The sequence below is a fragment of the Methylomarinum sp. Ch1-1 genome, assembly GCF_030717995.2.
In the GTDB taxonomy this organism is placed as follows: Bacteria; Pseudomonadota; Gammaproteobacteria; order Methylococcales; family Methylomonadaceae; genus Methylomarinum; species Methylomarinum roseum.
The window spans coordinates 170,036-227,706 of record NZ_CP157744.1 but is presented as its reverse complement, the minus strand read 5'-3'; the positions used below and the strand labels follow the sequence as shown (position 1 = coordinate 227,706).

Sequence of the window (57,671 nt, the reverse complement as noted above, 5' to 3'; positions counted from 1 at the left end):
CGACGGCTGAAATGCCCGTTAGACGCGTGATAATTTCAGACAGCTTATAAATATTCATTTCATCGCCTGACGAAATTGATACTGTGTCACTGAATGCAGCACGCAAAGACAATTTTCTGTCACTTATTTTTATTGGGATGGTGTCGACATAGATCTCATCGACCACCTCTAGAAACGGTCTTTCTAATGGCACTTGACCCTGCGCGACCATCTCTTGGCTAAATTTAAAATGTTCATCGATGAGAGCGTTTGACTTCTCTCGATCCTCAATCATTGTGCATCCATAGGACACGATCGTTAAAAAGCTCGTTAAAAATGCCACTCTTTTCTTTAGCATTACAAATTTCCTATATTAATAAACTGGGTTGTTGCGATACATCATATACGGAACGATTTCGATCACCTTGTTTGATGGCTTGCTGTAGGCCTTGATGGATAAAGGTTTTGGAGCCTTCGCATAAGCCTTCATAATTTGTTTTAATGAATCGATGAAGTTGCCATGAAGCGTTACTTTGTGAGACACCATATAATCAACGCCTGGGGCGTTCCAGGCCATCGACCAACCAGCTTTTTTACACCATTCGGCTAAATTGTTCCGCAATGTTTTGTGAGGCTCTAATACCCATAAATTCATATTAAAAAGAGGATCCAACGGCCTTATAACTGCCTTGTCTAAAGTGGGGTCGGTCACAAAATGATCGTTTTTGCTGACTTCCGCCGCTTCTTTAGTGGGTTCTACAAAGTCAGCTGTTTTTACGTATGCAATTTTGTTTTGCCAATCTAAGGTGACACAAGCGCCAGCGCTTTGAGCAGCTTCTTGAACAACTTTATCCCATTGTTTGTTGCCGCTCCATGTCGATAAAGCATTTAGATCACCACCTTTAATCACCCAGTCTTTCGGAATGATTATTTTTAAAGATGTGCTAAATGGCATGTCACGGCCAAAACCAGCAACTTGCTTAACTGGATAGCCTTGTTTTTTTAAATGCTTGACAGAACCAAGACAGGTCGAATCGTTAACTTTCGCTTGAGGAGCTCTGTTGATAGCGAGATTTTCTTTAGCCTCATCAAAACTAAAGAATGCCTGCGCGGGCGTCCCCATAGCAATCCCAATTAATAAGCTAGCACCTAGCGATATTTTTAGCATAAATATATTACCTCATCTTTTATTTAATATTATATGTGCAAGATTGAAACTTGTTAAGGCAGTGAACCACACGCCCCTAAAGGAGCGAGATTCCATTGGAATAAACACTTAACGCCTGAGCAGATTGATCCATTCAACCCACTCAGGCTCTCACTAATGACTGGGTTAACTCCCCTCTAAAGAAAGGAGAAGGCACGAGGGGCTGGCTTGTTCAAATTTATTTACCAGATAGAAAGCCTTGAACGCCGTCTGTATAAAATGTTGTCCGAGCGATTTCTTATGCGTCCGGAAGTTATTCGAACAACTCTTCTTAGCAGATACTCCGGTGTCGCTCCCAATTTGTTCGCGATTAAAAAAATAGCGGTTCCAGCCAGAGAAATATAAAAAGTTTCCCAGCTCATGTGCAGAAGCCAGATAGAAATCGGGATCATACTTCGAGCGTCCATAATAAAAAAATAAGGGAAAACTGCTGCATAACACCACATCGTAAATACCTCTCATGCTGCTCTAGCTAATTTTTTTGACGAGAATTCTTCCTCGATTAAATGAAATGTTTCTTGATCAATAATGCCTTGGCGAAACTTTTTTTGTGCATCTGATAATAATGACTGGCCCTTGCGCTCTATTAACGCAGAAATCTCATGATACAAGTTTGCCTTGTTGTCAATTAAATGATTTTTATCTTCATCATCGAACGCATAAAATTCCCTTAAAGCCACTCGCTTGCCGTCAACGCTTTTTACTAGGCGCTGATAGATAATAAGCTTCAAGCTTGACAATAGGGTGACAGCAATCTGGTTTTGTACATCATCAGGAAATGAATTGATGATTCGGGATGGAGTTTCTGCAACGCTTCGCGTATGCACTGTGCCATATGCGGCCACGCCAACTTCAGACATAGTGATCATGCCTTTCATGGTTTCGAGATCTCTAAGCTCCCCGATTAAGCAAACATCTTGCGCTTTACGTGTTGTCGCGCGTATCGCATCCGAAAACGATTCTAGGTGAGACGGAACTTCCGCCTGGACGATAGGACCAGACTTTCTTGGGATCGACATCAGGTCAAATTCAATAGGGGCCTCATAGGTCGCGACATTTTTTTTATGCTTCTTAATGATCTCGCCAAGAATAGATGAAATTAAGGTAGACTTCCCTGAGCCCATCACGCCGGCCACCAAAACCAATCCATTGCTCGGGAAGCAGCTAGATAAAATGCCTGGCTCTAAGTTCAATTCTTCCAAGTCAGGCGGGGTATCCGGAATTGACCTCATGACCATGTTGATCCCAGAAGAAAATCCGTCACGACAGGAGGTTGCATTTACCCTGAAGCGAATTTTTCGACTGCGGTCTAATTTGATTTCATGACGAAAATCCAAAGCTTCAGCACCTGCTGTCCTTGCAGAGGATGAAGGGCTGCCCGTTATTGCGTCAAGTAGATCACGGATTTCGCCGGCGCCTACTGGTCGGCGCGTGACAGCATGCCAATCGCCATATACTTTTATCCATACCGGATCATTAGGGACAAGATTAATATCTGAGCAGTTTAATTCAGCAGCCCAAATCAAAAAATTATTGAAGTCGTCCAGCATCCAGTGTGTTAACGGCTCGGATTCATACATTGCGTGATTCATTATTACCGCTCCCCTTGAGCAATTGATCCAAAGGCTTTCCATCCTTTAGTTTGAAAGGATGAATGGTTGGTGATACGGAAAGTGTTTTGACCAATGTCCAACTTTCTGCCGTTAACCCGAATACCTAGGTCGCCTCGAGCCACCATGGGGATATCAACAATTCTCTGTTTGGCTAGTGATTTAAATCTTGCCATACCAAGATAATCTCGGGTAAGACGATTCAGATTAATGGAAAACATATAGTTGGCCTGATCAATCCCTTTATTCCAGGCTTCCTCGATACTTTTCTTCCATATCAGTTGCTCTTTATCTGTCTTAGGCAAGATCGCCTTATTGATCCGGTCGGTAACACCGTAATGATGAATGAGATGGCTGCGCCAGGAAGGAGGATCAATCGTTAGCTTTGCATCTTTACGAATAATATAGGTGCGCTCACTAGCATTAATAGATCCGTCCTCTTCAATTTTGAGAGAACCTTCCACTTCGTCAATAACAGGTGGAATCATAATCCCGTCATTTAAGAGGAGAGCTCGAAAATTATATATTCGGTTTAGCTCATCGGCGATTTCCGCTAATTCGTCATTTATTTGCTCTTGCCTGTGTTTGATGCCTTCTTGCAGTCCCAATACTTGAGCTGCTTCAATCATAGCCTTATAGCGAAGCTGATCAATTTCAGAGGATGGAATCCCGTCGACATAATGTGAATTTTCCGCGCTATTCTGACTAAGATTTGTTAGCTCATCTAGATTGCTTGGTGTCGCGGAGACACTGGATTGGCAATAAAGAGTTGCCCCAGCCAGCAAAAATAACACTATTTTTGATTTCATTAGGACCTCTTAATTACTTGCGACTACCGTAGACCACTTTAATCAGTTTAAGATCTTCGCTTAACAAAACCCCTATTTGATGTCCCGCTTGTATCCCGATATCTTCAAGAACATCAAATGCACTTTGATTTTTTGCGTCAATATCAATAATTGCTGGAACAACTGGCTTTTTGCCTTTTGCGTCGAATTCGTAACCGATAAGTTTTGCAACTGTTTCGACAGCTGGCACTGCATCGCCATGCCAGCGCAAATTTATCAATTTTGTCAGCGGACCTTTTTCTGGTCTTTTATATAGCTTGATGTCTGGAGAGTTGTGCTGCTCAACCTTTGCTATCACGTTGAGCTCCTCCTGAATTTTCTTGGCTGATTCAGAAATACTTATAAGGACTGTGTTGTCTGGCTCAACGGGAATAGGCGTTGGTTTGGAAGCGCACCCCATAAAGAGCAGTGATGGCGCCACAGCTAAAACAAGCCGTTTTTTCATCGATATATTTAACAGCATTATGATACACCACATTAAGATAGTTTAATTAAACTTTTGCTTTTTTCATTTTAAACTCGATTTGCCTTCTTGTTAATAGCGTCTCGGCCAAACAAAAAGGGTTGTCTCCTGATCAGCTTCAATAGTCCCTCTTTCTGACAATCATGCATCTACTGAGATTGGAGGGCTGCTTTGTCACATTTTAACCCGGTTACTAATAAAAGCGGATCCCAGGGATTGTTTTTTAAGCCAGCCCTCAATAATCCAAACGACGAAAGGCTATCAAACAGATAAAAAAGCCTGATTAACTCACTACCTATGTTAATCAAGCAAAATAAAATGCTTGGTTAACGCGCTGCGATGTCTTTATTCAGAGAGTAATAAACATCATGGAACTAAGGTTTTGCCTTGGGCTGGCGATTGATGAGCAACTTGTCGCTAATTTCTTGGTTGGCGCTGTTGAGTTAAGTGAATAAAGAAAGGTATTGGTTTAATCCTTATGCGTCACTTTGCTTAACGGCGTCATATTGTTTCAGTTTTTTAGCGATCATGAAGTTGACGGCATTCATCTGGCTTATTAGTGGGGAAGCTAAATGCTAGAGGCGCAATTTATTATAAGGTGTCACCAAGCGCCGTTAAAAAAGCCGCTAAAAGTGCGGCACTTTGTGTGCGCGCTGCCAAAAAAGCCGCTAAAAGTGCGGCACTTTATGTGCGCGCTGCCAAAAAAGCCGCTAAAAGTGCGGCATTTTATATGACTAATGAAGGGGAGGGGCTTAACTGAGTTAAAAAAGGTGTGGTAATATATATCTAATAAAATCAAAAATATCTTAAGGAGATATGGTTCATGACTGATTTAACAGAAGTAACAGAAGCAGGAACGCAAGCAATCATGAAGAACAACAAGCTTGAATTTACGGTTCCGATGGAGATTGCTATTGATGTTGGTAGTGGTTTTACAAAATATACAAATGGTGTGAGCGAGAACAACTTACCTTCATTGGTGTGTCCTTTTACTAGCGACGGTGATTTCGGAGTACTGTCTGATGAAGTGGTGACATTTGGAGGGCAGTCCTATTTAACGGGCATATCAGCTTTTAACTTTGGCGGCAAAGCTAATGAACGATTTTCAACTTTGACCGAAGACTGGGCCGGCTCTGAAGGTTGGATGGCGTTGATTTATCGAGTCATCGGTAACCTTGGTATTACGACCGGAAAAATTAAATTAGCCACCGGCATTCCGCAATCTTATTTTACTCGTGATAGAGATCGTGTCTTGAAGGTTTTAAATCGATCGCATGAGTTTGTATTTCAGGGAATAGAGCACAGTGTCGAGATCGAAGCGGTGCTCATTCCTCAGGCGGCTGCAACGTTGTTTTATGCTGCAGCCAATGATGAATCTGTATTGGATGATTATGTTGGGTGTATCGATGTTGGAACATACACCACTGGGTTCAGCGTGATTAATGGCATGCGGTTTGTGCCACGATTAGGTGGTGGCCTTTCTGTTGGCATGTCCGAGCTTCACGGGAAGTTAAGAGAGGAGTTAAAGCATAAAGGATTCGTTACCGATGATTCACGGTATGAGCAAATTTGTACGCAAAAACGATATCGCCATCAAGGTCAGGTTCATGACATAACTGGGATGGTGAATGATTTGGCTATGTCAGTTGCTGGCAAGGTAATTGACGAAATTAATCGGGAAGATGGTAACAAGGAATCTTGGAACGGCGCCGGTGAAATGCGTGTGTTTATAACCGGCGGAGGCGCCAATCATTTCGCGCCGGCTATCAAGAGCTCCATTCATCATTTAGAAGTTATGGATGATTCATTTTATGCTGTAGCAAAAGGAATGCTTATTTATTTAAAAAATAAAGAATAGTGTGCGAGAAAAACTGTAACAATGTTACTCCTCTTTTGAGAAGTGGAAGGATGGTTTAACCCTTGAGTCCTCGACTTATTCACCCCGGGTTAAATCCCTTTAAGCTATGCGTGAATAGGATTGATTGGCTTTGATCAATCGGCCCGGGCTCGTCAACTCCTGGATCGACGAAAGCGAGCCAAGATGTTTCGGCTGTATCCGTTCACGATTATTCTTGAGGGTTGCGCCGTCGGCGCCGTGCAGGCGGTCGAAATCAAAGTGGATTCAGGCGGCCGAACCACACCCGGATGGACGATATTACGTTTTTATCATGGCAAAATTATGAAAGATATTGATAAATTTATGGAAGATATAGGCGCATTGTCGCTTCTAAAGAGGGGAGGGATATGAAGCAGGCTCGCCGTCATATATCCTTGCGCCTCAAGGAAAGCGGCTCCATGGATCGCATAATTATGAATTGGCTGGAGCATCAACATGCTCAATCTGGCGCACCTAAGTCAAGTGCGGCAATAATAAAAAACGAGTTAATAGATAAAATTATTGCATCAACCCCTAAAGGGTTGCTTCAAGATTTTTTAAAGAAGCCGTCTTCAGGTCTGGAAACGAACTCGAGCATTAATCCTAGGCCCAAAGTTGTTGAGCCTATTTCAATAGCCAACGATGTTGATGTAGGTCCGGAACAAAGAGAAGCCGATGAGAGTGATTTTGAAGATTTTGACATGGAAAAGATTGAGCATCGTCATTTTGTGAATCAAGCTGATCAGGAACCGGTAAGAGTTGAACCGATTGTGCAAAAATCAACCGGCTCTGAATCCGCAAAATCATCGAGGCACCTTTCGGCATTGAAAAAGCTAGCAAAGAACGCCGAATTTTAATTAAATTAAGCTTCCACGGTTTAGTTTGGCATTGATAATACATGGGATCGATTCAGCAGGAGACCCGCTTTATTGCGGTTGATATTTTTCTTGGTCATAATCAAGGCAATCCTGGTTATGAGACAGCCGGCTATATTCTATTGAATAACCTTGTTTCAGGCTTTGTTTATTCTGCTCATTATGACGGCCCCAGCCTTGATCCCGTTCATTTGATTAAAGGAGTGCAAAAATCTTTTAAGCCTCCTCATCATCATACCTTGCACGGCGTATTTCGTGACACTTTGCCTGGTCATTGGGGATCTAAACAACTGGTTGAAGAGTATCCCGGCTATGCTCAGATGTCAGATATAGAACGAATGTTTTGGTTGGGATCACGGACATCTAAGGGTCTACGTTTTCGTTGTTATAAAAAGCCAGGGGTGGAGTCTCCGGTAAGAGGAATTGAAATTCTTAGGGAAATAGAACGAAAGTCAATTGATTTTCTCATGGGTCGTCATAATCGTGGGCAACCAATTTATGATGAGCAAACCAAGTGGGCGGTTATTGAAGGCGGTGGATCTCGACCAAAAGCACAGTTCCAATTGAAAGGCATAGATATGATGGCTAAATTTAATGCGCCTTTTGACCCATATAATATGGCTAAAATGGAACATGTTACCTTGGGAATATCAAGGTCTGCTGGAATAGAAACTCCTCGCTCTTGGGTGCTGCCGGCAAGTGAGAATGGTGAGGATATTTTTCTAATCGAGCGTTTCGACAGATCAAAGCAGCTCCGTCATCATACAATTTCGCTGGCTACGCTGGTGGGAGTAGATAACGCTAATAAAACCAATATGTCTTCGGTTGACTATTTGGATATTGCGGACGCAATTCGCCAGGCGTCCGATCACCCTGAAGAAGATGTCGAAGAGCTTTATGCAAGGATGATTTTGGTCGGAATCTGTAATATTACAGACAACCATTTGCGAAACCTGGAGATCATTCTCAATAAAGACGGCAAATATCGACTTTCACCAAACTTCGACCTAGTGCCAGATCCTTGGAATTCACCGTTTGATACTCATCTATGTAATTACACTCGTGCGGATCAACACAACTTTATGACCGGTGCGTTTGTGGTACAGACAGCGGAAAAGCTAGGCATATCATTCGATAGAGCAAAAACGATTGCAACGCGGGTTGCTCAAGCCGCGATCGATTCGGAGCCTCTTATGGATAAGGCTAATCTAAACGAAAAGGACAAAGCCCTGTTCAAAAAAATCATTGATCCAGATCGTTTAAAATCAATGGTTCATGAGCTAGAGGCAATGCAATCGATGAACGTATCAAACCAAGAAAATGATATTCGCCTAGGTTAGCTATTAGTTTAAAGCGGATTTCTTATTTCAAGTCCGGCAATATAATCGGCCATCTTGTCCAGTGCTTCGTCCTGTTTATCCATTAGACCAAGCAAATCATTAAGGCAGCCCATTTTATCGAGAAAATAAAGAAGATCTTGGGCTGACACACACTCAAGACGCCCTTCCTCTAGGTTCATAATTGTTTCGACTGCAAACCCTGTATTGCGCGAAAACTGTTCATGAGTTTGCTGCAAAACGGTCTCCCGATAAATTTTAATATGTAAAGACAGTTCGCACAGTGATTGATCAAAATTATAATTAGACATAGTGCAAAAAATTTGAAAATAATTTTTATTTTACCAGGGCGGCAAAAGCGCTTTAATCTCGCAATGCCGCCAAGTTTGATCGTTAATTCTGCTTAATCGTGGGCTTATCATAGCTGCTAAAAAAGCTGCTTAATGACTAAAGTATCACAATAACAGGATGACAGAAAAAATATGGTAAAAAATACCTATAGACAGATAGATCCCTATGCCATTGATATCAAGAACAAATGGATTTATCAAATAATAAGTCGGCATAGTGCTGTCGTTAATTCTGGATAACCGAATCCTTAAGCCTAATCTCATACTCAAATAATTAATGCAAAGGAAATTTTTCAAATTTAAAAAACTCGGGACAGGAGGGTTTTGATAATCTATGAAAATGTGGTAATATATATATTAAAATACATTTTTTTCTGCTTGAGCTTTCAACACCAAACATGACTAGGTCCAGAAAAAGAATCCTTATATTCCGTTCTATGTAGCGTATTTACTCTTTGAAAATTTTGTTATGCGAAACCACGAAGTAACTAAAGACGATTTTCTTATGTTTTTCCCGAAGGCACGGCTTTGTGGGCAGTACGGCGACGGGAAGAACAAAGCCATCGATGTTGTTACCGACCCCGTCGGAAAGCGCGTGTGGTACGAATTCATCAACAGCAATCAGGTCGTCTACACCGGGCCAGACTTGGCTGAAGCCATTGAGTATTACAACGCCGCATAATGGTCAGCATGAGCAGCGCGGCCGCGATACTTAACGAAAACCGCCTGACTTCCACGCGTCTACTCGACACTGTGGTTAGGCTTGGAGATTGCAATGACTGACATGATAGACAGCGTCTTTGAAGAGCAGCCTTTCGGCAAGATTGCGCTGCAAAAACTCAGCGAGGTGCCGGATAACTTCCGTCTGTATCACGCTGCTTGGCTAGGTGATGATCTCCGATACAGCGACACGATGCGCGTAACCGGAGCGGAGTTTCGTATGGCGAAGCGCGAACCAGAAAAAGGATTGTTGTCGAAGATGGTGCCGAACACGAAACGAACCGTGTACGTGTCTGCGGAGGAGATGCGACAGATCATGGAAGCCTAACGGCAGCCAGAGCGCGAAGCGCGGCGGCTGTCGCGTGACCGAAGGGAACAAATGTTAATGCGCCTTGTTAGGTGCTGAACCGACTACGGAGAAAGAAAATGAACCGCTACGAGAAGCAGAACGCAGCCTCCCGTATTGACGGGTACTACAACCCGCGCCCGCACGAAGCAGTGCTAGAAAAACACCGTGAAGCGTTTGACCGCGCAAAGGCCGAAACACTGAAGAACATTCGTAACGCGCTGGAGCAAACGGAGGCGCTGACATTCGAGGAGTTCTTTGCGGAGCGCAAGAAGGGGCTGTGTTCACGTTGATTGATCGCAGTTTTGACCAGAAAAATAAATAAGACATCTGAACTCGATGAAATTTTATAGGGGGTTTCAATATGGTTGTGCAGCAATCTAAACAAGCAGAGGAGGAGTGTGCTGACCAAATCAAATTGTTGCCAATCGACGGGATTGTTATGGAAGGTGGTGGCGAGTCATTTGCAATGCGAGGCGACATTATGCTTTCGGTCATGGCCGATGGGGAGCCTAGCTATTTTGTAGTTTCATCACGGAATCTATCCGAACTCAGAAAACAGTACCCGGCCGTTCATATTACGAACGAGTTGAAACAAATCAAAAAGTGGTTGATGTACCCAGAAACAAAATCTCGTGACAAATTCACAATGGGGCGAACAATACGAAGATGGCTTAACAAGGTAGAAGATCAAATATTGCACGAGAAGGTTATTGATTTTCCAGTGACAGGGGTTGGCAACCCAGTTTTTGTGGTTACGAGGACTCTCTGTAACAAATGGCAGGAATTATATCCCTCCATAGATATTGAAAATGAGTTAGAAAAACTGAAGGAGTGGTATCTTCGGGATGAAACGCAATACAAAACACGCGAAGCAATTCCAGCTTATCTAAAAGCAATGCTGGTAAAAAAACATAACAATAGTGACTTTAGTGGTTCCTCCAGCATCCCTCGACAATGTGATCGCGGATGGATGGACGAGTTGAGAAATGATGTGTTTTTAGGTTTAGTAGTCGAGCCAGATAACGACAATCTTAAGAAAGAATTAGGTTTGGTTCAGTCAGAAAACTAGCGCGCAGATCAAGAGAGCATAATTTATGAGTAATAAGGAATCTGGTATGAGTTCAGTTAATAAAATCGTTCAGGACGCGGCCAAACAACTTGTCAGGCATCAGCCTTCCCAGGCGATAGAATCGAATCACGAACAGCAAAAAAAACAAGATGCTAGCATCGAGGAATTTATGCTAAGAATTACCGACACTATGAAAGCTATTGTTCCAGCTTGGAAGCATGCTTGGCCAAACGCAAATATAGAAAAAGAATATCGCAAAAACTTATTTCTAGAATTGCGCAATGAGCAATTAATGGATTGGAACATTATTCAAAAGGCTTTTTTTCATTTGAGGAAGTCCCGAAATACTTTTGTCCCGACAATTGCTGAGTTTATCGATATTTGTCAAAAATGCGCCTTGCGCGAAAAAGGTATTCCGAGTGCTGAGGACGCATATCAAGAGGCATGTAAGAATGCTTATAGGGTAAAGGAACATCAATGGCAGCATCCGATCGTTCTAGCAGCAGCAAGATTAACTGGCTGGTTCGACATCAAGGGAGGGACTCAAAAAGAGGTGTTTCCAGTATTTAAAAAGCACTACGATGCTTTGTTGCTGGATATGCGAAATGGAAAAAATTTGCCGGCGTTCGAGGAAAGGCACTTGCCAGAATCAGAGGAAAGTGAATTGGCTACAAAAGAAGTTGGGGTTCAATATCTAAAGCGAGCCAGAAAGCTATTAAATTAGCTGTAATTAACAAAATAGCGTTTTGATAGTAAAATTCAATTATTGTGTAATATGTATAAATTAAACTGGATAATAAAGTGAAGCTTATTAAATCAATGTCGATAATTTTGCTTGTTTTGTTAGAGTGGCAAAGTGGTTCAGTGCATGCGGATGAGAATGCAGTCGAGGTTATCGCCAAGCAGGCGGCTGAACAAGCGAAAGCCGAAATTCAGCTTGAGAAAGACAGGCAAAAACTTTTGGCTGAAATGGCTTTTCAAAAGTCAAAGCAAAGTGTCTTGCTGTTGAATCCTGATCAGGTAAAAGATTTTAAGAAAGACTTTGACAAAACGCAGGAAGCAATTCGCTCCTATTCAAAGCCGAAATTAGTTTCAGAGTCTCGCAACATTACATTGCGGCCAGGTGAAAAAACAACATTACTTCGATTGATGCCCGGATATACTTCAACAGTAGTTTTTGTTGATTCTACCGGAGCGCCTTGGCCTATCAGTCATGTAACACCGGGCAATCCATCATGGTTTAATGTGGATAAGCCTAAAGACTTGATGCCAGGTAATTTAATCACAGTCAACCCATTGGCTAATCACGTCAATAGTAATATTGTGGTTACCTTAAAAGATAATGACGCACCAATTATTATTGAGTTGAGTGCGGATGTAGATTTATCAAAAAAGAAAACAATTGCGGATGCACTTACGACATATCGAATAAATGAGCGCGGTCCCAACGCTGAGATTCCGGTGTTTTCTGAGCCAACACAATCTCCTACCGATTCACTCATGTCAGGATTTTTGGATGGCGTGCCACCAGAGGGCGCTCTGCTTGCAAAATCGAGCGCAGGTCATTACGCGACAATTTGGAATTATCAACAAAAGCGTTATGTTCGTACACCAAATAAATTATTGTGGCCGGACCGAAGCAATATAGTAAGGGGGCACAATATTAATGTGTATGAAATTCCTGTTACACCTGCAGTCGTTTTATTGATTGATGGGGCTCAGAAAACCTTTGCTATTGGAGAATAAATATGGCCGACGCACAAAACAAAAAAAGAGTTAGAGCGAGTGGTAAGTGGACGATAATGATGTCTATAGCAGCATTTTTGGCATTAATTATCGGCGTAGTTGGTATATTCTCATTCAATAAAGAAGGGCAAGGCCAAGAGAAAAGCAGCGTAAAGATTGATGCGCCCGCACCTATTGAAAATGATGTGACTGTCGGTGGAGAAGGGTCTGAGGAATTCAATCAAAAATTATTGGAGGATGCTGAACAAAACGCCGAAGTAGCGAGAAAAAAAGGGGAGACCTTCATACCGGCTGTAATTGGAAAGACTGCTCAAAAGCAAGTCATCAGTATTGAAGAAGAAAATAAGCCAGCACCCCAAGATGAAGCAAAGGAAGAGAAAGGAGAGTACAAAACGGTTCAGACCGATCCCAATGAAAAACAGCCCGACCCAAAGCCAAATCTTGAGTTGATCAATTTAACTAATGCAATGACCGATCAATTGTCTGAATTATCGAGCTTTTGGCAATATGGGCCGCAAAAATCGATTGTCTATCTTGCAAATGATAATAAAGAAGGCAAAGTAACAGATAAAGACAAAGGTGCGAGTGATTTCAGTGATATTAAAAATCCATTGAAATCATCACCGTTCAAGCCTGGCGACATCCTGCTGTCAACACTTGATTTACATTTAAATTCAGATAAGCCGGGGCCAGTTTTGTCGACAGTTATTGCAGGCCCCTTTAAAGGATCCAAGGTTATTGGAGGGTTTGAGCGCAGAGGTGAATCGCTGGTTGTGGAGTACACATCCATAACTACACCTAATGGTGAAACTTATGCCATAAAAGCATACGCCATTAATCCAGCGGTTCCCGAGGCTTATATAGCTGATGCTGTTGATAATCATTATTTAGAGCGATGGGGCGGGTTAGTGGCCGCGAGTTTTTTAGAAGGGTTTGCTGATGCCACGCAAAACAGTGGCGTTTCAACGATTACCACAGCGGGGTCTTCTTTGACAAACGCCTCAGCAGTAACGACATTTCCGCAGTATTCATTAGCGGAGAAAAGCATTATTGCTGGCGGAAAGGTTGCTGAGCGATTGGGTGATATTATGGCCAAAAAGTTTGATCGGCCGCCAACTGTTGAAGCTTTTCCTACTCATAAAAAAGGTGAACCAGTAGGTATTCTTATTATTAAATAAATGTTGTAATATATATATTAAAGATATACCCAGTTAATAGAATGGATTTATGCAGAGATACAGACCGGATTAATAAAAATGAATCAACAATTTAACGCCGCTGTAGATGAGCCTATCTTTAGCGCTGATAACAAAAAAAAAGCTGTAGTTAGTGTAAATTTCCTGATCCGTCATGATACATCAGGTAAACCTAACGCCATACAGGGTTCTGATCGGGAATCGAAACAGCTATCATGCAAACGATGCAAGGTCATCAACGGTTTTTTGTTTGCGTTAATTATGGCTGTTGTGCTCTTGTTCACTTATTTTGGGTTTGCAAAGGCGCAATCCGCTCCTTCCGTGCAGGAGCAAGATCAATCATTAGCTCAGCCAGTTAATGCAAATGTTAACGAATATAGGGTTTTATCCGGTGATCAACTAGTGACAAAGTTGGTCGACGAAAAAAACGCTGCCTCGTCAGAAATGACTATTCAAAACGATGAACCAATCGAGCGTGTGAATTCAGTTGTTGAGCGGTCTCGCCAAGGCGACAAGATTGAAAGTGACGCTGAACAGCCGAGGCAACATGTAGAGAATGAAGCTTCGTCAAGGTCTTCTTTATTAACTGGCCAACAATTTCTTGATGTTCTGAATCAATACAACCTAACTATTAGCGCACAAACCCACAAAATTGAGGTCTTGCAGCAAGAATTAGGTCAGGCGCATCAATTATTAGTTCAACAGCAAGGACTTAGCAAGGCTGCAGCCTCTGCCGAAGCGACATTAAAAGAGAAAGATATTCAGTTAACAAAAGCTGGGGAGCAATTGGCTCAAATGGAAAAAGCGACTGAATCATTGCGTGACGAATTAAAAGGGGCGAAAGCCGCTCAAAAATTCGCGGAAAGCAAAGCTAGCGATTTGAAATCAGAAAACCAGGCTTTGTCAGATCGTTTGGCCAAGCTAAAAAGAAAGCTTAAAAGCCTAAAAAGAAAAAAGGTCGTCAATAGTAAGCAAGCTGCCGCGAAAGATAAGCAATTCAGGAATGTCTTTAAACAATGGAATACCGTTGGCATAACAGCCGACTCCATTGTTATATCGCACAATAGCACCAGCGAGGTCAAGGTTTTGAGTGTTGGTGATTCATTTGAAGGGGCGACAATTAATTCGATAGATATCCAAAAAAATCTTGTGTACACCTCGCAAGGTATTATCCGCTATCAATAGGAGGAGGGGAAAATGGGTGATAGCGCGAAGATATTAGAAAACCTAATTCCTCAGCTCCAGGCCTGGTGGGACCCAATAACTTATATTGGGTATTTTACAGGTCTTGTGATGGTTGTATCTGGGGTGATTTCGGCGATACCAAAAAACCAATCGATGCATCGTGGTGGGGAATATGGTAAGTCATTTGCTCTGGTGATAAGTGGGTCCTTATTGCTTAGCCTCATTCCATTCATGGATGTGTTAAGTCAGACGATCTTCTTAGAAGATTCTGTTCACGGTTTATCCTATACGCCTCCAAGTTCCGATACTCCTGAAGGGGTCTACATTACAGTTGGAATGCTCATAATTATGCTTACAGGGTTGGTGGGCGTAATCAGAGGATTGAATTTGCTTGGAAAATCAGGAGGGGACAGTCGTTTATTTGCGCCTGCAGTGACACATTTAATAGGTGGGATCGCTGCAGTAAACTTCACAAAATTACTTGGTGTTATAGGGGTGTCCTTAGGGGGCGATATAGAAAATATTTTATCAAAAATAGTAGGTTCTTGATGTTAACAAGATGCGGTAATGTATGTAAACTAAAAATTATTCATTGTGTTTTATTTTTTTAATTTGGAGCTAAAAAATGGCAAAAAAAGATAAGGTTGTAAAATTCTTGAGTTATACGCTGAGCATGTTAATTATGACGTTTTTTTTCGTTGAGCATGCCGAGGCTGCAGTCAAAATCGGTCAAATAGGAACTAATGCTGGAGAGGCAGCGAAAGGCCTGTCTGTCGGCGCGAAACAATTTGCCTTTTTTATTGGTCTTGTCGCGGTGATCGGGGGCGGGATTGGGTTAATGAATGCAAAAAAAACCCAGCAATCAATCGGCCCTTTTGTGGTGGCAATTTTGGTCGGTGTTGCATTGATGTCAATATTTGCGCTCATCGGGTCGGTTTCACTAACGGCATTCGGTACTGACGAGTCAACAAAAGCAGTAAGCGATTTAGGGCTGTAAATCATGTTTGAGTTAGTCCCCAGCGTCAACGTAGCTGATCGCTCAGGTCAGGGCTCAAGTGCTGAAACGGCGAAAATCGAATACGATCAAAAAAGATATTCGGTATTGGTCCGGGATAACTTTTCTTGCCAGGCTTGCGGATTTAAAAGCAAGCCTGAGCGAGATCCTAAAAAGGCATCTGATGATAGTGACAGGGCATCCGGTTATTTAAATGTATTCCATATAGATGATTGGGGCCCTCAGACAAAACAAGTCAATAAAGATCTTGTGACGTTATGTCCATTTTGTCACCAGGTTTTTTCAATTGGGCTGGCCGGACAAGAAAAAGGCGCGAAGGTGATATATTTCCCTCACCTGTCGCAGGGGAACATTAATTTACTTGCCAATCTGGCACTTGTGCAAGCCCATCAGTCGGATGACAATGCTTATTCTGATTACGCTGTCCGGCTATTGATGTGGTTGCAAGCCCGGGCAACTCAGGCAATCGAGAAATTCGGAGAAGAAGTCATTGATCCGAAAAATCTCGGCGCAGCTTTATTTCAGCTCTATAAAAAACATCCTGATCTCTATCAATCCCGCGGATTAATATTGCAAGGTTTACGTCTTTTGCCGACGGGAATTCCTCATCAAAAGGCTATTGATTGGTGGAGTAAAACTGGCGCCTGGACGCCGAATTCACAATGGGATGACTTAGTTGGCACATGGAAAAGCGAGGAATAGCGTCGCACATGAATGATGTGAAATTTGGCTGTGTAAGGTTTGAGGATCCTTATCAGCATAATTCAGGTTGGGCGTCCATTAATGGAGGGAAGGCGTTTCGCATTAGAGGAACTGAAAATCTTCCTTCTGATGTCGTTTTTATGCTAAATCTTGAAAGAGATTTAATGTTTCGTTGCGGCTTTAAATCACACAGTCGGTATCGGTCTTCAGAATATTTATCGTTGCGATATACCTCAAAGGAAATCTCGCCTCGGGCTATCGAGAATTCAAACGTTACTTGGATGCCGTATAGCATCATGAATGTATTAGGTGTTCGTGAAGATGATTGGCCAACTCAGGTTCAATCAATGTCAACGATTTTTGGCCGTGTTATGAAGATTGGCTGGGATAGACTGGGGCTAAAAACGCCACCTCCTTTTTCATTGGATTATGGTGTTCGACAAGAATTAGCTCCGCCAGATGATATAGTTCCTCGAAGGGTGGTAAACGCGCTATCCGAATCGACTGTTCATTATATTCAAAGCGAAGTAAATGCTGATATTTATTCCGGTGGTTATCGTAGATTTCAAGTTGCTATTCCTCGGGTGAAGCACGCCATTAATATCCTGAATTCATTTATGCCCAGTAGTGATTGGAAGTTGGTCGGCAAAAAATCACTGCCTGTATCTAGTGAGAGCATTGTCAATTGGTTGAGGGAACAAGAAGGATGCGTATTGGCACGAATAGTCGTTAATGAATTAAACCCAGCACTTGGTCGATTGATTAATTTTGGATCAGGACAGGATTCGCGGCGCTGGGTTACGATGGATGAACTAGTGTGGCTTTCAGAATTGGGTAACGTGCAAATTTTAGAAGCTTACGTATCAAAAGGATTTATTGAAAACCAGAAAATAAAAGATTTGATTGAACCCATTAAAGAGTTGGGAGATGTTGCTGATTTATCAGTTTCATTGGGGCTTTTTATGGAAAGTTTTTGGGTGGGGGCGGCAAAAACATTGGCCCCCAGGCCAGAAGTGCTTAAAGAAAAATTTAGTGCCAATTCATCCAGGCCTTTTTATAAGGCTCGAGATTTAATGAGCTGCTTAGATGCTGCGATTAGTTTGCAGGCTGCCGGAGTTCATGTTGTTGGTTATGGAAAAGGAAAAATTGGTTTTCTTACGGATCTCGACGATTACGAGGTTGGTAGAATTTGTGCAAAACTAGGTTTAATACCTCCGGCTTTAAACATACAAAACCCCGACTATCTGGATTATACAAAGCCAATTGATGTTCTTCTTGGGATGACGCTAAAAAGTGATACGGAATTATTGCTTGATACTGACAAAAACGTTTTGGAAACAATTTTATGAACAGCAATGAAGAAAATATAGATCAAAATATTGGTAACATTATCAATTCAGAATTTGATGGATTGACTACCGTCATGAATTCATTAAATTGGTATAAAAGACAGTATTTTAAAGTGTCGAAAATATTGATGATTATTATCATTTGCTTATTATTATCAATAACAGGTAACGCTATACAGTTTATGCACGAAGTAAAACCTGTTTACTTTGCTCAAAAGGAAGATATGACTATCACTCCTTTGATTCCTTTAAATCAACCTTATTTAAATAATGAGTCTGTAATCAATTGGTTTAGTCAAGTTGTTATTGAAACGCTTTCTTTAGATCATATTCATTATAAAAATGACTTAATGAAGGTTCGTAGGAGATATTCCGATAGCGCTTTTTATGATTTGGTTAAGTCTATGAAGGCTCAGGGAGTGATTGATATGATCGATAAACAAGGGCTCTCAACAAAAGTAAAGTTAACAAAATCTCCGACGATTTTAGCAAGTGGCGAAGATGACGACGGTGTTTTTACATGGAAATTAAGTCTCTCGCTTTCTATTAAGTACCATTCATCGAAAGCAATGACAAACAGTCAGGATCTAAACGCAACTGCATTGATTAAACGTGGAAATATTATTAATAATCCAGACGGTGTATTTGTTAATCAAATAGTTTTTTCATACGAATAATAATGGATGATAATAGCGTATCTCTTAACAAGGTCGTAAGCGATCTTGTAAAATATAAAGCAGGAATTGAAAAGAAGGAAAAACATATATATCTATTGTCTTATGTTTTTTCTTTTTCATTTTTAATAAATATTATTCAGTACGCTCTAACACCTGAAGCGGATTATTATGCGCAAAGAAAGAATCTTTTTACAGAAAAAATGGTTCCGTTTCATGAGCCATATGTAACAAATAATGGAATTGTTAAATTTGCCACTCGTGTTGTTACAGACACTTTGACAATGGATTTTTATAATATTGAAATGAATTTCGATGGCGTTTCTAAATATTACAATCAAGCAGCTCTGAAAGATCTGGTCGAATCGATGGACAATAAGGGAATTACCGGGATTATAAAGAATAAAAAACTTTCGGTTTCAGCAAGCTTGTCGGGATTGCCGCTCGTCGTGAATGAAGGGATCATTTCCGGGGTTTACTCATGGCTTGTCGAAATACCGATGATCATGAGTTATGAGTCATCTAAAGGCACGTTGCCGGGCAAAGAGATTTTGGCAAAAGTGTTGATGCAATCAACGGACACCCAAATAAACCCTTACGGGGTAATTGTTCGAAAAATCGATATTTCGAATTTCAAACTGTAGGCCTATAACATGTTTTCTACAAAATTTTTTACTTCTTTAGACAATTTATTGATTGGTTTAGATGATTTGTTTGGCAAACCAGTAGATTCATTTTGTCTTTTGGAAACCTTGCATAATAAAGATGATGCGCTTGTAGCAAGTGACGGATCGTTGGTGACCTTATTCGAGCTGCGCGGAAGTTTAACGAGAAAAGGTTCTGATGAGTTTGGGTTTATGGTTGAAACATTAAACAGTCAATTGTCACCGTACCTTAAAAAAGGTGGCCATGCCATGCAAGTGGTGTTTGATTATGATCGCAATGCTGTAAAGCCTGATGTCGTCAGTTGTTTAAATCCTAGTCGCGTTACAGCAAAAAATCTCGGCTTGGATATAAACGATGTCTTTGGTGATTGGGAGGATAAACTGGTTTCATGGTGTGGTCATGAAAAGGTATTTGTTGCAATCTGGACCCGTCCTTTTATTTTAACGCCTTACGTTGAAAAGGAAGGACGAAAAAAAATGGGGAAAAATATTATCAATTCCCCTCAAGGAGCAAATTGTCAGGTCATCGAGCGAAATATTGATGAAATAAGTGATGCTCATCATGCTTATTTAATGTCAATTATCGCTGCCTTTACCAGTGCTGGTTTATTAATCGATAAGCTTGATCCTCACCAATTTTTATGGGAGCAGCGCAATATTATTGATAAAGAGATGACCAGTAAAGATTGGCGGGCGGTTTTGCCAGGCGATAAAATTCCTGTCAGGATGCCGGATATTGATAATGCACAGGAAACACGTGATTTTGCTCACTTGCTGTATCCGTCAATAGGCGAGCAAATTTTTCCACGTCCAGCCGAAGATGTAGCTCAAAATGTGACTCGTATCGGTAATACATGGCATTCATCAATTTTAATGAGTTTGCCGCCCCAAGAACCAAAAGCATTTAATGCTTTGTTTACTAAAATGCTCGACTCACCTGATGTGCCATGGCGAATGTCCATGTTGATGGAAGGAGACGGGATGGACTCAGTTGTCTTTCGCTCAATTTTGGCCTCTATATTTCATTTTACTTCACTCCACAACAAACGCTTCAATGACGCCATGGTGGCATTAAGAGATTTTGAGCGAACTGGGAGTGCTTTGGTTAAGTTACGTTGTGTCTTTAATACATGCGTCAGAAATGAAGCAAATGAAGACAAGGCGCTCGAACTACTAGGTCGCCGATCATCTGAGTTGGTGGCTGGTATTCAATCCTGGGGGAATTGTGAGGCCACCACAATGGTAGGTGATCCCTTATTGGGTTTTTCTGCAACCATCCCGGGTTTATCATTAAAAAGCCCTGTTAATAGGGCGCCAGCTCCTTTGTCAGAGTTGGTTTCTATGTTGCCATTAACGCGTCCTGCATCCCCATGGCGTAGTGGGAGTGTTCCCCTGAGGACTCCTGATGGGAAGATAATGCCATACACGCATAATTCATCTATGCAAGCCTCTTGGATTGATTTAGGCGTTGCACCAATGGGTGGCGGTAAATCGGTTTTTCTTAATACCTATAACTTTGGTTTTGTATTTCAAGGCGGTCTTTCTCGCTTACCTTGGCTTTCTATTATTGATATCGGCCCTTCATCAAGTGGACTGATCAATTTGATTAAAAGCTCATTACCGCGGGACAAACAATATTTGGCGGCCTATCACCGGTTACGCATGACCAGTGAATTTTCGATCAATCCGTTTGATTTGCCAGTTGGTTGTGATAAGCCGTTGCCTTCACATATGTCTTTTTTGGTGAATTTATTGTCTTTATTGGCAACGCCATTGGATGCAAGCGCACCTCAAGAAGGTATCTCTTCGATTGCAAGGGCCTGTATAGAGGCTGCATATGACGAGCTATCCAGAGAAAAAAACCCAAGATTATATGTTTCTAATGTTGATCCAGTGGTTGACCGAGCGATTAGTGAGCTTGATATCGTGATCGATTCAAGCACAAGCTGGCGCGAAGTTGTGGATGCTTTTATTGAGTTGGATCAAATGCATTTGGCAACCAGGGCGCAACGGTATGCCGTTCCGCTGTTGGTAGATGTGTCAACAATGGCCAGAAAAGATATTGTAACTGGTGTTTATCAACATGATACGGATCACAATGAGAAAATCACTGATTATTTTTGGCGCTCATGTGTTGATGCAATTGCTGCCTATCCCATATTAAAAGAACCAACTCGATTTGATATTGGGGATGCCCAAATAATTTCGTTAGATCTGGATGAAGTTGCTCCGCGTGGAGGCCCTGAAGCAGATCGTCAAACCGGTGTTATGTACATGATAGCTCGCCATCTTGTGGCTAGCCGTTTTTTTATGATGCCTGCGGATATTCCATTGATACCGGAAAATGTTCGTCAGTATCATGCTGATAGAATTGATAACATTCGCCAAGATCCTAAACGTCTTTGTTATGACGAGGTACATCGAATTTCTAGAAGCAATGCTGTTTCTGCGCAAATTGTCGGGGATCTTGAAACATCTGCCAGGGAAAGTCGAAAATGGAATTTATCGATTGGGTTATACAGTCAATCAATCGATGATTATCCACCAATTATGGTGGAGTTAGCGACAAGCATTTTTATTTTGGGCGCGGGAACACCCAAAATGGCAGGCAAATTAGTTGATATGTTTGGGCTTCATGTATCGATGAAAAAGGCTATTATGAATCTCGGGCAGCCAGGCAGAGCCGGTGCAAACATGGTCGCGGTCTTCAAAACTTCACTCGGAACATCGTCGCATATTTTAACCAATACAATTGGTTCAAAGTTATTGTGGGCATTTAGTTCAACGACAGAAGACGTAACGGTGCGCAATCGACTCTATCAACGGCTTGGGGTTAGTGAAACATTGGCGCGTTTGTCCAAGCGCTATCCTGATGGCAGCCTTAAAAAAGATGTGGAAATGCGGAAAATCGCACTGTCTGATCGTGGGATCGATGAAGATAACGTGGATGTCTTAGCTGAGATTGGCGAAGAAATAATGCGTTACAAGCAAGAGGCATAGTCTGCGGGTCAAGATGACCCGCCTGCAAGCCATACTCAATAAGCTGGACTTTTACACATAGTGGTGTCCAGCTATCATGCCGGTTACTTCCTGAATGGCTCAATAAGCCGAAGCCGGCCTTAGTGAAAGCTCTTCGGCCCGCGGATATTTTCATGGTCCTGAGGCAATAAGGTCGTTTGTGCGGGCGACGTGTCGGCTAATTGATCCCGGTTGCTGAGTAGAATGGCTTTGATGTTTTTCAGTCGATACAGGCCTTTCCGATTAGCGATCGCACAAGCCCGGCTCAAGCGTTCCGCCGGGAAGCTTCGCTGTAGATTTAATAAGCCCAGACAGACCCGGTAGGCTTGTTCCGGATGTTGCTTGCGGCCCAGCTGGGTCTTCACCCACAACAGCACCTCGGGGCCCAATGACTGGGCCCAGTTCATCAAACGTCCCGGCGTCCAGCGCTGATGCTTGGCGTGTTTCTCCGGCATATGGGCCGGTTCCGTCGTGGTGCCGGGATGGTACTGACGGACATGGCTGGCGATACGTTGATTCTGGAAATAGACTTCAACGAGCCGTTCGCCGGCGTGGATTTCGACCTGTTCTCCCACGCAATGATGCGGCACCGAATACAGATGCTGATCGTATTGGACGTGGTAATCGATATTGGCTTTGGCCGTTTTGATGGCGACATACTGGTAGGTATGTTTCGGCAGCGCTGACAAGGCCGGCCGATCGAGCCGTTCGAACCATTCCCGGCGGTTGCCCGGCCACTGCTTGAACGGCTTCTCGTTCAATTCGGTCAAAAGGGCCCGAATACTGTGATTCAGTTCGGCCAGCGAAAAAAAACGTCTGATGACGCAGCTTGGCCAGAATCCAGCGTTCGACCAAGTTGCACGCCGACTTCGGCTTTGGCCTTGTCTTTGGGCTTGTAAGGCCGTGCCGGCAACACGGCAACATCGTAATGGGCGGCCAGTTGTTGGTAAGCCGGATTGAGTTCCGGTTCATAGCGGCAGGCCTTGTTGACACCGCTTTTCAGATTATCCGGCACCAGTAGCGCCGGACAGCCGCCGAAAAACTCGAAGGCGCGGACATGACTGCCCAACCAATCCGGCAGCCCCTGGCTCCAGGTCGCTTCGGCGAACGTGTAATTGGAAGCGCCCAGCACCGCGACGAAGATGCTGGCCTGGCGAATCTCGCCGCTGGACGCGCAGACGATCGGCACGGTCGGCCCGGCATAGTCGATGAACAGCTTCTCGCCGGCCCGATGACTTTAGTCCTGTATGTGGCCAGGACGACTCTAAAAAAGTCTGATGCTTTTTTGTAAAGGATGATGATTAATTGTAATTTTTTGCGATCGAGGCTTATGACATGGGAGAGAGCCGCGCTCTCGATCATCGGTTTCCTTCGAGAGCAATGGCCGGGAGCAAAAACGGCCGGATAGACCGGCCGAGAAAAGAAAATATCTTGTCGATATATTTTACAGGGTTGAACTAGCGATTTTTTTCAACCAATCGTTCTTCAAAGCTGAAGACATTTGGATTTTCCTTGTCGACAGTAACCTTGACCCAATGAGCATTTGGGTTGCCAAAAGTTTCGACCCGTGTAAAGTTTGAAAGACGCGGCTCGTCTGAGTCCCATGGCATATTGACATCCTCCCCTCCCTAAAGAGACGAGGATTCCCGTGTGTTCAGTGACACTCAGGAGCCTACTTGCGTCACCGCGTTCGGCAGGTTTCTGCTGCTGACGGCCTTGACTGCACCGTTCACTTCACAGACTAGCCCCCGACGGGTATGGCGGGCGCTAAGCCGGCTAACACCCTGTGTCCTCGGGTTAATACGTTTTTTGCGCCAACGACATCGGCGTTATTCCGGTAGCCGCATCTGGCGCATTGGAAATCAGCCTGGGTTCGACGGTTTTCCCGGGCGGCATGACCACAGCGCGGACATTGCTGGCTGGTGTGCCGCGGGTCGACCTTAATCACCTGACCGCGCTCGAGTATCGCTTTGTTTAGGCCTGATTTCGCTTTCACTTGGCGCCCGGGTTTCTCCCGCGTCCCTTTGGCAGATTTGGACATGAATTAACGCGAACGTAAATGATCGTGAATTTTCAGAGTCATTCGGCGCTAGTTCGTTTTGATCGACAGCTTGAGCGTTGGAACTAAAGAGGATCGGGAAGATGATGGATGCGACTATAGCCGCGAAGATGATGGATGCGACTATAGCCGCTCGGTTTTTTGATTTCATGAATACCTGTTGTTTTGATTGAGAAGAGTTGATGTTGGCCGGAATAATGGCTTCGATTTACTTTAGGTATGGACTGTCTCTAGCAATCATAAAAAAGGTGGTAACCTATATAAATTAAGAATATAAATAAAGTATAGCATGTGAGTTAACAAAAAGAGAAATGTTTAGAAAATGCATTTATAGATATGGTAGGATTCCTATAAAAAATACGGTGTTAACAATGAACAAAACAAAATTGCTTAATTTATCTGGGTATCACAGTCTTCATTATTTGGAGTTGAGAAACGATGGCAAATTACATCATGTGATTCGTTCCTTAAATAAAGACCTGGAATTGGTAGATCGCCTAACAAAGGAAACCGCCTTTAAAAAAGATGAATTCCTTCTTGAGAATCCATTTACCGCTTCATTGCCGATTGAACAATTTAGCCGAGAAGTTGGAATGCAATTAAAACAGGTCTTTCCAATCGCAAAGGTCATTGAAATTGAACGTTCACTGGCAACCTTTGATGCTCGATCAGTAAGAGCGATTGCGACAGGCAAATGGGACTTAATGGCAATGGACTCTCAAGAAAGAATTGAAAAGCTTTCTGAGGAACTTGAGTCGCCTATACAGGCAGTAAGAGAGGCCAATCTAATTTTTGAGCAGGGCATTGTTAATGATGATACTTTGCCAATCTGGGCTCATGAATTCGATATGAGCGCCTATCGCATGACGCGTGACGATCTTAGTTCAAGAGGCTGGGGGGTTGTTTTGTCAAAAGCATTTGATCGAGTTCAACTAAAGGCGCACCCCGGTCATCACTTCGCATTTCAATTAGCTCAACCGACGAACGAACTGCGCGATGATGCATTGTTTGCGTCAGATCGATCGCCAACCCCCGTTTTTCAAACAGATTTTCACAATCTGTTTATTACTGCGAAACATCGTTCGGAATGGGAAGAGCAATTTGGTGGCGGGGATTTTAAAGTTGTGTCAACGCGGAACATGCTGCCAATTACACGATCACTTACAACCAATATGTTGCAGGTCGTTGATATGATGTCGAACCCTGATGCGAAGGCAGATCCGGGGGTGATTAAATGGATTATGCGATTGGCGCATAAAGAATCTGTGCTCCCATCTTTTTATGATACGAAAAAACCAAAAGTGGTTTATCAGCAGCTAACTACTGTAAATACGACTTTATACAAGGTGTCTGACGACATTGATTTGCCTGAAAATAAAATTCATATTGAAACTGCGGCCAATCTTTTTAAACAGCTAAGCTTGGATTTGGTTAAAAGAGCGGATTCTCAAAGCAATATTTTCAGTCGAGCAATAGACCCTTGGCACCCGGTTGTCGCAATGGGTATGACTGATTTTTTTGAAAATACCAGCCGTGTTGCTAGGCTGTCGATACGCGCATTTGCTGAATCAGCAGTAAGATCACTAAAGGTTTTGCATCAGAAAGCGGTAGAAAACGGCGGTGTTGATGAAGCAATCCTGTCCGAATATGATGCTTTTAATGCCGAATTAAGAAAAACTGTTGCTGATTTTTATTTCAACGATTCGATTTTGGAAGATTCTGCGTCGCGATCAAAAAATCATCTTTTTCCCGGCGCTTTTTCGCATTTTAATCATGAAGTCGATAAATTCGAAGAGTTGGTAAAGAAGTACCGGGATAAAGTTAAAGATAACAAAGCAAAACAAAAACAATCACAAGTCAGACAGCGTTTGAGTAACATTGAGGTCAGTGAAGATGTTAATCGAGATAATGTGAAGCACAACGATGTCGGCGAACGAATTCCCGGTGCTCGGAAAGATTATTACAAGTATGTCACCTCAGGCAAACTCACAGATATGAGCCTTGATGAAAAAATTACTCATATCAATAAAGCATCGGTTTGGCCAAAACCAGATTATTTCAAAATGATTGAGCTCGGGGCAGAGCGATCAGTGGTCTACTTCATTAAGAAAATCCGAGATGCGATTGATTCAGAGCCTCGTCAGCTTGAAACTGGCGTTTTCCTCGGTCGACATGGCTCTAAGAGGCCGTTTGCCAGAACCGAGAATGAAATCGATTCATGGGTCCATGCGGTAGAGTTAATCAAGAACGGCCTGGAAAATGTCCGGACAACTGATGATCTTTATGCATCAATTGATGTTATCTATGAAAAACTCAGTCAGACAGCAATTGATGGTACTCGATTAGAATATCGTCATTCTCCAGGGAATCGTTTTAAGAAAACGTTTGCGGATGCTTGGCATGCCAGAAATCAGTTATACAGAATAGTCAATCGTTTTGGTAGCAAAGGTCCCCAAGATAGTTTTTTTGGCGCTCGAAAACCTAGTGGCGACAGCAAAAACGACACGGAGAGCCAAAAAACAAAGCTAAAAATGCCTTTTCCAGCTCATTTAAAAAACTTGAAAAGAGCAGGGGAAGATTACCGAAAAGAGGTAAACATAGTAGGGGATGACCTGATTAAGGTTTTTGGGTTTAAATGGGTCGAATATGGTGAATGGGTAAATCAAAAAGAGCGCCAACAAGTCTTAAACTTTGCCTATGACGCAATGATGGATCTCGCTTATGCTCTTGGTGTCGAACCTTCTTTCATTGGTTTAAATGGACGACTAAGTATTGGTTTTGGCTCACGCGGCCGAGGCGGCCGTGCATTGGCTCATTATGAGCCATTAAACAAAGTGATGAACCTAACCAAGATCCGCGGCGCCGGATCTCTGGCGCACGAATATTTTCACGCTTTCGATCATTATCTCGGTGATTTAACGGGCATTAAGGATATGAAAACAGGTATGTTTTCCAAGCAAATAATGGAAATGATTGATACTGAAAATACGCAGCTAAAGCATGCATTACACAATATTGAGCGGGCGGTAGAGTCCGGTTTAGCGGGTAAAGAAGTTGACATAACCGTTAAAAATATGGCGCATCAAATGGCGACAACTGTATTGCAAGCAATGTATAAGGAGGCGAATTCTAAATCAGTATTTAGCCGCGCCTACAAACATTACAAAAAAGCTGCTGAGCATATGCATAGCTGGTCGGTTTTTTGCGCAAATCGTTTTATTGAAGGAGAATTTGAGGACGACGTCTGGGCTGTAAAAAAACATATCCCGGATTCAAAAACTTTCGTTCCTCAGTTAATTACCCATATGGAGGATTATTTAGATCAATATAGTTATCTCGGCAAAGCGAAGCAGTTTATGTGTCAGCGTGCGGCTGAATTAGTTGCTGATGCGATTAAGAAATATGACAACAGGATTATTAGCGAAGAACAACTGAAAGAAATCGCCGATACCATTCAGCATCGCTATCAAACGCAAAAAGCGGCTGACCAAGCATTCCATGGATTTACTTGGCTTAACGATAGGGTAAAAGACATTTCTTGTCGAGAATTAATGGGGGAAACCGATTATTTGCAAGAAGCGAAAAAACTCGATGGTAAGTCACGGAGCTACTGGAGTGAGCCGCATGAAATTATGGCGAGGGCATTTGCGGTGGTGGTTTATGATCGACTAACCAATGAGAAACGGCGCAATGATTATCTGGTGAGAGGTTCTGAGCCAATGGAATTTTCTGATAAAAGCCTTTATAAGGGGAATCCAAATCCCGAAGGTGATGAGCGCGAACAAATAGGTGCTGGTTTTAATGCGCTATTTGCAGAAATGACAACTCACAGTATTGCGGTGACCGAAAATATAGAGCCTGAGGAAGGCATTAGAGTAACAGGGTAAAATCATGAAGTGGTCAAAAATTGATCGGTTCCATATTCAATCTGACAAAGGCTATTCTGTTTGTATGGCCTACCTTAATCGACCCAAGGATATTGATGATGTGCCTGAGGTGGTGTTCCTTGCTTTTCCACCTCATCAGAACAACACGGAGTATGCTGGTGACCCTGGGCAATCACATTTAAATGCGCGAGCAAATATAGGCAAGTCAAAAAATCTAAGTGGCGCCAAGAAGATTTGTGACGATCACTTTAAAGCGCGGAAAGGGGAGATGGAGGAAACTGAGTCGGAAGAGGCGATGAATCCATGATATAGGTATATTTAGAGTACTCACTGTATATTCATTATCTATAGACCGAATCGCGCGAAAATTCCTGTCGTTCAGGACGGGGATGAATAGCGTATCGCCAAGGGCGATCAATCGGGGCAGTGTTCGCCACAGGCGTTTGCATTCATCCACAATGACGCCGGGATCCCCATTGAGATTCTGGTCATTGCGGCTGAAGGTTTGCAGGGTTTCCTAGACACATTCGAACAGCATACTGTAAAGCAGCCGTTGATGTCGCCAGGCAAGTGTTCTCAACTGTACCGGCGGTGTTGAGCATGATTTAATTTCCGCCGTTAATATTCTCCGCCTGGGGGAATCAGGCGCTCGCAGGAGGAGCCCCCCGTTCTTTAGAGCGGGGGGGTCAAATGCTTTGTTTGCCTGCAGATTGATATTGCTCCTTAAGCTGTTTTGCCCGGCCTCCAAAACCTTTTCTAAGCGACTGATTGCTCGCTGGTTTAGGGCGGCCAAAACCAGTTTTTTTGACAGGTTCTTCATGCCAAATATGCTCCGGATTATCCGTTAATCCTGTCTCTGCAAAGAAGCGGGAGACTTGATAAATTTGTTCACCTTGGCCATTGTTAAGTTTTAAACGTTTCGGCGCATAGATAAAGCACTGGGTTTTTGCTCGGGTAATAGCTACGTAGGTTGCACAACGTTCTTCGTTAAGCTGTTCCGGTTTAATAGGAGGTGCGTCTGGCGCTGTTGGGCATAGAGGCACCAAACCGTCAACAAAGCCGGCAAAATGCACTCTATCCCATTCAAGGCCTTTTGCAGCATGAATGGTACATAAGGTAACACGATTGCGTTCATACTCTTCCTCTGGTGGCGCCAATATGACATCCAGGCTGTTTGCCCACAAGAGATCCACCGGCGTATTGCTTGGTTGATTTTTAAGGCGGTAATCGATCGTTTTTTGAATACTGGCAAGGTTTCGCTTGTACCCGGAAACGCGCGACTCAACAGTATCAGTTATGGAGTCTGATTTAGCGTTTTTGATCGCTTGCTCAGCTTTTTTCTCTAAAAACCGCTCAAAACCTTCTGATTCCGTCCATTCTAATAAACAGCGAGGTCCTTTTTGATAGAGTTCTTTTAATCCGGCCATGACTTCATCGGTCGCAGCCTTAGCCTTGCCCGTTAGTTCTTCTAATTTGTCAAAAATTGATTCACCTTCTTGGAGTGAGTCAAACATCTTATCGATGCGTTTTTTACCCAAACCGGGAATGATCTCTGCCAAGCGAACAAAGGCGCCTTGATCTCGAGGATTTAAAGATAGCCGGGCGGCTGCAATCATCAACTGTGATTCAGTAGCTTCGATTAACTCATTCCCTTTGCGGATGGTATAGGGAATTTGCGCTTCGAACATGTAGTTCTGAAGAAAATCAGCCATTTTATTAGTGCGGTATAGCACGGCAATTTCCCGCGGCGGAACGCCTTGATCAATGGCAGCTTTAACCTGACCCACAATTTCATTAGCCATGCCTTCACCGGTGTTGTGGATATACAATTTCATATGATCATTGCGGCCGGCCGGTGCAACCGCAATTGGATTTTTTTCCATGCGACCTTCATTGTTGCGAACAATGGCCGTCGCCGTTTCTACAATAACGGGGCGAGACCGGTAATTGTTCTCCAGGCGATAGGCTTCTGGATAATACTCATCATGAAAACGCTTTAATCCGTCAATATAGGCGCCTCGCCAGCCATAGAGGCGTTGATCATCATCTGCAATCATAACGACTGATTGCATTCCGTCAGGTGGCGCTATTAGTTTGAGCAGTTTGTATTGAGCAACATTATTGTCTTGGGCCTCGTCATAGGTTACATCCAGTAAAAAGTCATTTACCTTCATGCGTAATTCCGGATAGTTACGCATAGCATGAATAGGAAGATTTAGCATATCATCGAAATCAATAATGTTTTGCTGGCGTTTTGCATCTTCATAGTTTTGAAATGCTACCAATGCCTTTTCCGCTTCGTAAACGTTATTTCTACTGACAATATCGACTATAGCGTTGAAATCGTTTTCACGATGAGGATCAAGGCCTTCGTTACGGATACGATTATAGATATCAGGTATTAGGCGAATCGCCTCCTTATCAAGTAGTTCATGACACTGAGTATTGAGCAAAGACTTGGCATCTGCCTCAGTCATAATAGACGGGTTGATTTCACGCTGACAAAATCTGAAATTTTTTAAGATAAATCCTTTCCCCCATGTGTGGGAGGTCGTCACCGTTGGTAGCATAATATCGCGCTGGTTAGTTCCATCAAATTCAACCGGTAGACCGAGACGAGTATTAAGGCGCTCTTTCATTTCCATGGCCGCTTTGTTGGTAAAAGTGGTCATTAAGATTTGTCTTGCTGGAATTCCACTTTCAATTCGGCGCGCAACTCGCTCAACAACGCAGGTGGTCTTGCCGCTGCCGGCGCCGGCTAAAATGATAGCGTGACCATCTTCGTGATTCGCGACTTTTTCTTGATAAGGGTCGAGTTTCATTGGCTTTCAGCATGTAATAAATTAAATAGATATATGATACCATATATTTTTTAAGATTAAATTTACTTCCAATAAGGTGACTTAGTGAAAAAATATTGCAACATTGTATTGTTGGCCATATGTGCTGGCTTATCCCTAAATGTTCAGTCGGGCGAATTGAGTTTGGCTGAATCTCAGGTCATTGTTCAGAATGTGTTGAAAGACAAAGCGGTTGTCGAAGAGGTCTTTCCGGGGCTAGGACCGTTGTCTGGAGCCGTTTTAGTACCAGCCGGGATGTCAGAAGCCAAGGCGATTGTTTGGCTAATGAAAGGCGAAAACGCAATTATTGTTGGGCAGATTTTTACCGAAAAACAGCAAGAACTTAGTTTATTGGCGCATCAACAATATATTCTTCCAAAACAACGGTTAAAAACAAATAAAGCTACTGATCCGCAAAGCCGCTATTTAGGTGCCGGAGGTATTGCTTTATTTCAGGAGCCTGCTAGCGTAAAAGTACTTTATGTGTTTGCTGATCCAAATTGTCATTATTGTCATTCGTTTTATAAAGCAATGATGGACAATGAAGCGATATTTAGACATAAGCGAATAGCGGTGAAATGGATTCCGGTGAGTATTATGGGCGGCGACTCGTTAATGAAAGCGCAAGCAATATTGCAAGGGGGGGCTGAGGCATTGGCCCAGAACCAGTCATCTGAGTTAGCCCTGGAAGATGTTGTTGACGTCAAGATTCAAAATATTATCAAATCAAATACAGGCCTATTTTTAAGTGCATTCGAAAAACCCGGTACACCGGCTTTAGTTTGGTTTGATGATAATGACGCGAGGCAGCGTGCAACAGGTACAATGACAAAAGGTCAACTTGCGAGCTTTTTAACAGATCTTTATTGAGGGTGAGTGCGATTTTTTGAAATTTTTAACACAAATATATTCATGTGGTAGCATATACTTTATACATAATTTATATGTATTTTTTATTAACATTTAAAGGTTGATATCAATGAAAAAAACAGTGATCCAAAGTAATGGAAACAATAATGATCGTGTCAGCATTGCTGCAAGGGTTGTTAAATCAGGCGTGCAGGCAGGCGGTCGAGATGCCTTATTGGTTGAACAATTGAGTGGCACAAATGCCGGCAGACAGATCCTTGTTGTCTTGCAAAATGATTCGGCGCCGGTTGATCCAGATGCGCAACATGCGCCTACTCGATTTGATCAAGACGGCATCAGTCGTTTGAAACTCGGCAATGGTATCTTACGTAAAGAAGTCAAAAACATCGCCATTAACGGCGTCCGTTATCTGAATCCTGAAAATATCGAAGGCGTCGAAATGCCAGTTGTTGAAACACGTCGTGTATCAACTATTGGCAACAATTATTTTCCTGAATCGTCATTCGGCATTACCTCCTTTGGTCGGGACCTTAATAACCTTAATGGTTATTTGTTTTCTCCGAAAAATGGCGCAGCCGCTTCCCTGGAAGGTTCCGAAGAAGAGCGAAAATCTCAGTTGGCTGAGATGATCAGTTCTGTCGGCAATAAGCTGAAAGAAAACGAAGGTATCACCATTTTTATCAATGGCAAAGATTATGATGACGAAGGTAATGAAATCGAACGGCTGACTGTTCAGCGTCATGTATCTCGCCTGACAAAACAAGAAAGTGGTTACAAAACCCTAAACGCCGAAGAAATGGTGGATAAAGCATTGGCGGCCCTGGACGCCGGTCGTATGCATGATTTTAACGGATCTACGCGGGTTGAAGCAGCTGATGCAATTGCTGCCGAAGATGCCAAGGCGGTTATTTTGCCGGCCGCGTCTATTTCGATTAGTCAATCTAAATTCTTGGATCAAGACGGAAACCGCTTTGTGCGACCAGGTGTCGGCACAGTAGGGACCGGGTTGCATCTGCATGTTGGTGAAGAGCGTGATACCTTAATTGCTACTGCCAACGGCCTGGAAGCCAGCCGGTTAATGGGGCGCATCTTTGCAAATAGCAAAGTGACTGATAAGGTTCAGCCGATGAGGGGCAGCACTATTATCAATCGCGCAGCCTGGCAAATTGCGGTTATGAACGGCGCAGAGCCGGTGTTCAGGGTCGAAGACCCTAAAAGACCGCAGGCCCAAGAATCAGCTGAAAAGTCCGGGTCGCCAAACACTGCGGCAGCGGCCTCAACGACGGGCGAAACTGCCGTAACTACGGAGGCCAAAGCCGAAGCCGAAGCTTCACCGGCGCCACCTCAGGATGATTTCAGCGAATTTGATTCGGACGATGACTTCGCACAATTTGATCAAGATTACGCCGCCATGGGTGGCTCGTAAAAACGTTAGTGGTTAATGGTCAGAGCCCCGGAACTTCCGGGGCTTTTTTTAGTTACTTATCAGAACCGTATTTATGCAATCAATGCAAGAAATTTCGTGGTTAAAATTTGGAGATTATTTTTCATTAAAAATAGAATTGGATGGGAATGGCGCCAATTATTTTTTGGCCGAAACTCATCAAGACAGTCGTGTTTTTAATGAGGCGGTAACTCAATTAAAAGAGCTTGGGTTCGAGAAAGATCCGGAAGGCAGGTGGCTTGCTCCGATGACCTGGGAGCTGGCTGATCAGCTTAAACAGTTAGTGTACGCTGAACCGATCATAATTCATTCAAAAGACATAAGGCATGACAGCAATGACAAAATACCGCGTAGTCAATCAGCAAAAGACCAAACTGGGCAGGTACGGCCAAATGGCAATGAGCCATTGGAAGAAGTATCTGCCGACGCTATATCAGGATCTGAAGGAGTCGGGGAGGCTTCAGGAGAGACTTCTGGAAGTAGAAAATCAGGTGATATCAGAAATATCAAGGTTGCTGGATTCGGGGCTTCCCGCTCAGATAGCGACGGAGATGCAGGCGCAGAACTCGGACTATATGAAGAACACGCAAGTCATGAATATGAGCCTCAAAATCGCAGAGGAGCAAGTGCTGCAAGCCCTGATTTTCCTGGCACCGGAGAACGAGAGGGAGGATCTGGAGGCAATGGAGGAAGCGAGAGAAGAATCGATGACTCTGAGATAGTTGATAAAAACCCCCGTCACTTCTTCATTTCCGATGAAATTGATCGCGCTGGAGGGTTTTCCCCGGCGCAACGCTTCCAGGAAAACATGGAAGCTATTCGAATCCTTAAGCAGATTACTGAATCAAGCAATCCTGCAACAACTGAGCAAAAAAGTCTTTTAGCGCGTTACAACGGTTGGGGAGGATTGGCGACCGCTTTTCAAACTTATAACAGCTTTAATGACCCTGAGTGGGTAAAAAACGGTCGTCAATTATTAAGAGAATTGCTCGATTCAAAAGAGTATGAGCAAGCTGAATCCAGTATAAATAACGCACACTTTACCTCGCCTGAAGTAATTCGAGAAATTTGGCGGGTCATTGAAGAGGCGGGATTCTCAGGCGGCAAAATACTAGAGCCTGCTTGTGGATCAGGAAATTTTATTGGTTTGATGCCAAATAATCTGGTTAGAAATAGTCTTATCACCGCGGTTGAAAAGGATGGTATTACCGGTCGTATTGCTAAAGAGCTTTACCCAGATGCAAAGATTTTTATTAAAGGTTACGAAGAGATTGCTATACCCAATAATCAGTTCGATTTGGTAGTGACAAACGTGCCTTTTGGCGATTACTCGGTATATGACCCTGATTACCAGGCTCAAAATATGCCAATTCACGATTACTTTATTGTGAAATCTCTTAATGCCCTAAAGCCTGGCGGAATAGGCGTATTTATTACTTCTTCACACACGCTTAATAAAATCAATAGCAAAGCAAGAATGCTTATGCATGAAAAAGCGGTACTTGCCGGCGCTATTCGATTACCCGACCACGCTCAAAAAGCACAAGCTGGTGTTGAAGTAACCACAGATATTCTATTTTTTGTCGGACGTGAGAGCGCGCCGAAGGTTGGTGAGCTGCCAGAATGGGTGAAGGCCGAAAATAAAACATTTCTGAACGAGCAAAAATATTATCAGGATGAGGAAGTATTCTCAGTAAATCGCTATTTCCTTGATAATCCGACTCATATATTGGGCAAAGAAGTGGTTAAGCGCGGGGAAAGAGGGCGCTATCTACTGGCGGTTGAAAATGAAAAGTCATTATCTGAGTTAATAGCCGGCGCCATTACTCAGACAAATATTCCTTTCGACTTAAAAATGGCGGTACAGAAAGAAAGCCCCTTAATCGATTATTCCATGCCGATTAAGGAAGGTGGTCAGCCGTTAGTGCAGGAGATCATCCATGATTTTGGTCATCGCCACATAGGTTCCTTTATTGAAAAGGACGGCGATGTCTACGAGGTCATTGGCGAGTCGGAGAATGAGCAAGGTGAAAATTTCTTGTCTCTCAAGCAATATGATATCACTGGAAAACGGAAACAACGCTTGCTTGGCATGATCGCTATACGAAACGAAATGGACAAGGTTTTTCAGACGCAGATAGACGACCCCGATAATGATGCAATTAATGAAGAAGCAAGAGCTTTGCTTAATCAGGTCTATGATACGTTTGTTAATAGATTAGGACCGATTAATAGTCCAGCGAATCGTCGTCTCTTTGTTCAAGATCCAGAGGCGGGTCGTGTATTTGCGCTTGAAAACTATGACGATGAAAAAGATGTTGCCACCAAAGCAGATGTTTTCTACCAAAAGGTTATTGCCGGCCAGGCATTTCCGGACTTCGCGGAAACGGAATCTGATGCTCTGTTATTAAGCCTTGCCAAATTTGGTAAGCCCGTCCTGCCTTATATGGTGGATCTCTTTAATGTTTTTCATCAAAGTGGAAAAACACTGAAAACCCATTCAGTGGCGTCAATGAAGACGTATTTGATTGATGAAGGATTGTGTTTCTATGACCCGGTCAAAAATGAATTGGTCACTGCTGCAGAATATTTGTCAGGCAATGTTCGAAAAAAACTGGGCGAAGCACTCGCGATCGAAGAACTCGATGGCGGGTTTCAGCATAATATTCAAGCTCTTAAAAAGGTCATGCCAAAGGATCTACAGCCTTCCGATATCGAAATAAAAGCGGGTGATAGCTGGATTCCTGCACACGTCATCGAGTCATTTTTGGCAAAAAGATTTAAGCTTAAAAATATTCATAGTGATGGGCCACAGGTCCATTTTCGAAAATTAGACGGTCGGTGGATTTTTGATGTGGATAAACATGATATTCCAAGTGATATCAAAAATTTTGAGTTTGGGACAGATCGTAGAGATGCGCATGATTTGGTGAACCGTGTATTTAATCACGAAAAGGTTGATGTTTATGACACGGTTGACGTTAATGGTAATAAACAACGCGTGCTAAATATCGATGCATCCATTGCGGCCAATGAAAAAGCGGACGCGATTAGAGAGGCCTTTAAGCATTTTCTGTGGGATGATCCAGAAATCACCCAAGAATTAGTAACGATATACAACGAAAGGTTTAATTCATATATTCCTCCGAATTATGATGGTTCGCATCTAACTTTCCCGGGGATGAGCGCAGCCATTCAACTGCGCCCTCATCAAAAAAATGCTATCTGGCGAGCCATAATGGATGGCAATATCTTGCTAGCGCATGAAGTAGGGTGTGGCAAAACTTTTTGCATGATTGCTATTTGCATGGAAATGAATCGATTGGGAAAAACAAACAAGCCGATTTTGGTTGTAAAAAATCACATGCTGGAGCAGATAGAGCGAGAGTCAAGGCAGCTGTATCCGACAGCTAAACTCTTAGTGGTTGGTCAAAATGATTTTTCACAAAAAAATCGGGCCTCTTTTATGGGGAAAGCGGCAAACAATAGTTGGGATATCGTTATTATCACTCATTCGATGTTCGAAAAGTTGAGTGTCGGCAAGGATTTTGAAAAAGCCGTGATAGAAGATGAATTGTTTGAGTACAAGGGGGAGTTGGAAGCCATCAAAGAAAGCGGAGGTGCGCGTTATTCGTTAAAACAGATTCAATCCAAAATTAAATCTATGGAAGCCAAGCTCAAAACCATATCACGTCCTGATTACAAAGATACCGGTATTGATATGAATGAGCTGGGTATCGATTTTATAGGTGTTGATGAGAGCCATGCTTTTAAAAATTTAATGGTAAACACCTCGTCAAGCTCAGAAATCTCTGCAGGCATAACAGGATCAGCTCGCGCATTTGATTTATATACTAAAACAAAATGGTTATATGAAAAGCGAGGAGGTGCTAGCGGCTTATTGTTTGCAACTGGCACGCCGATTTCAAATACAGTCTTCGAATTATTCAATTTGCAACGTTATCTGCAACCTGATCGTTTGGCTGAAGCCGGCCTGGAAACAATCGGGGCATGGTCAATGTTTCTTGAGCCTAAAAAGCAATACGAACCTGATCCTAGCGGCAAATACCGACTCAGAACTCGATACAGTCTATGTAATCTACCTGAGTTAATGTCAATGTTGCTGGAGAAAATGGATGTGGTTTTTGCCGCGGATGTAGGCGAACTAAATCTGCCTAAATCCACAACAATTAATGTAGTCGCCGAGATGACGCCGATTCAACAAGAGGTTATGAGCGATCTGTCGGAGCGAGTGGAAAAGATTCGGTCAAGATCGGTTCGAGCCGACGAGGATAATTTGCTAAAAATCATATCAGATGGTCGCAAAATGTCGCTCGATGCCCGGTTATTGGACTCAATGTTTGAGGATGATGAGGGCACTAAAGTCTCAATAATGACTCGCAACATAGCAACAGAATATGAAAAATCCCAAGACAGAAAAGGTGCTCAGTTGGTGTTTTGTGATATGGGAACACCTGGCGCCGGAAAAGAATTTGTATTGTATGACGACATCAAGACTAAGCTGATTAGCCAAGGTATTCCGGAAAAAGAAATTGCCTATGTGCATGACGCCGGTAATGATGCGGCCAGAGCGAAGCTTTTTGAAGGAGTACGTAGCGGAGCGGTTCGAGTCTTAATTGGGTCAACGTTTAAAATGGGTGAAGGAACGAATGTTCAAGATCGTATTTGTGCTATGCATGACCTGGATGCACCGTGGCGACCAAGTGATATTGTCCAGCGCGGTGGCAGAATGATTAGGCATGGCAATATCTTTGTAGATACAGGGGTAAGCCGATATATCTACACAACAGAGGGAAGCTTTGATTTGTTTATCTGGACAACTTTAAAAGCTAAAGAGGAAAGCTTTTCAAAAGTAATGAAAGGTGATCCAAGTGTTAGAAAACTGGATTTAGAAATCGATCCAACCTATGCCGAGACGGTTGCAATTACAACTAATGATCCGTTAATTAAAGAGAAAATCGAAGCAGAGCAAGAAGTTTCAAAATATGAATCCTTATATCGGTCATGGAGAAACCAGCGTTACTCAATTAACAATAATATTTCTTACACTAAGGATTGTATAGTCAGGATGCAAAGCGACCTAAGCAAGTATAACGCCATTAACCCGTTAGATGCTAGCAAGCTTAACCAGGATCATTATCGCGACTCATGGAGCATTGATATGAGTCAGTATGGCTTTGATTCTGAATTTTATGGGGAAAGGGCTAAGATGCTGCCAATTTTGAAAAAAATTGCAGAGTCTCAGAAATTGCAAGAGCTTGATCATATTTGCTTTGCAAATATACCGGTAAAGGTCATTTTTGATATAAAGAAAAATAAAACTCAGGCTCGCTGGATAATTGGAGAAGGCGAAAATTCAATTATTTGTTCGCGAGCAGCTGAAATTGAAGACTTGTTGATTGCCAAAGAAACTAAGCAAAAATATCTAATTAAACAGATTTCTGATCAAATCGAAGAGCTGAATCTTTTGGAAAGGCAAGCCGAAGTCCCTTTTGATAATCAAGGAGAGCTTGAGGCCGCATTAGCAAGGAAAAAAGAAGTAGATCGAAAAATCCAGGAAAATGATTCTCCAAACGAAGAAGCTTTAACTATGAATTAAAATATGTGGTATTATATTTATTTATCATAAATAATTGCATAAGGAGGTATCGACTTGTGTATCACTAACAGAAAGGAATAGGCATGACTGAAATTTTGACCGCCGAAGAAATAGCCTCTAACGTCAACCGAGTACTTGATACTCCGAGTACGCGCTTTGAGGTTTTTTATCACAACAAATATGTCAAAAGCCTCTCCAATGAAGAGATCGCAGAAATTATGCGCTGCAGCAAAGAAGAAGTCGCAGAAATGGAAGCGGATTACCTGAGAAGGCTTAGAAGCAACGATGAACAAGTGAATTGAGTGTGTTGACCATGAAAGATGCAAACGAATTTAATGATATTTATGATGTAATCTTTGCTAATAAAAGATTGCTGCATTCTTTATCCAGGATCAGCTGCGCAATGATTTCACAAGCGGTGAATGACTTGGCTAATGCAAGCAGCGAAAAGCATAGGGAATCAGCCGCGATATGGTTATCGAACGGTGATAATGGCAAGCTTAAATTATCTGAATGTTGCACATTCATAAATACGAAGCTTTTGCTTGAAGGATCGATTACAGCGACTGAAATCGGCTTGACTCCAGAATTTTTTAAGAGGATGGTCGAGAGCAATGATCCTCAAGTGTTGCAAACTACCGCTAAAAAAATGTCGAAATTGGCGTTGGCCAGTGACGGCAAAAATATTGGCTTTCTTGAGGATGAATATCGGTTGAGCGGTGACTTATCTAGTGAAGAGCCTGTGTATCACGCAATGATGTAAATATCCTTTGACTAATGATTTTTGCAGGACCATCAAAAAAAGGTCTTTGAAGCAATGAAAGTTGTGCAATCCGAATTATTTGCTCCTGTCTTGGAGCCCATTGTTGATATGCGAACAGGAAAGCAAATTGGGGCTGAATTGCTTTGTCGCGCCCGAAGATTTCCAAGTAGCGCTAAAGAATGGCGAGATTGGTATGACAAGGTGCCTGGTTATATTGAAGTCTTTTTAAAGCAGAACGACCTTGAATGGATTTCAATTAATTATGATACCAAGCATTTGTTGGACTCAGAAGTCATTGAGAGTTCTGCAAAAATGAAAGGGATGCCTATTGTCATTGAATGGACAGAGCATCGGGATACGTATTTAAGAACCCATTATCTAAAACACGAAATATTGGAAGCGGTTAGAAACTTAGAACAATTGCGCGATTTGCATGGTTTTCAAATCGCCTTTGACGATATGGGGTCAGGTGACGACGGATTGCGTCGATTTTCTATGCTAGCTCCTGATTTTGTAAAAATAGACGGAGGAATATTTCATCGAGCACGAAAAGACAAACGCATCAGGGATGTTCTAATGCGCCATGTTCAGATGTACATCGGACTATCTCAGGTGGTAATCGAGTGGGTTGAAAATGAGGAAGACCTTAAACTCGCAATGTCCTTGGGGGCCAAGCTTGGTCAGGGGTATTTATGGGACTTGACACAAAAAAGCTGATGCTTTTAACCTATTAGAATAGCCGCTTAACACAATAGGTTCGTGCGAACCTTTCAATCACATCCAGCTCTCTCTTAGGCGGCGGCATGCTTTATTGCGATCCGGCGGAATAGCGCGGTAAAGCCGGCCGCGGAGGACATCGCTCCAAATTTGGCTAACCCCGCCGGTAACATATTCATGGCAAAGAGAGGCGCTCCTTAAGTGGTTTTATGGATTTCCGCATTAAGTTCAGTATGAATTTTGAATAGGTCTATAACGTATTCGTCAGGCTCATCTTTATTATGACGAGCAGTAAAGTTCTTATTGAGTTTGATTTTAGAAAGATCCTTGACGGCCGCCATTTGTAATTTTTTGCTGTCTTTCCACTTGGCAGGCCAAATAACGGCCGTCAAATTTTCAAATAAATCCAAATCAAAAATTTTATTGATAATTGATACATCTTGATTGATGTAGTCACTCAAATCTTTTTCTGCTGGCAATCCCAATAGCTGCAATACTTTCTCTTCAAGAGCGTTATTCATTCGGGATGTGTTTAAAAAGATTAAGTTAGCCGCATCCTCTAATTTATGGCGAGCAAAGGAGCTTTCGCCTACGTCAATAAGCATATCTGTGCGGAACAAATTGCCGCCCATTTTTCGCGCCAAAATGTGTCCGTTTTGCAATGAGGCAATGGTATCTCTGGTGCCGTATAGGCACGTCAAAAGCCCTTTAGGCGGCTCTCTTCCGTCGGGAAGCGGAAGTGAAAAAAGCTCACTGACTTGCTTTACTGAGGCGTCTTTAATGATGTCATAAGTGGTAATAGCAATATTAGCCATAAAAGCCTCTCGTTAAAAAAATCCATAATTAGTCAACAGCAAATATTGTAATCTAACATAAGAAGATTACCAAATTTTATTGAATTATTTATAATTTTTATATATCCTATAGCACATAAATTTATTTGGCTGTAAGCCACTCAATTAAAAGCCAATTTTTCTTTTATACAGATTATTTTTTTGCAGAGGTGTAGTAATGGCCCATAATCCAATATGTGGTGCTGACATCCAAAAACTTAAAGAGTTTATGGCAATCGGCCAACTTGATTGCACCTGGATGCTAGGCGCCTCAATGCATAGTTGGCGAGTGACAGGTGAGGATTCTGTATTGCCTGTGCAAACACCGCTTGCCTTTTTAGTTCGTGGATTTCTAAATGATCCAACACGCGCCCCTTTGCCTCACTATCCAGATTATGACGAGGTATATCAGCTCATGAATCCGTACCATAAAATGATCAACGGAAACAAAAAGTTGGCGCATACCAAAATGGGTACTATCTGTGGCGTAGGAAAATGGGCGGGTCATAGCTGGTCGGTAGGACATGAAAATAGTCCGTTAATGTCGCGCTGGTTCTTGTTTATGCATAACATGATCCAACAAAAAGAAATGGCTGGCTACAACGCTATCATCGACATTGTTCAAAAAGAGGCTATGCAGCGCGGCTACAAAGACTTTGAAGAATTGTGTAAAAAAGGATGGCAAAATAGGAATTACTTACTGCCTATCAAAGAACAATTTGAAAAAACCGGTCGGGTAGAGGTGCCTTATGGCGGTAATCCGGTGGATGGATCCTTTATTCAAAGGACTCGGGAATTCCTAAATTTTTCTCAGCTGGATATCGTTTGGGTCCTGGGGGCTTCGTTTCAATCATGGCATGTGCGGGGAGAGCGGGCCAAAATGCCTGTTCAGACCACATTGGCATTGCTGGCGAGAGGTATTAATAGCTTCCCAGAAATGAATCCCTGCCCAGCTTATCCGACTTATGAACAAGTCTTTGAACTTATGAAGGGTCCGTATCGTCAGCGCTTTGGTCAATCACTTCGTCACGATGTGGCAAGTTGTTTTTTTGGTGTCGGTAAAGCCGCGCCTAAAACTTGGGTTGACGGACGTGATACCGGTACTATTATGAAGAGATGGTTCAAGATGGCTTATGATATGTTGGTTAAAGATGGCCTAAAGGGTTTTGATGAAATTATCGACATTGTTGAGGCCGAAGCAATGGCTAGAGGCTATCGCAATCTCGAGGATCTAGTTCAACAAGGCTGGAGTAACCGAGAGTACAAAAAATCCGCTCTCAAAAAACATAAAGAGAACCTGGAAGAAGAGAGTACACAGAAGAGTGCGTCGACAAGGCTAGGGCATACTGGATAGAACAGGGGCTTAGCGATGAAGAATCCATCACAGAGCTTCAAAGTGAAATCTTAGGTAGTCGAGCAACCAATTACGGAATCAGGCAGTCACTGGTATTCGTTGGTGAGAATGATCCTTATGCAATGACAATGGTTCATTACGTTGCGCCTCACTGGGATGACGTTGAGTCCATGCTGTCCGGATTGTCGGCTTTTGCTGATCGAACACGAGGCAAGTCCTCGATTGTTCGAGCTACTGTATTATCTTTTGGTTTTGTCTACATTCATCCTATGGCAGATGGAAACGGCCTGATCTCGCGATTTTTGATTAACGACACTCTGCGTCGTGATGATGTCGTGCCAGATCCATTTATCTTGCCGGTATCCGCCACCATTATTAGTTCATCCCACAACCGACGGGCCTACGATCAGGTTTTAGAGGTATTCTCAAAACCCTTGATGCGTCGCTATCAGGATTGTCATCGATTTGCCGAGGAAGTGACCGGCGATGATCGCATAGATTACAATTTTCACTTTGATGCTTGCGAGGATGCTTGTGCAACCTGGCGTTATCCCGATCTAACTGAGCACACCGAATACCTGGCCGGCATCATTGATCAAACCATTAATCTTGATTGGAATAAACACTTAACGCCTGAGTAGATTGATCCATTCAACCCACTCAGGCTCTCACTTAAGTGTCTGCATGCTTCGTCGCGACCAGGCAGGAACCGTTCGGTTAAGCTGCCTGTGGGTATGTCGCTCCACATCCGGCTAACCCAGCCGTCAAAATGTTGATGGCAGCATTCTGGTCTCGATCCATTTCGAGGCCGCAATCACATTTCATAACCCGTTTGTGCAATGGCATGGCATGCTGCTTTCCGCACGCGGAACAGGTTTTTGTCGAGGGAAACCAGCGATCGATAATTCGGATCTCTCTCCCATACCATTGCGCCTTGTACTCAAGGTACGTTTTTAGTTTGTGCAAGCCGACATCGGCGATGGCCCGGGCCAGCCGGCGGTTTTTCAGCATCCCGGCCACATTCAGATCCTCCAGGCACAAAATGTCATAGCGCCGAATCAGCCATGTGGTCAGTTTGTGTAAAAAGTCCTGGCGACTATTGGCGATTTTTTCATGCAGTCTCGCCACCTTGAGCCGTTGCCGGCGCCAATGGTTAGAGCCTTTTTGCATGCGGGCCAACGTCCGCTGGGCTCGCTTTAGCTTGCGATGATGGCGGTAGCTGTACTTCGGCGCGCCGGCGAAAAACCCGTCGCTGGTCACCGCCACATCCTTAATGCCGACATCGATCCCCACCGCCCGATTGGTTTTTTCCAACGGTTGGATCTCGACTTCGCACATGAAGGTAACAAAATAACGGCCGGCCGCCGTCTTTGTCACCGTAACCATTTTCGGGGTGCCGGCCGGTACCTGACTCCATTTAATCGCCAAGGCGCCCAACTTGGGCAGCTTCAAAAACTCCCCGGCCCGATAGTTGGACGCCACAATGCGCTGGTCCAGCTGGTAGCGCACAGCTTGCCGGTGCTGTTTTTTCTTGAACCGGGGATAATCGGCTTGACCTTGAAAAAAACCTTTAAAGGCTTTGTCCAAATCAATCAATTTTTGCGTCAGGCAGGAGGCGGTCGCATCCTTTAACCAGGCGAAAGCCGTTTGCTTTTTCAGGTGAGTGAAATGTTTGGACAGGCCGACATAATTGATCGATTCACCCCGGCGACGATAGGCTTTGCTCCGCAGTCCCAGGGCATGATTCCACACAAAGCGCGCATGGCCAAACTCACGATTCAACTGCTCGATTTGATCACGAGTCGGGTAAAATCGGAATTTATACGCTTTCTGTTGTATCATATAATCATTAAACCACATTAACGCATGCAGATTAAGTGTTTATGCGAATTAAATTGGCGCCATGGCTTGAGTGCTCTGGGTTCAAAATCGGTCTATTTGAAAGATTTTAACCAGAACACGCAACGTCGCCGGCGGGTCGATAAGCATCCGTGCTTATCTTCAATGAGGAAGGAGGCCGGTTATTTGCGTAGTATTCGGTCCGCGCGAGCTAGAATCAAGGAAGTTATCGAGGGACCGGATACGGTGATCGATCGGATTGTTCGGTCAATCAGGGATAACCATGGTGAGATTTCAAACAAGTTACGCAAAAGTTTTCCATTGCTGGAAGAGGATGATATAGGGGTATCGGTACTCCGTATTGTTCAGGAGGAATTTGGCATGCCAGAAACCACACCCGATCAAGACGAAGGTAGCGGAATTAGACTCAGTTGACATCCTCCCCTTCCTTTAGGGAGGGGAGGATGTCAAATATCGCCAGGTTATAAATTTAAAATTCCCCCCAAAAGGCCTGTGGTCTTAAATAATTTGCTTTCAACATATTAAACAAATGATTTATTTGTAATAAAATGTTGTTATCTATATATGTTAAATTATTTTTATGAATGACAATAAAGGCGGTATGGATGACTTGATGTGGGTCTGCATAATAATCGCAGTCCTCCTTCTTGTTGCCAATATGTATTATGATGCACACCGAGCTGAATTTAACACCTATTTATTGGCAATCAATAAATATCAGCTTCAATTTTTCGCGCTATTTGGCGCATCGGATGCATCCTTAGTTCTAAAAAAATTAGAGTGGGGTAATCCAGGAAAATACGATCTTAATCAGGTCATTGCGTTATTTAGGTTAACGGGAACATACACTCGATACCCTGTAATCGCTGTCTTACTGGGTTTACTTTGGCACTCTTATTATCGGCATGGCGTTTCCGAAAATTATAGACGCGTGTTTAGCATGAAGTCTTTGATGATAAATAACGTGCATGAATTTCCATGTATGGCGCCGGTAGCCAATCGTGATTTACTAGACGAGCCTCTCGATAGTGGACCATGGAAGGTAGCTCGAACGCCGCTACAATGGGTGGCTGAAAATAATCTTTTACTAGATGAGCATAAGAAACCCGTTGATAAATCGCTCATCATTGATTCATCTACAGGTCTCGCCAATATAAAGTCTCCATTGTTATCTCCTAAAAAAAATCAGTTACTTTCTTTGGATTCGGAAGAATCAAAATGGCTGCTAATTAAACAATTAGGTCGATCTTTTGCCGGTGTCGATGACTTGGCAATTCATGAACGAATTTTGGCTGCTGCATTTATGGCGTTTATTGCGGGACAAAAAGATAAGGGGCAAAAATTACTTGATCAGGCGTCATTGTCATTCGTGGAGCCAAGGTCAAGCGATGAGGCGCTGATTATCGATGACAGTGGATCAAAGGAAATGATCTCCAAGTATATTGATAATGAGAGCGTCCAATATGCAATAAAAAATCACTCTTCTTATGTGAAAACTTGGCTGATGGCGCTTCTTTCTGCCGCCCGAAAAAAAGGTGTCTTGGCATGCTCCCAATTTATTTGGCTCAGACCAACTGATCGTGAATTGTGGTATGCATTAAATCAGGACGGTGGTTCAACTGCCTGGGCTGAAGGCCTTGGAGCATGGTCTCATTATAAGATTGAAGATATGGCCAGAATGTCGTTACACGAGCCGCAGATTGAATTCGGCGTCTCTAGCTTGGAAAAAAGTATAAGAAACTCAGGTTTCTTACCGATCAAATAATGTTGTAGCATTTATAAGAAAAAACTATGAAAACATTTAGGGGACTCGACCCGAACCACGAAGTTGATCGAAAAACGCAAATAAGAGATATACGACCGCTATTAACTCGTGTATTCGAAATAATTGCTAGCCGATTATTTTTTGCCATAATAATGATCATGTTGTCTGGGACAGCATTTATTTTTCCTGTGTTGACCAACTTTGTTTTAATTATAGGTATTACCGCATATTTAGCGAGAGTAAGCGCAACAAAAAATGATCATCTTCCCTTCAGAATGCCGTCAACATATCAAGGTACAGATTGGGGCGCTCGTAAGCCAGGCGGAGGATACGATAAGGCCAAAGGGGTTTTTCTATTTGGAAACGAGCATGGAACTAAAAATGAATTATGGGGGCGCTCCAGTGATGTATTGACCCATATTTTGGCATTCGGAACTACAGGCTCAGGTAAGACAGAGTTTTTAGTGTCATTGGCGTTTAATGCTATCGCCATGGGATCCGGTTTTTTTTATATTGATCCCAAAGCGGCACCAAAGCTGCAAGCTCAAATCTATGTGTTAACTCGAATTGCTGGACGCGATGATGATTTTCGCACTATAAACTATTTGACACGGGGTAAGTCTGGTTTGCCGGGCGGGGTGATGCCAATACGCACGACAAACACGGTTAATCCTCTGACTTACGGAAACGCCGAGGCATTGGCGAATATGTTTGTATCACTGATTCCTAAATCAGAAGGTAGCAATGCTATTTTTTCTCAAAATGCCCAATCCTTAATGCGTGCTATGATGTATGGCCTTGTTGAATTGAGAGATAAGGGGGAGCTGCAGCTATCACCTGGTGTCATCCGTGAATACATCACTCTTGAAAAAAACTTTGAATTGCTGCAGGCCGACATTTCTGAAATGGCCAAAACCTCTCTGAAGGCGTTTTTATCATCTGTTGGCTATGTAGACGGAAAGCCTCTTGATAAACAGCCGCGATCGTTGAATGAGCAACATGGTTACGCACGCTCATATTTTGGTCTTGCTCTAAACAATATGACTGATACGTATTCCCATATATATGGTTCATCCATGGGTGAGGTTGATATGTATGATGTCGTGCAGAACCGACGTATTTTGGTAACCTTATTGCCGGCATTAGCGCTAGCACCAGAAGAGCTGAAAAACCTTGGTGTTATATCTTTGTCATCTATTAAAAATGCGATCAGCATTGGTTTAGGCTCAGGACAAGAAGGGACCTTTGAAGATGTTTTGTATTCCTTGCCGACGGATGCTCCAGCTCCTTTCCTATCAGTAACTGATGAATACGCAGCTATCCCCACGCCGGGATATGTTGAAGTGTTAACTCAGGGGCGCGGGCTGGGTATCGCAGCTATTTTGGCTTCTCAAGATTATGCAGGGATATCAAAAGCCGACGCTGAAGGCGCACAACAAATCGTGGAGAATAGTAAATATAAATTTGCCCTTAAAATGGAGTCAGCTGGTGAAACTTGGGAATTGTTTAATAAATTATCCGGGGATGTCATGGTAATGGAGTCTGGTGGTTCGGCAATTAATAAAGAATCATTTGCGCCAATTAATTACAATGACGACATGACGGCGCGAGCTACAGAGCGTGCCAGGATCAATCTGCGAGATCTTCAGGAGCAAATTGAAGGTGAATTTCACGCGTTTTTTAATGGTGATGTTGTAAGAGGGTCGGTTTTTTATGCTAATCCTCCTTTGCCAAAAGACGGGCAAATTCGTATCAATCAAATGGTTCAGGTGTTTTTGCCAGACCCGAAAGAAATCGATCTCAAATTTGGGTCTCTTAAAGAATTGACTGATCGGTTAATCGAAAAAGGGGAGACGATTGCTCAGCATAAAACCGATATTGAAAGGAGTGAGTTAGAGACTACCGATCAAATTGAGGCGATAGCCAGTGTTTTTAACAGTCCAGGCCAATACAATCCCATGGAGCAGGCGATAATTGCTTTTATGCAATGGATTGATGTTATCGATAAGGATGTTGAAGAAATGGAAAATTCAATTCCTGTTTCACCCGATACATTTTCTCATGAATCAATTGACGGAGGCCTTGATGAGGAAAGCACTGATAATGTGAGCGAGGAAGATTTTGATCAAGCTATTGCAGATCTTGAGAGGTCAGCTCGGGCAAATAAAAGCATGGAAAATGATATACCAGGCATAGAAGATGGTTTAGAAAATCAGGCAAAAAACCTGGTAATGAATTCGGCTAAATTACGAGATGTAAATGGGGCGAGCGAGAAAGAAAAAGTGTTGACGCCGGCTGAAACTTTAAAACAATCATCTCAATGGATGGGAGCGGATATTATCGACTCTGAGTTTGAGCAAGATATGACTCGGTTGAATGTAAAAGCAGGCATTTCTGAAGATCAAGCCAAGATAAAGGCGACGAAGCTTGCTGATAGCATTCAGAAAGACATGCGTTATCCGAAGCCTCCAAAACCAAGTAAGGATAGCTCTGTTAACAAAGAGGAATTAACTACTGCGGTATCGACATTATTAGACAACATTAAGAAACGCAGTAAATAGGCGCTATAAAAGCGCTCTAGCTTGAGAAAGCGCTGTTTTTGAGGCCGAAATGTTTTCGGGTGTGCGTTGTATTGGTTTGGATTGATAAGCCTCTGATGGTTGGCTCACCGGCGTATAAGAAGGTGATTCTTCGCGGCTAGGCTTTTGTTTTCCATTACGCGGCATCTTTTGAGTAGTTGACCTGGAAAAATAATCCAGATCATTATCAAAATAAATATCCTCTCCAGATTTTGGTGATAACGCTTGATCCGCAGTCAGTTTTTGGCGTCCAGTAAGGTTTTTAAGGTAGTCAATTGAATAACTCATTGCCTCACTAATCTCAGACAAGCTGCCGCCTCGATTTTTGACGTGAATAGCGACACTAAGTCGGATCGCAATATCGCTTTCTGACATGCCGATAAATAACCAATCCATATAATCTTTGAGCTCTTGATTAGGATTGAGGGCGGTTGTAAGAGATAAAATTTTATCGTTCAAATTCACAGCTCGGTTTGATCGTTGACCAGCGAAATGTTATTTAAAAATAAACTGTGGTATCATTAATATATTAAATCACAACAAATCATTTCGAGTAAGTATTTTGATGAAGAAATTTAACGACGAAAGTATCATAATCCCCCATAGCAATGGCTGTCAGCTAGATTTTGAACAGTCATCGCGAACAGTGAATAATCTTCCAAAAATCCATCTTTATTTAGTCCAAGGGAGTACAGATAATCCTACGGAATACTTTGTTTCAGAAGATGCTATCGACGCTCATATTAATGCCTTAACTGAGGCTAAGGCCCGGATTAAAAGTTTTAAGCAGCAGTTGAGCAGTGAAAATACTCGAAGTGAAGAAGAGCTGTTTTCACCGCGGTGAATACTGCATCCAGTTAAGTGCTAGGCAGCACCCGGAATTGGCTGCAGCCAATTCCGGGTGCTGGGAAAATAAGTCGCTTGGAAGCTAAAAGGACGGCGAGGCGCTATCACTCAATGATTCGTCGCTTTCCTGACCAACTTGACTTCCTCCCCCACCTAAAGGAAGGGGATTCCTAATTCATCGAGAATCGGATGGTGATATCGGAATATCGTCATCACTTACATTCTCTCCAAAGGCTAACACCGCCAGCCCGGCGGCTAAAACGTTTTTCGCTGCATTCAGGTCGCGATCGTGATTCGTCCCGCATTGCGGGCACTCCCAGGACCGAACGTTCAGCGGCATGGATTGGGTAACTAAACCGCAGCAATGACAGCGTTTGGTGGACGGAAAAAACCGATCAATTTCAACATAGACTCTGCCAGCCCAATTCGCTTTATATTCGATCTGGCGCGTCAGTTCGCCCCAGCTGGCGTCGGCAATCGATTTGGCGAGCGTGGGATGTTTGATCAGGTTTTTTACTGCAAGGTTTTCCGCGCAAACCACTTGGTTCTCGTTAATGAGTTTGCGTGACAGCTTGTGCAAATGATCCTGTCTACAATCGGCGATCTTTGCATGAAGGCGGGCGACCTTGCGCTTTGCTTTTGCCCGGTTTCGGCCGCCTAACGTCTTTTTCGCTAAGCGACGCTGAAGGATTGCCAGTTTCACTTCGTATTTCGCGGTATGGCGAGGATTCCCGGATCGAAATTCGTCCGAGGACACAAACAGGTCTTTAATGCCGACATCGATGCCAACTTTCTTATCGGTTACCGGCAGTAACAACGGTTCGAATTCACACAGGCAGGAAACGAAATAGCGGCCAGCCCGATCCTTGGACACGGTAATGGTTGATGGCGCGCAAGGCAGCTTCCGACTCCAGCGGATGTCCAACGGGCTCTTGCATTTGGCCAAAGTCAGCTGGCCGTTCTTGTAAGTAAATGCTCGATAAGTAAATTCTGCAGATTGCTTGTGTTTTCTCGATTTAAACACCGGGTATTTTGCTCGGCCTTCGAAAAAATTCGTAAACGCCCTTTGCTGATGTCGAAGACATTGTTGCAACGGTACGCTGGAGACTTCTTTGAGAAACGACAGGTCCGGCGTCACTTTCAGTTCGGTTAATTTTGCACTGGCGCCAGAATAATTGATTTTAACCTGGTCTTGCTGGTAAACATCCATTCGGTACCGAAGGATGGCATTATAGACAAAGCGCACGCAACCAAACGTTTTAGTCAACAAAACTTCTTGTTCAGCATCAGGGTAAAATCGATATTTATACGCGCGTTTCACTGTCATATTATGAGTTTAATAGAAAATAATAAAACTGTTAATAGCAACCCCCTACAACATCATTATGTTTTTTGGTGAGACAATTCAATCTTGCGCTATCCCTCCCGGCCCTAAAGAACCGGGTTTCTCGCTCGATTTTGATGAAATGAATCACTGATATTTTCCGATCGCGCAAGTTTTAGACCTGGAGCAATAAATGCCTGATAAGTTTTAAAAAGAAACTTCAGTGCACTGTCGTCATTACCATTCAACATGAATAGGCCGATATCCAGGCCTCGACTGATTGCTTCAAGCTGATCATGGAAATCCAATATAGCTTTTCCGGCATCAATTAACGCGTGATGCTCTTGCATCAAATTTTCGGCTTCTGAGATCATTGAAGCATATTGCGATTGCTGCCTGAATTGGCTGTATAGCTTGTCTGGCCAGTCTTCAATCGAAGTGCCATTTAAAGAAAGCAGTGGCGCATTTATCAATTCAGGCTCAAATTGAAAAGTTTGAGCATCATTGCTGTTCTGAAAATTTATGTTAAGACCCATTGTTAACCTCTTTCGATCTTGACTTGGGGTGCGCCGGAAAGAGTTACAGAAGTTTTGCTCTGTTCAACGCTAAATTCACCAAGTTTGATTGTGGAAACACGATTAAGGATATCTATAAGCGGGAGACAGCAGGGAATCGACAGGATAAACGAGGGTGTCTCAAGTTGAGCTTCAGAACCCTGAATAGACGTCGCAATATGTCCTGCGTCCTGAGAAAAGCAAAGTTCAATACTGTTCATTGCTTTATTGGCGGACACGCACTCCCAAGGAAATTGACTAAACCATTTTAGCTCCGGAACATTTCGGGCTAACAGGATTACTTGATTTTCATGCGTCATTAAAGCAAACGAGTGAACCGATAAAGTTCCGTCAAGCATAAAACAAAGGAGATCGCCCTGGCGCTCAACACGGCAATTGCCATGCAAGCAATGGTGAAGCAAATAGTTATATGCAGTCAGAGCATTGCGCAACTGAGTGTTATTTTTCATTGAAACATTAAACAAAATTAAAAGATATTGTATCATATACTAATTAAAAATAAGAATCGGTGGTGGTTAAATGCAATTCATGTCTGGAATAAATTTGCTTTCAGAACTGACTAATAAGTCGTTATCAAGTTTTAGCGTGCCATTAAAGCTGGTCGGCAATGAGATTACATCGGATGAGGCAGCTGATCCAATGGGTTTTCTGCCAATTATTTATTCGGCAATGCTTCGTCATATTGAGAGTTCGGACACTCTGCTACCAAATATTGATGAGCATCCTCCATTCGATAATCCAGTTTTGGGCATGATCAATGGGTTTTCGGTTAAACCGGCATCCGAAGACGAATCATTAATGGATGTCGTGCTGGTTCAAGATGCGCCAGACAGTGATATCAATATTGCGTTAATTAGCTTGGCAATTCACGACGTTGTTGATTTGCTGTACAAGCAATGCCTTCAAAACGGCTTAGATCATTTGGAGCTAAGCAAGCTTGCTGATAAAACAGTCAGTCCTTTGCTTTATCAATTGCTCGAAGAATCGCACGAAGATCTGTCGATGGATCCTAGCATTCAATAAGTTAGATGGGAGACGATAATGAAAAAAACGATGTTAAACGAGTCTGAAATTCCTGAGGGATATATGGATCCCTATATTGCAGAGCAGCAATTAGCAAAAAACATAAAGATTAAAATTAATATGGCAAAAATGACCTTGCCAATTACATCCGCTCTATTTGAAGGGCCTGGGATGGACGCCAGTGACCAGTATTTGTCTGATTCCATTTCTACCATGCTGGAAAAAACGCGTGATATTACTCAACAGGTGCTCGAGCATTTTAATTTAAATCAAAATGGCTATTACTTTGGTTTGCTGGGAGAGCGAGCAGCTGAAATTGTTGCGGAAGGCTGGAAAAATGGCTACAAAAATTTAGATACCAAGACATTGAGTAATATGTTGATTAGCTATATTGACACCATCGAGCCAACGCCTGAGAACGTTTTTTCTGGCGCGCCGAGAGCGACAGATGAAGCCCTGCAGTGGGGAATCGTTATGGATCGGTGTACCGCAACTTTTGATGTGATACGCCCATTCACTGAAAAATCTAGAGAAATGTGGTTGGGCAATAAATCATTGGATGAGTTTATTCTCTTAATCAGGGAGTCCATTAAAGAGGATGTTGATAAGGCCATGAAGATATATGCATGTGACTCGTTTGGTGAGGATGACGCTCTGAAATTTCGTTTAGGCTTCATGAAGACAATTGGCCGTGTTTATGCAAGCGCTTTGTTTTCAGAAGTTAATAAACAATTGAGCGATATCAAATCCATGTCGAAAGAACAAAGAACTGAACACCACAAAACCTCAATGGAGGTAGAAAACGGTTTTCTTTTTGAGGCGGCTCATCACCATATTCAGCGAAATTTAGACATTGTCTATCCAGAGCTAAACATGCAGCAAAATACCGACGAGCAGCACACACTCAATTAATTTAAAGGCACAGATGTTGGATACCCCCCCTGATTCTAATTATGTAATCGCAACGCCAGTGACGGTGGAGTGTGTGCAGCAAGTAGCAAAGACTTACAGAATTCCGATAGCAGCTTTGGCTGCGATAATGGCCCAAGAGTCAGGCCAGGTAGGTAAGGCTAGTCGAAATAAAAATGGGACATATGACTATGGCCCAATGCAAATCAATACCGTGTGGCTAAAGCAATTAAAGCTACACGGCATCACAGAAAAGGATTTGCTTTGGAACGGCTGTCTTAATGTATATGCGGCCGGCGCTATCTTTCATCGTCAATATGTCGATGCGAATAAAAATATTTGGAAGGCGGTCGGAAGATATCATTCAAAAACCCCGAAATATCGAGATCGATACATCCGAAATGTGGTAAAGAAGATGCGGTCAATGACAAGTCTGCATCGTATTGTGGCTAGAGCTAATCGCTATTTGATAAAGCTTGCGGGAAAAGCGTCCAGGTAATCAAGCTCAGCCGTCAACAAAAAACATATGCTGGAACTCTTTGAAGATAAGCATGGATGCTGATCGACTCGCCGGTGATATTGCGCACTCGGCGAGAAATCGTTTTATGCCGCAGTAAAGCGGTTAGTAATTTTGATCACCGATAGAATTTTTATGCTGACTGGGTTTAACTCCCATGTTTTTCCATATCTGGTTTGCGGCCTCTGTGGAATTATTCACAGAAGTGCCCGCTGAAAAATTAATGCCGTACCCAGACCAAGAGTAGTTCATGCTACTGTTTAAGTCATTGACCTTGGTGCCGACTGTGTCTTGTGCCAGGCTGCATGCCTTATTCTTTAGTGCGTCCATGATATTCGGTATTCCCAATGAATAGCCGGTTGGCTTGTTAATATTGCCAATACACTGATTTAAGAAATCCAGCGTAGGGTTGCTTACTTTTTGAATTTCATTGGTTCCGTCCTCAGCCGCTTTTCGCATTGCTTGGAGGCGGACCGCGCTACACACATCAGATGATGACACACCGCCATCCGCCATGACTGTAGATGGCAATGCCGACATGGTTATGAAGCATGACGATACCGCCAAAAAGGAAAATATTTTTTTCTTATTCATAGATTTCTTGCTCTTCATTTCTGATTTCGTCAAAGAATTGGAGGACTAGCTGGCGCCGATCCCGACCAAATATCCGTTGATAGCAATCCATTTTTATAATTTGCTTAATACGCATTAAAACAATATTGCATTGGGCTTCGTGACGACTTTCTTTTTTTAGCTGATCAATACAGACCTGAATTATATCGCCGCCAAGACCCGGTTGGCGTTGACCGGCGAGATTAAGTAATCGCAAAGATTTGCAGGTGCTTAGATATGCTAATCCATAAATAAACGCGATTTTCTCCCTATTGTTTTCAATAAAAATGCCGGCGTGACGAATTTCTGTATCAAAGACTTGGGCGAGCCTGACACAAGCCATTAAAAAGGTGTCTCCGGCTTGATCATAAAGCCAATCCTCGGACTGCTCCATGTTTTGAGCGGTCTTCCATAGATCTTTATGGATTTGATCCGCCCATTCTTTTAGTACTCGATCTTCGAGTGGGTTAGGGTCGTACAACATGTTTTTATATGAAAATATATATGGTAATATATTTATTATAACAAAACTTACGGTTGCTACATAGGTTGGCCATTAATAACCTGTCCAAAAAAACAGGTTGTTGTCTCGGTACAGTAAATGAGCAGACGGTAGTAATGAGTATTTTAATCAACCAGCGATAGCAAACGGTCCAATGGAGGAAGCGAGAATGGCCGCCTACTACCGGGCGGGCGCTATCCCTACCCACTCTAAGAAGTGGGGTTTCTCGCGTAAATTTGATGAATTTTTTTTCAAACAAAATATTGTCTATTTTAATGCTGTTTGGGGGCTTAATGGCTTCTCAACATGTGTTTGCAGCATTTGCTTTGGAGGCAACTCAGCAAATTGTGCGTCAACACGCCATGAATATTGACCAAGGCGTGAAACAAGTAGATTCCAGCGTACAGGAAGTCAATTCTAGCGTCCAAGAGCAAATCTCTGCACAGAAATCTACTGAAAACACCGTTAAGCGCGTTGGCCAAGCCTTGGAGACCAAAATTGGGCAAAACACAACAACAGTAACAAAGCTGTTCGAAAACCAGAATCAGTTTCTTCATGACTTAATGGTAGAAGTTGAATCAGCTAAGCAACGCAATTATGCAAGACAACAATTTGGTGAACAAGCAACTCCTGATATCTGTTACCCAGATAAACAAGGTATTGCAATGCACGCTGGGTCCATGACGCAAAAAGAATTGCTGAAAAAGGGGAACGATCGAATATTTGAACGCAATCATGTGTTTAATAATGCTTCACAAGTTGTTGAGGATCTTTCCCAAATAAAGCAGGAAGATATCAAGCCCGAGCACTTGGTGCCTAAAAATGAAGTTTATGAAACTAAAGAAGCAAGAAAAATGGCGCAGGAAGCGCCTAAATTGGTGTTAAATCCCAACCCTCCGAAAAATCTGAAAAAGGGACATGAAGCAACATCTGCCGGACAGAAGCACACACTTAGTCGCAAGATTTATGATGAGCGCACTATCGTCCCAACCAATGTCCACAATCGGTTTATTGATGAGCAAATGCCAACCATTGAATATGATGAGTGGGCGGCTAATTTTTGGGAGGAAATGCGTAGCGAAACTGATCCGGTTGATTATCCTGGCGCTGTTCCAGACGATGAGGGCAAAAAGAAAATGTCGACCCTATCCATGCTTAGTTTATTGTCAGACAGCAAAACTAATAATAAAAAATGGTATTCCGACATTATGGCAGGTAAATCGAGTGAATATGCTATTCGGGAGAATACAGTCATTAATGCGCTCAGATTAAAAGTTGAATTAATGAACCTCCGCTATATGAGGGATATTGCCTATATGATGGCTGAAAGAACGCATCAAGAATTAAATAAAGAAATGTTGCCCGGCTTAGATAAATTGCGCGTTGAAGCAAACAAGCAATTTTTGGCCGAACAACAATAACGAATGAATGTTCTAAGCGAGAGAAAAAAATGAAAAAGACAGTAACCACAAATCCTGAGGCCGATCCGGATTTTCAAGAATATAGACAGGAGTGTTTGGATATTGCCGATGAGGCCGCCCCGTATGGAGAAGATTTGCCTTTAGGAGGCGCCGGTAAAGATTCTTTTTATGACACTCCTAAAACCACTGACAGCATCAATCCTGTCGACTTAGAGAGTGATGTAGTATTGGATTTGAAGTTGGAAAAAAAGTCAGCTCAACAACAATTTCTGGAATTGGTAAACCAAAAAAAAGGTGAGAACGTATCTTCCTATATGATCGGGGGCACTGATGTGCTAAATACGGCATTTGGCGACCTGCCAATGGATATGCAAAAGTTATTGGAGAACAATGTCGGTCTCGATGATATTAAGAGGCAATACGAAGCAATTCCCAAAAAAAAAGTCAGTGAACAAGAAATGACGCAGGAGGCGATTAGGCGGCAACAATTATTGGATGGACAGAGCTACAAAAGAAGGTCTCAACCTGCCGGCGCCGGAGCAGAAGCTGTCGCGGCATTAATTAACGCGCCTCTCGTTATGGGAAATGCCGCCCAACAAGCATTCAAAAAGAGGTTGTCTACTTGGCGCCAAAATAGTGAGAGATCCTTTGAAAATATGCTGCGGGCGCAATCTGACAAAATAGATGAAGCGTTCGATTATCTAAATACTAGGTCAACTATGGCCGGCGATAAACTGCATATCATGGGCATGCCGGACGGAACTGAAAAATCTGATGCGACAAAGCAATTTACAGAGAGGCTGTCATCACAACATCCAAATGCGTATTCGGAAAGTGACCGTATGCGGATGGGGCAGCTACATTCTATGATCCAGGAATATTCAAGCAATATCAAAAAACGTGCTAAGCGCCTCTCTAAGCAGGAAAATGGATCACAGTTAGTGAATGAACTGGAGCAGCGATTTACGGATAAAATTGCCAAATGGCAGCAAGAAAGCGAGTTGTTCAAGCTATCGGACGGTTCTGGTTTAACAGACAGGTTGCATGAAATGGTCGAAAGGCTCACTTTATTTTTTAGCGAGTTAAAAAATAAAATTTTGGGTTTTTCCAATAGTCAG

55 protein-coding genes and 2 pseudogenes (2 of these 57 running past the window's edge) are annotated in these 57,671 nt (G+C 42.9%); 39 read left to right on the top strand and 18 right to left on the bottom strand.

Features of this window, described 5'->3' with window-relative positions; translation table 11 throughout:
• The 6 genes from Q9L42_RS21320 to Q9L42_RS21300 form a co-directional block, all read right to left on the bottom strand.
• Nucleotides 1–337: the 5' portion of a PilN family type IVB pilus formation outer membrane protein gene (locus Q9L42_RS21320; protein ID WP_305910453.1), read on the bottom strand. It extends 1,406 nt beyond the left edge of the window; only the first 337 of its 1,743 coding nucleotides appear in the window; its start codon is at nucleotides 335–337; its stop codon lies off the left edge, out of view.
• 15 nt (nucleotides 338–352) lie between these two features.
• On the bottom strand, nucleotides 353–1,147 hold the full coding sequence (locus tag Q9L42_RS21315; RefSeq protein WP_305910452.1) for a toxin co-regulated pilus biosynthesis Q family protein: 795 nt from the start codon (nucleotides 1,145–1,147) through the stop codon (nucleotides 353–355).
• 221 nt (nucleotides 1,148–1,368) lie between these two features.
• A complete protein-coding gene (gene icmT, locus Q9L42_RS21620) occupies nucleotides 1,369–1,632 on the bottom strand; it encodes an IcmT/TraK family protein (RefSeq protein ID WP_432648910.1) in 264 nt (87 codons plus the stop codon).
• Nucleotides 1,633–1,644: 12 nt separating this feature from the next.
• On the bottom strand, nucleotides 1,645–2,778 hold the full coding sequence (locus tag Q9L42_RS21310) for a type IV pilus twitching motility protein PilT (RefSeq protein WP_349432861.1): 1,134 nt from the start codon (nucleotides 2,776–2,778) through the stop codon (nucleotides 1,645–1,647).
• A gap of 2 nt (nucleotides 2,779–2,780) precedes the next feature.
• Nucleotides 2,781–3,605: a type IV secretory system conjugative DNA transfer family protein gene (locus Q9L42_RS21305; RefSeq protein WP_305910449.1), complete on the bottom strand. Its 825-nt coding sequence runs from the start codon at nucleotides 3,603–3,605 to the stop codon at nucleotides 2,781–2,783.
• Nucleotides 3,606–3,618: 13 nt separating this feature from the next.
• Nucleotides 3,619–4,107 carry a DotD/TraH family lipoprotein gene (locus Q9L42_RS21300; protein WP_349432860.1) on the bottom strand — a complete coding sequence of 163 codons (489 nt, stop codon included), beginning with the start codon at nucleotides 4,105–4,107 and terminating at the stop codon, nucleotides 3,619–3,621.
• 559 nt (nucleotides 4,108–4,666) lie between these two features.
• On the opposite strand from Q9L42_RS21300, the gene Q9L42_RS21295 reads away from it, so the two are divergent.
• The 5 genes from Q9L42_RS21295 (at nucleotide 4,667) to Q9L42_RS21275 (ending at nucleotide 8,198) form a co-directional block, all read left to right on the top strand.
• Nucleotides 4,667–4,867, top strand: a complete 201-nt coding sequence (locus Q9L42_RS21295; protein ID WP_305910447.1) for a hypothetical protein — start codon at nucleotides 4,667–4,669, stop codon at nucleotides 4,865–4,867.
• 63 nt (nucleotides 4,868–4,930) lie between these two features.
• Nucleotides 4,931–5,965, top strand: a complete 1,035-nt coding sequence (locus tag Q9L42_RS21290; RefSeq protein ID WP_305910446.1) for a ParM/StbA family protein — start codon at nucleotides 4,931–4,933, stop codon at nucleotides 5,963–5,965.
• A gap of 120 nt (nucleotides 5,966–6,085) precedes the next feature.
• The gene (locus Q9L42_RS21285; RefSeq protein WP_305910445.1) at nucleotides 6,086–6,355 is read left to right on the top strand and encodes an RRXRR domain-containing protein; all 270 of its coding nucleotides are present in this window, start codon (nucleotides 6,086–6,088) and stop codon (nucleotides 6,353–6,355) included.
• Complete coding sequence (locus Q9L42_RS21280) at nucleotides 6,352–6,840, top strand: hypothetical protein (protein ID WP_305910444.1); 489 nt, start codon at nucleotides 6,352–6,354, stop codon at nucleotides 6,838–6,840. Before Q9L42_RS21285 ends, Q9L42_RS21280 begins: the two co-directional genes overlap by 4 nt.
• A 41-nt stretch (nucleotides 6,841–6,881) precedes the next feature.
• A complete protein-coding gene (locus Q9L42_RS21275) occupies nucleotides 6,882–8,198 on the top strand; it encodes a type II toxin-antitoxin system HipA family toxin (protein WP_305910443.1) in 1,317 nt (438 codons plus the stop codon).
• 8 nt (nucleotides 8,199–8,206) lie between these two features.
• Here the strand turns inward: Q9L42_RS21275 and Q9L42_RS21270 are convergent, their stop codons facing one another.
• Nucleotides 8,207–8,506 carry a hypothetical protein gene (locus Q9L42_RS21270; protein WP_349432859.1) on the bottom strand — a complete coding sequence of 100 codons (300 nt, stop codon included), beginning with the start codon at nucleotides 8,504–8,506 and terminating at the stop codon, nucleotides 8,207–8,209.
• A 508-nt stretch (nucleotides 8,507–9,014) separates the two neighbouring features.
• On the opposite strand from Q9L42_RS21270, the gene Q9L42_RS21265 reads away from it, so the two are divergent.
• From Q9L42_RS21265 to Q9L42_RS21195, 15 genes are all read left to right on the top strand, one after another.
• A complete protein-coding gene (locus tag Q9L42_RS21265; protein WP_305910441.1) occupies nucleotides 9,015–9,227 on the top strand; it encodes a hypothetical protein in 213 nt (70 codons plus the stop codon).
• A gap of 93 nt (nucleotides 9,228–9,320) precedes the next feature.
• Complete coding sequence (locus tag Q9L42_RS21260) at nucleotides 9,321–9,593, top strand: hypothetical protein (RefSeq protein ID WP_305910440.1); 273 nt, start codon at nucleotides 9,321–9,323, stop codon at nucleotides 9,591–9,593.
• Between the two features lie 98 nt (nucleotides 9,594–9,691).
• The gene (locus tag Q9L42_RS21255) at nucleotides 9,692–9,904 is read left to right on the top strand and encodes a hypothetical protein (RefSeq protein ID WP_305910439.1); all 213 of its coding nucleotides are present in this window, start codon (nucleotides 9,692–9,694) and stop codon (nucleotides 9,902–9,904) included.
• A gap of 71 nt (nucleotides 9,905–9,975) precedes the next feature.
• A complete protein-coding gene (locus Q9L42_RS21250) occupies nucleotides 9,976–10,683 on the top strand; it encodes a hypothetical protein (protein WP_305910438.1) in 708 nt (235 codons plus the stop codon).
• A gap of 25 nt (nucleotides 10,684–10,708) precedes the next feature.
• Nucleotides 10,709–11,407: a replication protein P gene (locus Q9L42_RS21245; RefSeq protein WP_349432858.1), complete on the top strand. Its 699-nt coding sequence runs from the start codon at nucleotides 10,709–10,711 to the stop codon at nucleotides 11,405–11,407.
• 77 nt (nucleotides 11,408–11,484) lie between these two features.
• Entirely contained in the window at nucleotides 11,485–12,429 is a 945-nt protein-coding gene (locus Q9L42_RS21240) for a DotH/IcmK family type IV secretion protein (RefSeq protein WP_305910435.1), read from the top strand.
• Nucleotides 12,430–12,431: 2 nt separating this feature from the next.
• A complete protein-coding gene (locus tag Q9L42_RS21235) occupies nucleotides 12,432–13,607 on the top strand; it encodes a DotG/IcmE/VirB10 family protein (RefSeq protein ID WP_349432856.1) in 1,176 nt (391 codons plus the stop codon).
• Between the two features lie 78 nt (nucleotides 13,608–13,685).
• Nucleotides 13,686–14,810 carry a hypothetical protein gene (locus Q9L42_RS21230; protein WP_349432855.1) on the top strand — a complete coding sequence of 375 codons (1,125 nt, stop codon included), beginning with the start codon at nucleotides 13,686–13,688 and terminating at the stop codon, nucleotides 14,808–14,810.
• Nucleotides 14,811–14,822: 12 nt separating this feature from the next.
• A complete protein-coding gene (locus tag Q9L42_RS21225; RefSeq protein WP_305910431.1) occupies nucleotides 14,823–15,359 on the top strand; it encodes a hypothetical protein in 537 nt (178 codons plus the stop codon).
• Between the two features lie 76 nt (nucleotides 15,360–15,435).
• A complete protein-coding gene (locus Q9L42_RS21220) occupies nucleotides 15,436–15,807 on the top strand; it encodes a hypothetical protein (RefSeq protein WP_349432854.1) in 372 nt (123 codons plus the stop codon).
• A gap of 3 nt (nucleotides 15,808–15,810) precedes the next feature.
• A complete protein-coding gene (locus Q9L42_RS21215; protein WP_305910430.1) occupies nucleotides 15,811–16,527 on the top strand; it encodes an HNH endonuclease in 717 nt (238 codons plus the stop codon).
• 8 nt (nucleotides 16,528–16,535) lie between these two features.
• Complete coding sequence (locus Q9L42_RS21210; protein ID WP_305910429.1) at nucleotides 16,536–17,876, top strand: hypothetical protein; 1,341 nt, start codon at nucleotides 16,536–16,538, stop codon at nucleotides 17,874–17,876.
• Complete coding sequence (locus Q9L42_RS21205) at nucleotides 17,873–18,553, top strand: DotI/IcmL/TraM family protein (RefSeq protein WP_305910428.1); 681 nt, start codon at nucleotides 17,873–17,875, stop codon at nucleotides 18,551–18,553. Before Q9L42_RS21210 ends, Q9L42_RS21205 begins: the two co-directional genes overlap by 4 nt.
• A 2-nt stretch (nucleotides 18,554–18,555) precedes the next feature.
• Nucleotides 18,556–19,194 carry a DotI/IcmL family type IV secretion protein gene (locus tag Q9L42_RS21200; protein ID WP_305910427.1) on the top strand — a complete coding sequence of 213 codons (639 nt, stop codon included), beginning with the start codon at nucleotides 18,556–18,558 and terminating at the stop codon, nucleotides 19,192–19,194.
• A gap of 9 nt (nucleotides 19,195–19,203) precedes the next feature.
• Nucleotides 19,204–22,215, top strand: coding sequence for a hypothetical protein (locus Q9L42_RS21195; protein WP_349432853.1), 3,012 nt, complete (start codon nucleotides 19,204–19,206; stop codon nucleotides 22,213–22,215).
• Between the two features lie 119 nt (nucleotides 22,216–22,334).
• Here Q9L42_RS21195 and istA read toward each other — a convergent pair.
• Together istA and Q9L42_RS21185 are read right to left on the bottom strand one after the other, a co-directional pair.
• A pseudogene (istA, locus tag Q9L42_RS21190) lies at nucleotides 22,335–23,467 on the bottom strand (IS21 family transposase); the annotation flags it as partial.
• A 507-nt stretch (nucleotides 23,468–23,974) separates the two neighbouring features.
• Nucleotides 23,975–24,274: pseudogene (locus tag Q9L42_RS21185) on the bottom strand (zinc ribbon domain-containing protein); the annotation flags it as partial.
• Nucleotides 24,275–24,663: 389 nt separating this feature from the next.
• Between Q9L42_RS21185 and Q9L42_RS21180 the strand changes: the two are divergent.
• On the top strand, nucleotides 24,664–28,179 hold the full coding sequence (locus Q9L42_RS21180) for an LPD1 domain-containing protein (protein WP_349432852.1): 3,516 nt from the start codon (nucleotides 24,664–24,666) through the stop codon (nucleotides 28,177–28,179).
• A 4-nt stretch (nucleotides 28,180–28,183) separates the two neighbouring features.
• Nucleotides 28,184–28,486, top strand: coding sequence for a hypothetical protein (locus Q9L42_RS21175; RefSeq protein ID WP_305910420.1), 303 nt, complete (start codon nucleotides 28,184–28,186; stop codon nucleotides 28,484–28,486).
• 379 nt (nucleotides 28,487–28,865) lie between these two features.
• Here Q9L42_RS21175 and Q9L42_RS21170 read toward each other — a convergent pair whose 3' ends face one another.
• A complete protein-coding gene (locus Q9L42_RS21170; RefSeq protein ID WP_349432851.1) occupies nucleotides 28,866–31,001 on the bottom strand; it encodes an ATP-dependent helicase in 2,136 nt (711 codons plus the stop codon).
• 84 nt (nucleotides 31,002–31,085) lie between these two features.
• Here Q9L42_RS21170 and Q9L42_RS21165 point away from each other — a divergent pair, with 84 nt between their 5' ends.
• The 6 genes from Q9L42_RS21165 to Q9L42_RS21140 all read left to right on the top strand — a co-directional run bounded on the left by Q9L42_RS21165 (nucleotide 31,086) and on the right by Q9L42_RS21140 (nucleotide 40,433).
• The gene (locus Q9L42_RS21165) at nucleotides 31,086–31,889 is read left to right on the top strand and encodes a thioredoxin fold domain-containing protein (protein WP_349432850.1); all 804 of its coding nucleotides are present in this window, start codon (nucleotides 31,086–31,088) and stop codon (nucleotides 31,887–31,889) included.
• 109 nt (nucleotides 31,890–31,998) lie between these two features.
• A complete protein-coding gene (locus Q9L42_RS21160; protein WP_305910415.1) occupies nucleotides 31,999–33,315 on the top strand; it encodes a hypothetical protein in 1,317 nt (438 codons plus the stop codon).
• A gap of 73 nt (nucleotides 33,316–33,388) precedes the next feature.
• Nucleotides 33,389–38,953, top strand: coding sequence for an SNF2-related protein (locus tag Q9L42_RS21155; RefSeq protein WP_349432849.1), 5,565 nt, complete (start codon nucleotides 33,389–33,391; stop codon nucleotides 38,951–38,953).
• Nucleotides 38,954–39,036: 83 nt separating this feature from the next.
• Nucleotides 39,037–39,255 carry a hypothetical protein gene (locus Q9L42_RS21150; protein WP_305910413.1) on the top strand — a complete coding sequence of 73 codons (219 nt, stop codon included), beginning with the start codon at nucleotides 39,037–39,039 and terminating at the stop codon, nucleotides 39,253–39,255.
• A gap of 11 nt (nucleotides 39,256–39,266) precedes the next feature.
• Nucleotides 39,267–39,716, top strand: a complete 450-nt coding sequence (locus Q9L42_RS21145) for a hypothetical protein (RefSeq protein ID WP_305910412.1) — start codon at nucleotides 39,267–39,269, stop codon at nucleotides 39,714–39,716.
• Between the two features lie 21 nt (nucleotides 39,717–39,737).
• Nucleotides 39,738–40,433, top strand: coding sequence for an EAL domain-containing protein (locus tag Q9L42_RS21140; RefSeq protein WP_349432848.1), 696 nt, complete (start codon nucleotides 39,738–39,740; stop codon nucleotides 40,431–40,433).
• Between the two features lie 197 nt (nucleotides 40,434–40,630).
• Here Q9L42_RS21140 and Q9L42_RS21135 read toward each other — a convergent pair whose 3' ends face one another.
• Nucleotides 40,631–41,248 (bottom strand): hypothetical protein, encoded by a 618-nt coding sequence (locus tag Q9L42_RS21135; RefSeq protein ID WP_305910410.1) that lies wholly within the window; start codon nucleotides 41,246–41,248, stop codon nucleotides 40,631–40,633.
• Between the two features lie 196 nt (nucleotides 41,249–41,444).
• Between Q9L42_RS21135 and Q9L42_RS21130 the strand changes: the two genes are divergently transcribed.
• Nucleotides 41,445–42,620, top strand: a complete 1,176-nt coding sequence (locus Q9L42_RS21130; protein WP_305910409.1) for a hypothetical protein — start codon at nucleotides 41,445–41,447, stop codon at nucleotides 42,618–42,620.
• A complete protein-coding gene (locus Q9L42_RS21125) occupies nucleotides 42,617–43,261 on the top strand; it encodes a Fic family protein (protein ID WP_349432873.1) in 645 nt (214 codons plus the stop codon). Before Q9L42_RS21130 ends, Q9L42_RS21125 begins: the two co-directional genes overlap by 4 nt.
• 76 nt (nucleotides 43,262–43,337) lie before the next feature.
• Here the strand turns inward: Q9L42_RS21125 and Q9L42_RS21120 are convergent, their stop codons facing one another.
• Nucleotides 43,338–44,480 carry an RNA-guided endonuclease TnpB family protein gene (locus Q9L42_RS21120; RefSeq protein ID WP_349432847.1) on the bottom strand — a complete coding sequence of 381 codons (1,143 nt, stop codon included), beginning with the start codon at nucleotides 44,478–44,480 and terminating at the stop codon, nucleotides 43,338–43,340.
• Nucleotides 44,481–44,486: 6 nt separating this feature from the next.
• Here Q9L42_RS21120 and Q9L42_RS21115 point away from each other — a divergent pair, with 6 nt between their 5' ends.
• From Q9L42_RS21115 to Q9L42_RS21105, 3 genes are all read left to right on the top strand, one after another.
• The gene (locus Q9L42_RS21115) at nucleotides 44,487–44,894 is read left to right on the top strand and encodes a hypothetical protein (protein WP_349432846.1); all 408 of its coding nucleotides are present in this window, start codon (nucleotides 44,487–44,489) and stop codon (nucleotides 44,892–44,894) included.
• A gap of 166 nt (nucleotides 44,895–45,060) precedes the next feature.
• On the top strand, nucleotides 45,061–46,245 hold the full coding sequence (gene icmP / locus Q9L42_RS21110; protein ID WP_349432845.1) for a type IVB secretion system coupling complex protein DotM/IcmP: 1,185 nt from the start codon (nucleotides 45,061–45,063) through the stop codon (nucleotides 46,243–46,245).
• 26 nt (nucleotides 46,246–46,271) lie between these two features.
• Nucleotides 46,272–48,806, top strand: a complete 2,535-nt coding sequence (locus Q9L42_RS21105) for a type IV secretory system conjugative DNA transfer family protein (RefSeq protein ID WP_349432844.1) — start codon at nucleotides 46,272–46,274, stop codon at nucleotides 48,804–48,806.
• Between the two features lie 3 nt (nucleotides 48,807–48,809).
• Here Q9L42_RS21105 and Q9L42_RS21100 read toward each other — a convergent pair whose 3' ends face one another.
• Complete coding sequence (locus Q9L42_RS21100; protein WP_305910402.1) at nucleotides 48,810–49,283, bottom strand: hypothetical protein; 474 nt, start codon at nucleotides 49,281–49,283, stop codon at nucleotides 48,810–48,812.
• A 106-nt stretch (nucleotides 49,284–49,389) separates the two neighbouring features.
• Here Q9L42_RS21100 and Q9L42_RS21095 point away from each other — a divergent pair, with 106 nt between their 5' ends.
• Nucleotides 49,390–49,668 (top strand): hypothetical protein, encoded by a 279-nt coding sequence (locus Q9L42_RS21095; RefSeq protein ID WP_305910401.1) that lies wholly within the window; start codon nucleotides 49,390–49,392, stop codon nucleotides 49,666–49,668.
• Between the two features lie 177 nt (nucleotides 49,669–49,845).
• Here Q9L42_RS21095 and Q9L42_RS21090 read toward each other — a convergent pair whose 3' ends face one another.
• From Q9L42_RS21090 to Q9L42_RS21080, 3 genes are all read right to left on the bottom strand, one after another.
• Complete coding sequence (locus Q9L42_RS21090) at nucleotides 49,846–50,997, bottom strand: RNA-guided endonuclease InsQ/TnpB family protein (RefSeq protein ID WP_305910400.1); 1,152 nt, start codon at nucleotides 50,995–50,997, stop codon at nucleotides 49,846–49,848.
• Between the two features lie 104 nt (nucleotides 50,998–51,101).
• Complete coding sequence (locus tag Q9L42_RS21085; RefSeq protein ID WP_305910399.1) at nucleotides 51,102–51,530, bottom strand: hypothetical protein; 429 nt, start codon at nucleotides 51,528–51,530, stop codon at nucleotides 51,102–51,104.
• A gap of 2 nt (nucleotides 51,531–51,532) precedes the next feature.
• On the bottom strand, nucleotides 51,533–52,018 hold the full coding sequence (locus tag Q9L42_RS21080; RefSeq protein ID WP_305910398.1) for a hypothetical protein: 486 nt from the start codon (nucleotides 52,016–52,018) through the stop codon (nucleotides 51,533–51,535).
• Between the two features lie 70 nt (nucleotides 52,019–52,088).
• On the opposite strand from Q9L42_RS21080, the gene Q9L42_RS21075 reads away from it, so the two are divergent.
• Genes Q9L42_RS21075 through Q9L42_RS21065 form a run of 3 tightly spaced genes read left to right on the top strand, consistent with a single transcriptional unit; the run spans nucleotide 52,089 to nucleotide 54,000 of the window.
• Nucleotides 52,089–52,592 carry a hypothetical protein gene (locus Q9L42_RS21075; RefSeq protein ID WP_305910397.1) on the top strand — a complete coding sequence of 168 codons (504 nt, stop codon included), beginning with the start codon at nucleotides 52,089–52,091 and terminating at the stop codon, nucleotides 52,590–52,592.
• An 18-nt stretch (nucleotides 52,593–52,610) separates the two neighbouring features.
• Entirely contained in the window at nucleotides 52,611–53,504 is an 894-nt protein-coding gene (locus tag Q9L42_RS21070; protein WP_305910396.1) for a hypothetical protein, read from the top strand.
• Nucleotides 53,505–53,517: 13 nt separating this feature from the next.
• Nucleotides 53,518–54,000, top strand: a complete 483-nt coding sequence (locus Q9L42_RS21065; RefSeq protein WP_349432843.1) for a lytic transglycosylase domain-containing protein — start codon at nucleotides 53,518–53,520, stop codon at nucleotides 53,998–54,000.
• Between the two features lie 123 nt (nucleotides 54,001–54,123).
• Here the strand turns inward: Q9L42_RS21065 and Q9L42_RS21060 are convergent, their stop codons facing one another.
• Nucleotides 54,124–54,612 (bottom strand): hypothetical protein, encoded by a 489-nt coding sequence (locus tag Q9L42_RS21060; RefSeq protein WP_349432842.1) that lies wholly within the window; start codon nucleotides 54,610–54,612, stop codon nucleotides 54,124–54,126.
• The gene (locus Q9L42_RS21055) at nucleotides 54,605–55,114 is read right to left on the bottom strand and encodes a hypothetical protein (RefSeq protein WP_305910393.1); all 510 of its coding nucleotides are present in this window, start codon (nucleotides 55,112–55,114) and stop codon (nucleotides 54,605–54,607) included. Before Q9L42_RS21055 ends, Q9L42_RS21060 begins: the two co-directional genes overlap by 8 nt.
• A gap of 257 nt (nucleotides 55,115–55,371) precedes the next feature.
• On the opposite strand from Q9L42_RS21055, the gene Q9L42_RS21050 reads away from it, so the two are divergent.
• Together Q9L42_RS21050 and Q9L42_RS21045 are read left to right on the top strand one after the other, a co-directional pair.
• Nucleotides 55,372–56,553, top strand: coding sequence for a hypothetical protein (locus Q9L42_RS21050; RefSeq protein WP_349432841.1), 1,182 nt, complete (start codon nucleotides 55,372–55,374; stop codon nucleotides 56,551–56,553).
• A gap of 29 nt (nucleotides 56,554–56,582) precedes the next feature.
• Nucleotides 56,583–57,671, top strand: partial view of a hypothetical protein gene (locus tag Q9L42_RS21045; protein ID WP_349432840.1) — the 5' portion only. Its footprint extends 21 nt past the window's final position; only the first 1,089 of its 1,110 coding nucleotides appear in the window; it begins with the start codon at nucleotides 56,583–56,585; its stop codon lies off the right edge, out of view.

Excerpts from the sequence above, each read along its gene's own strand:
- Q9L42_RS21260 (WP_305910440.1), top strand. The coding sequence starts at position 9,321 with ATGACTGACATGATAGACAGCGTCTTTGAAGAGCAGCCTTTCGGCAAG.
- Q9L42_RS21315 (WP_305910452.1), bottom strand. The coding sequence starts at position 1,147 with ATGCTAAAAATATCGCTAGGTGCTAGCTTATTAATTGGGATTGCTATG.
- Q9L42_RS21160 (WP_305910415.1), top strand. The coding sequence starts at position 31,999 with ATGAAAAAAACAGTGATCCAAAGTAATGGAAACAATAATGATCGTGTC.
- Q9L42_RS21145 (WP_305910412.1), top strand. The coding sequence starts at position 39,267 with ATGAAAGATGCAAACGAATTTAATGATATTTATGATGTAATCTTTGCT.
- Q9L42_RS21225 (WP_305910431.1), top strand. The coding sequence starts at position 14,823 with ATGGGTGATAGCGCGAAGATATTAGAAAACCTAATTCCTCAGCTCCAG.
- Q9L42_RS21290 (WP_305910446.1), top strand. The coding sequence starts at position 4,931 with ATGACTGATTTAACAGAAGTAACAGAAGCAGGAACGCAAGCAATCATG.
- Q9L42_RS21305 (WP_305910449.1), bottom strand. The coding sequence starts at position 3,605 with ATGAAATCAAAAATAGTGTTATTTTTGCTGGCTGGGGCAACTCTTTAT.
- Q9L42_RS21280 (WP_305910444.1), top strand. The coding sequence starts at position 6,352 with ATGAAGCAGGCTCGCCGTCATATATCCTTGCGCCTCAAGGAAAGCGGC.
- Q9L42_RS21060 (WP_349432842.1), bottom strand. The coding sequence starts at position 54,612 with ATGAATAAGAAAAAAATATTTTCCTTTTTGGCGGTATCGTCATGCTTC.
- Q9L42_RS21195 (WP_349432853.1), top strand. The coding sequence starts at position 19,204 with ATGTTTTCTACAAAATTTTTTACTTCTTTAGACAATTTATTGATTGGT.
- Q9L42_RS21210 (WP_305910429.1), top strand. The coding sequence starts at position 16,536 with ATGAATGATGTGAAATTTGGCTGTGTAAGGTTTGAGGATCCTTATCAG.
- Q9L42_RS21255 (WP_305910439.1), top strand. The coding sequence starts at position 9,692 with ATGAACCGCTACGAGAAGCAGAACGCAGCCTCCCGTATTGACGGGTAC.
- Q9L42_RS21070 (WP_305910396.1), top strand. The coding sequence starts at position 52,611 with ATGAAAAAAACGATGTTAAACGAGTCTGAAATTCCTGAGGGATATATG.
- Q9L42_RS21270 (WP_349432859.1), bottom strand. The coding sequence starts at position 8,506 with ATGTCTAATTATAATTTTGATCAATCACTGTGCGAACTGTCTTTACAT.
- Q9L42_RS21050 (WP_349432841.1), top strand. The coding sequence starts at position 55,372 with ATGAATTTTTTTTCAAACAAAATATTGTCTATTTTAATGCTGTTTGGG.
- Q9L42_RS21205 (WP_305910428.1), top strand. The coding sequence starts at position 17,873 with ATGAACAGCAATGAAGAAAATATAGATCAAAATATTGGTAACATTATC.
- icmT (WP_432648910.1), bottom strand. The coding sequence starts at position 1,632 with ATGTGGTGTTATGCAGCAGTTTTCCCTTATTTTTTTATTATGGACGCT.
- Q9L42_RS21300 (WP_349432860.1), bottom strand. The coding sequence starts at position 4,107 with ATGCTGTTAAATATATCGATGAAAAAACGGCTTGTTTTAGCTGTGGCG.
- Q9L42_RS21230 (WP_349432855.1), top strand. The coding sequence starts at position 13,686 with ATGAATCAACAATTTAACGCCGCTGTAGATGAGCCTATCTTTAGCGCT.
- Q9L42_RS21235 (WP_349432856.1), top strand. The coding sequence starts at position 12,432 with ATGGCCGACGCACAAAACAAAAAAAGAGTTAGAGCGAGTGGTAAGTGG.
- Q9L42_RS21265 (WP_305910441.1), top strand. The coding sequence starts at position 9,015 with ATGCGAAACCACGAAGTAACTAAAGACGATTTTCTTATGTTTTTCCCG.
- icmP (WP_349432845.1), top strand. The coding sequence starts at position 45,061 with ATGAATGACAATAAAGGCGGTATGGATGACTTGATGTGGGTCTGCATA.
- Q9L42_RS21135 (WP_305910410.1), bottom strand. The coding sequence starts at position 41,248 with ATGGCTAATATTGCTATTACCACTTATGACATCATTAAAGACGCCTCA.
- Q9L42_RS21065 (WP_349432843.1), top strand. The coding sequence starts at position 53,518 with ATGTTGGATACCCCCCCTGATTCTAATTATGTAATCGCAACGCCAGTG.
- Q9L42_RS21130 (WP_305910409.1), top strand. The coding sequence starts at position 41,445 with ATGGCCCATAATCCAATATGTGGTGCTGACATCCAAAAACTTAAAGAG.
- Q9L42_RS21105 (WP_349432844.1), top strand. The coding sequence starts at position 46,272 with ATGAAAACATTTAGGGGACTCGACCCGAACCACGAAGTTGATCGAAAA.
- Q9L42_RS21155 (WP_349432849.1), top strand. The coding sequence starts at position 33,389 with ATGCAATCAATGCAAGAAATTTCGTGGTTAAAATTTGGAGATTATTTT.
- Q9L42_RS21175 (WP_305910420.1), top strand. The coding sequence starts at position 28,184 with ATGAAGTGGTCAAAAATTGATCGGTTCCATATTCAATCTGACAAAGGC.
- Q9L42_RS21080 (WP_305910398.1), bottom strand. The coding sequence starts at position 52,018 with ATGAAAAATAACACTCAGTTGCGCAATGCTCTGACTGCATATAACTAT.
- Q9L42_RS21075 (WP_305910397.1), top strand. The coding sequence starts at position 52,089 with ATGCAATTCATGTCTGGAATAAATTTGCTTTCAGAACTGACTAATAAG.
- Q9L42_RS21150 (WP_305910413.1), top strand. The coding sequence starts at position 39,037 with ATGACTGAAATTTTGACCGCCGAAGAAATAGCCTCTAACGTCAACCGA.
- Q9L42_RS21095 (WP_305910401.1), top strand. The coding sequence starts at position 49,390 with ATGAAGAAATTTAACGACGAAAGTATCATAATCCCCCATAGCAATGGC.
- Q9L42_RS21170 (WP_349432851.1), bottom strand. The coding sequence starts at position 31,001 with ATGAAACTCGACCCTTATCAAGAAAAAGTCGCGAATCACGAAGATGGT.
- Q9L42_RS21120 (WP_349432847.1), bottom strand. The coding sequence starts at position 44,480 with ATGTGGTTTAATGATTATATGATACAACAGAAAGCGTATAAATTCCGA.
- Q9L42_RS21275 (WP_305910443.1), top strand. The coding sequence starts at position 6,882 with ATGGGATCGATTCAGCAGGAGACCCGCTTTATTGCGGTTGATATTTTT.
- Q9L42_RS21310 (WP_349432861.1), bottom strand. The coding sequence starts at position 2,778 with ATGAATCACGCAATGTATGAATCCGAGCCGTTAACACACTGGATGCTG.
- Q9L42_RS21250 (WP_305910438.1), top strand. The coding sequence starts at position 9,976 with ATGGTTGTGCAGCAATCTAAACAAGCAGAGGAGGAGTGTGCTGACCAA.
- Q9L42_RS21115 (WP_349432846.1), top strand. The coding sequence starts at position 44,487 with ATGCAGATTAAGTGTTTATGCGAATTAAATTGGCGCCATGGCTTGAGT.
- Q9L42_RS21090 (WP_305910400.1), bottom strand. The coding sequence starts at position 50,997 with ATGACAGTGAAACGCGCGTATAAATATCGATTTTACCCTGATGCTGAA.
- Q9L42_RS21215 (WP_305910430.1), top strand. The coding sequence starts at position 15,811 with ATGTTTGAGTTAGTCCCCAGCGTCAACGTAGCTGATCGCTCAGGTCAG.
- Q9L42_RS21180 (WP_349432852.1), top strand. The coding sequence starts at position 24,664 with ATGAACAAAACAAAATTGCTTAATTTATCTGGGTATCACAGTCTTCAT.
- Q9L42_RS21085 (WP_305910399.1), bottom strand. The coding sequence starts at position 51,530 with ATGGGTCTTAACATAAATTTTCAGAACAGCAATGATGCTCAAACTTTT.
- Q9L42_RS21220 (WP_349432854.1), top strand. The coding sequence starts at position 15,436 with ATGGCAAAAAAAGATAAGGTTGTAAAATTCTTGAGTTATACGCTGAGC.
- Q9L42_RS21245 (WP_349432858.1), top strand. The coding sequence starts at position 10,709 with ATGAGTAATAAGGAATCTGGTATGAGTTCAGTTAATAAAATCGTTCAG.
- Q9L42_RS21055 (WP_305910393.1), bottom strand. The coding sequence starts at position 55,114 with ATGTTGTACGACCCTAACCCACTCGAAGATCGAGTACTAAAAGAATGG.
- Q9L42_RS21200 (WP_305910427.1), top strand. The coding sequence starts at position 18,556 with ATGGATGATAATAGCGTATCTCTTAACAAGGTCGTAAGCGATCTTGTA.